The sequence below is a fragment of the Ruegeria sp. C10 genome (genome assembly GCF_056537805.1).
Window position 1 is genome coordinate 113,436 of record NZ_JBQFSC010000005.1, and the last position, 55,563, is coordinate 168,998.

A 55,563-nucleotide genomic window follows, 5' to 3' on the forward strand; every position below is an offset into this window, starting at 1 on the left:
TTTGGCGTAGTTGGCCGCACCGCCGGAACTGAGAACGATTATCTTTATGGAAGTGAACGTTTGCCCATCGGGATGTTCACCGACGACATGATCCGCGCCGGGCAAGAAGGGCTTGTGTGGACTGAAGAAAACATCGCCGCCTATTCTCGGGATCCGATCGGGTTCATCAAGGAATATCTGGATGATGACACCGCCCGCCCGAACATGAGCGTCAAGCTGAAAAAAGGCGCAGATGACATCGCTGCTTATCTCGCCACATTCAGCGCTCAATGAATGGAAGGCGAGAACGCGTGCCTCAGGCCTTGCGCATCAACGAGGCCAAGCGCGCCACCTCGCTGCCAAGTCCTGCTGAGTGCACGTGATCAGCCGCGCGATGTCGCGCCTCAGCGGGCTTATTCTGATTCAGCTTCCAAGTGCCGTCGATATCCGAGATCATGAGTCGGCAGGGAACGATCATGCGCATCATTCTATCCAGCGCGTCTGGTGTCATCTTGGACGCCAACCATGGCGGCTTTGGCAGCAGGCGATTTTCAAAGTCTGCCGCCTGCCGGTCGAGCAGATTTCGCAGGTCGTCCGTTGGCCGCATCTCAAGCACACCAGTCAGATGCACCGCTACATAGTTCCAGGTCGGCACCTGATCATCGACTTCGTACCAGTCAGGCGAGATATACCCATCCGGCCCCAACACAGCGATCTTCGCAGGTTGCGGCTGTTTCAGCGCCCTAACAATCGGATTTGACCGGACCAGATGCAGGTCAGCCGATGAAGCATCCTCGTTCAGAAGAAAGGGAACGTGGCTTAACAACGGTGCATCCGATGTCGACACCGCCAGAACACCAAAGGCGCGGTCACGCGCAAACTCGATGTGACGCTCGCGCGTTTCGGCGCGAAAGGTGGGATTGGGATGCATATTCGTCCTCCTGCCAATTTCTCTTGCAGAAGCGATATCTCCTTGGCAAGGTCCCACTCGTTCTCAGGGCGGGGCGAAATTCCCCACCGGCGGTATGCGGGCATGACCCGTAAGCCCGCGAGCGGCCCCGGTCTCCGGGGTGTCAGCAGATCTGGTGAGAAGCCAGAGCCGACGGTTACAGTCCGGATGAAAGAGAACGTGCAGCACGCCGGTAATGCGGTGTGCCTGCTCGTGATCGCCTTGGGTGACGTGTCTGTTACGAAAGGAGATCATGATGACACACACCCGCTATGCTTTTGTCAAAGCCAACTGGCATTCAGATATCGTGGATCGCGCGCTGGATGGGTTTCTCGAACTAATTCCAGCCGATCAGGTTGATGTATTCGACGTTCCGGGCGCTTTCGAGATGCCCCTGCTGGCCCGTGACCTGGCGCAAACGGGGCGCTACGCCGCCGTAGCCTGCGCTGCCTTTGTAGTGGATGGCGGCATCTACCGGCATGACTTCGTCGCACAAGCGGTTGTCGATGGCTTGATGCGGGCCGGGCTCGATTCAGGTGTTCCGGTCCTGTCGGTCTCGCTGACACCGCATCAGTATCAGGAAACGGATCACCACAACGCCATCTATCGCGCGCATTTCATCGAGAAAGGGCGCGAGGCGGCACTTGCAGCGCTTAAGATCAACGCAACCCGCGCCGCGGTGGCTCAAGCCGCCTGATTTATTCCAATCGCGCCGCCCACAGGGCGGCGCTTGCTTCTCTGCAAATGCAAATCCGCTTGAGGACCAAGGCACTCCCCGCTAATCACATCGCTCAAAGGAGCATGCCCCATGTCGATGAACAGTTTTGGCCACCTCTTCCGCGTTACCACCTGGGGTGAAAGCCACGGACCCGCTTTGGGTGCGACCATAGATGGCTGCCCTCCGGGCGTCACGATCGATGAAGGCATGATCCAGCATTGGCTGGACAAGCGCAAACCAGGTCAGAACAAATTCACCACACAGCGGCGCGAACCCGATCAGGTCAAAATCCTGTCTGGTGTTTTCGAAGGCCAGACCACAGGCACACCGGTGCAGTTGATGATCGAGAACACCGATCAGCGCTCGAAAGACTACGGCGACATCATGGACAAGTTTCGTCCGGGACACGCCGACATCACATACTGGCAGAAGTACGGGATCCGTGACTATCGCGGCGGCGGGCGCAGTTCGGCGAGGGAAACGGCATCGCGTGTGGCGGCCGGAGGACTCGCGCGTGAGGCTATCAAACAGATCGCTCCGAATGTTCAAATCACCGGTTATATGTCCCAGATCGGTCCGCACAAGATCGACCGTGCCAATTTCGACTGGTCGCAGATCGAACAGAATCCATTCTGGACGCCCGACGCCAAAGCAGCCGAAGATTGGGCCGCTTATCTGGACGACCTGCGCAAATCCGGCAACTCGGTCGGCGCAGTGGTCGAAGTGGTCGCGCGCGGCGTTCCGGCGGGGCTCGGCGCGCCGGTTTATGCCAAGTTAGACACTGATCTGGCTGCAGCCATGATGTCGATAAACGCCGTTAAAGGGGTTGAAATCGGTGAAGGCATGAGCGCCGCCGAACTGACTGGCGAGGCCAACGCCGACGAGATATTCATGGGACAGGACGGCCCTCAATACAGCTCGAACCACGCTGGCGGTATTCTGGGCGGCATTTCGACCGGCCAGGATCTTGTGGTGCGCTTTGCGGTCAAGCCGACCTCGTCCATTCTGACCACCCGCAAGTCCATCACCAAATCCGGCGAAGAGACCGAGATCATTACCAAAGGCCGCCACGACCCCTGCGTCGGCATCCGCGCCGTTCCGGTAGGTGAGGCAATGATGGCTTGCGTGATCCTCGATCACCTGCTCCTGCACCGTGGTCAAATCGGCGAGAACCGTGGACGGATTGGCTGATCTGCGCGCTTCGCTGCGCGCGGTCGTCAGGCAACGGATGCAGACGGATCCGGCGCATGATCTGGCGCACCTGGATCGGGTTTGGGTTAATGCGCAGGCGATTGCGGATGATGAAGCCAACCCGCGTGTCTTGCTGGCGGCGTGTTATCTGCATGATCTGATCAACCTGTCAAAAGATGACCCGGATCGGCATCTGGCCTCGATGCGATCCGCCGCTGAATCAGAGCCTATTCTTGAAGAATTCGGCTATTCCACCACTGAAATTGGAGCCGTGCAGCACGCGATTGCCGCCCATAGCTTTTCGGCTAACATCCCGCCCGAAACACCCGAAGCGCGAATATTACGGGATGCCGATCGTCTGGATGCGTTGGGTGCTATCGGTATCGCCCGCAACTTTTCAGTATCGGGCGCCCTGGGACGCACCCTTTATGACGCGTCAGATCCGTTTGCCGAAAACCGTTTGCCGAATGACCTGATATTTTCAATCGATCACTGGCAAATAAAACTGCTGCGCTTACCCAATGATATGCTGACCGAAAAAGGCAGGGCCATCGCGCAGGACCGAGCCGCGCGGATGATGAGGTTTCTAAAGGACCTGTCAGAGGAAATCGGAGCTCAGCTTCCGCTGGACTGGTCCAATCTCTGATACGGCAACTTTGGCCAGTTGATCTTTCCGCCTCAAAGGCGCAGGTTCGCGACCATGGCGAAATCCTTAACATCGCATCGTCCGGCATTGGCCGTGGCGCTCAAGCTCAGTGCGCTCGTGCTGTTCACGACGATGTCTGCATTGGTCAAGGCTTTGTCAGATGATTTCCCGCCGGGAGAGATGGTGTTTTTCCGCTCGCTTTTCGCGATTCCGGTTATCATCGCCTGGCTGGTCTGGCGAGGAGAGCTGGTGCATGGCTTTGTTGTCAAGAAGCCGATGGGCCATTTCTGGCGCGGGGTTCTGGGAACCTCGGCCATGGGACTGACCTTTACTGGTCTTAGCCTGTTGCCGCTGCCCGAGGTAACCGCCATCGGATATGCAACCCCGATTTTCACGCTGATTCTGGCTGCAATCATGTTGGGCGAGCGGATACGAATGATTCGTATCGGGGCCGTCGCGCTTGGCCTTGTCGGCGTTCTGATCATGATCTGGCCCCGGCTGGGTTCAGGCACTGCCGAAACCGCCGCAACAATAGGTGCGCTTTGCGTGCTGGCTGCAACCGTTGCCCGTGCCTTTGTGCAGATACATATTCGCCAACTGGTACAGGTGGATCATCCCGCCGCAATCGTGTTCTATTTCTCTCTCACAGCGACCTTGCTTTCGGGTCTCACAGTGTTTTGGGGCTGGGTTATCCCGACATGGGAGCAAGCCGCATTGCTGGTGACAATCGGCCTGATCGGCGGAGTGGCGCAGATTCTAGTGACCACGTCCTACAAGTTTGGACAAGCGTCAATGCTGGCACCATATGACTACACCACAATGCTGTTCGCCATTGTCATTGGTTATTTCTGGTTCGATGAGTTGCCAACCCTGGTGATGCTGGGCGGCGCGGCGTTGGTGATTGCAGGCAACGTCGTGGTGATCCTGCGTGAACGACAACTTGGCCTTGATCGGACCAAAGCGCGATCAGCAACGGATCCCAAAGCCTGACTTTACCTTTCGCAATCTTTCCCTAGGTTGGGTCGCGATACACCTATGAGGTTTCCCGATGAGCGACGCACAGAACCACAAAGAAAAGATGCAAGAGGTGCAAGCCAAGCACCGCAAGAAAGTCTCGGAAGCGGTCGATCCCGGCCGGGGACTGGTGCTGATCAATACAGGTAAGGGCAAGGGAAAATCCTCGGCTGCGTTTGGCGTGGTGATCCGGGCATTGGGCTGGGGCCAGAAAGTGGCTGTGGTTCAGTTCATCAAGGGCAAGTGGAAAACCGGTGAGCGCAGGTTCTTTGAGGAACGCGACCTGGTCACCTGGCACACGATGGGCGAAGGGTTTACCTGGGATACACAAGACCGCGAGCGCGACATCGCGGCTGCGACTTCGGCCTTCAACAAGGCCTGTGATCTGATGAAAAGCGGCGACTACGATCTGGTTGTTCTCGACGAGATCAATATCGCCCTGCGCTACGAATACCTTTCAGTAGACACTGTTATCGAAGGATTGAAAGATCGGTCTGACAAGACCAGCGTGTTCCTGACTGGCCGGGATGCCCCGCAAGCCCTAAGGGACTATGCGGATCTGGTGACCGAGATGAACGAAGAAAAACACCCGTTCCAAGCCGGCATCAAAGCCCAACGTGGTGTGGATTTCTAGGTCCGCGCACCACCCTCATTCAGCGCGCGCATCGAATCGCGCCTGACTGCGTACATCGTTGCGGCTGAGCGTTCTTCGAGCGCCCGGCAGCGCTCGGCGTTGCAGGTCTTGTGATCGAGATAGGCCGCGACTTCTGAGGTTAGCGCGTCGCAATCACACGATGCACAGCAGGGATCGGCCATCAGTTCTTCAAATCGATCACGCAATCGCGGGCTCCTTTGGTCGTTCCCGGGGCGATGGCGGGCTTTCACATCTGCTTTTGCTGAGCCCACAGATCGCCCCGGAACCAGTTGCTTGATGGTGTCATCTGGCGTTGCGCTATGTCTGATGGTTTTTGTCGGAAAATTCAAGCCTGAAAATCTGATGCAACAGGGGCGACCCATTGGGCAAATTTGGCCTTATTAGTGTCTAAAACAAAAAAAGGCCATCCGGATGCCCGCATGGCCCAGCTGATCGCTACGGTTCTGACTCACTTCAAGCAATAGCGCTCTGTTCGGGCGCGCTGAGCGAGATCACCACAACGACTGCGGCCCCGTTCACCCAGTAGAACAACGCATCAAGCCCAGAAAATCCAAACAGGCTGGGCGCAAACAGGAACGTGACGCCGACAAGCAGATCAACAGCCAAGTGGAACTTGTATGGCAGAACCCGCCAAATCCCAAGGTGATGGTCTGTCAGAACGGTCAGCACGAATGCTGCAATGCCGGTCACAACGGACAGCCAAAGTGCCAGCGGGTTGGACTGGCCCAACCCCAGTACAAAAGGCAAAACCATCAGCGCAATCGCAACCGGGTAGTCAAGATAGGCATGGACAGAGCGGGTGACAAAACGCAGGGACATGTGAACTTCCTTTCTTCAATCAGTGATGATCAAAGATTAGGGGCACGCGATTGAACGCAACATCTCAGTTCGTTTTGCATTTATTGCAGATCGTTCAAATGATCTGTACGATTAGTGTATCGCACGGTACGCGGCGGGCGACAGTCCGACCTGCTTCTTGAACACGCGTGAAAACGCAGCCTCGGACGCGTATCCCACTTCTGCTGCGGCATCCGCAACGTTCCAGCGATTTTCGGTCAACCCATGGCACGCGATCTGCATCCGCCAGTCCGTCAGGTACTGCATCGGGGTAGTCCCCATCTTTTGTGAGAAAAGCTGCGCAAATGCGGTGCGTGACATTGCTGCTTCTCGCGCGAGCATCGCAACGCTCCACTCCTGCGCCGGAGACTGGTGAAATGCAGTCAGCGCCCGCGAGATGCGCGGATCGGCAAATCCGGCAAGCGCGGCATCATGAGGACTTTGATGTTCAAGGTATGCCCGGATCGCTTGCGCAAACAGCACTTCGGACAGTTTCAGCGCGATCAGGTCACCGCCGATACGAGCACCGGACACTTCAGATCCGATCATACGCAATGTCGCCTCGATCCAGGCACCCGCTTCTTCACCGTAATTCTCGATCAGTATAAAAGGTGGCAACCGGTCGATCAGCATATGACCGGTTCCGTTTCGCCCGGCTGGCCCGGTGAATGAGAAATGTCCGCAAATCAGTTGCGTATCGCGCTCGTCTTCCTCACCGCCATAAACCAGGACACCATCGCCTTTGTAGCCTGACAGCTCTAACACCCGCTCAAGGGGCAAGGCATCATAGGGTTTGACTTCATTACACAGCAGCGCATGCGGCGCACCGTGGGGAATAAGAATCAGATCACCCTGCCGCAACCGCAAGGTCTCGCCGGTTGTTGGCAGGTGCACCTTCAATTCACCGCGTTGCACAAAGTGAAACCGGGCCACGTTCTCGAAGCCCGGCACCTGTATCCCAAACGGCGGAGTAAAGGATGTGCGGAAATAAAATGTGCCACGCAGAGACAGGCGTGTAAGGATATCGCTGAGAAGATCTAACATGAGCCAACGATACGGCTTGGCCCGGCGGCGTCCATACCTTCGAACGATCTGCATGCATATTTGCATGATCTGCAATCAAAACCCCGCCTGAGCGGGGGTTCAATACGGTGTTAACTTACGCGCGGACCAATTTCTCGTAATCTTCGGCGATTTCGCGGGTCAGATCGCCGACCTCGAAGGTATAATCGCCGATCTGCCCGACAGGTGTAACCTCGGCTGCAGTGCCAGTCAGCCAGCATTGCTCGAAATCGGCCATCTCCTCGGGACGGATCCGACGTTCATGAACAGTGATGCCCTTGTCTTTCAGCATCTGGATCACCGTCTGACGAGTGATGCCGTTGAGGAAGCAATCGGCCAGCGGGGTGTGCACTTCGCCATCCTTAACGAAGAAGACATTTGCCCCCGTCGCCTCGGCGACGTTGCCATTATAATCCATGAACAAAGCGTCCGAGCAGCCTTTGGCCTCAGCTTTGTGTTTGGAAATGGTGCAGATCATGTAAAGACCTGCTGCCTTGGCATGGACTGGAATGGTTTCCGGGCTGGGTCGTTTCCACTCGGCGATGTCCAACTTGGCGCCTTGCATCTTAGCGTCACCGTAATAGGCACCCCAAGGCCAAACAGCGATGGCCATCCGAACCGGGTTCTTGGCGGACGCCACACCCATATCCTCGCCCGAGCCACGCCAGACCAGCGCACGTACATACGCATCTTGAAGACCACTGGCTTTGAGCGCTTCTTCCTTGGCGGCCTCGATCTCATCGACCGAGTATGGCATCGGCATATCCAGCGCCTCTGCCGACGCGATTAGGCGTTCGGAATGTTCGCGGCTTTTGAAGATCTTGCCGTTGTAAGCGCGCTCACCCTCGAACACCGAAGACGCATAATGCATCGCGTGGGACAGGATGTGCACATTGGCCTCACGCCAGGGCACCAATTCGCCATCCATCCAGATGACACCGTCGCGATCGTCATATCCAGCCATGCGAAACCTCCTGAACCGGTCGATATTTCCGAATGTTGCGCCGTTTAGGTCCGTATCGGACACAATGTTGCGCAAAAACTGCGATTCGATACCTGTGCGCTCTTGGAATGTCAATAAGGCTGACATAAAGTCAGGTTATATTGCGAATGAGGCCCAACATGACCGACATCCGTCCCGCCCCGGTCTTTGGCGGAGAAAGCCTGTTGTTTCTGACAGATGAACAACTGAGGCAGGGCATCGAGGCCATGTTTTTTGCCTATCGCGGCTTTACCGCTGATCCGGACCGTATCCTGACTGAATTGGCCTATGGCCGTGCTCATCATCGGGCCATCCACTTCATCAACCGTGCGCCGGGTACAACCGTCAACAATTTACTGGCCATATTGGGTGTCACGAAGCAATCGCTGAATCGCGTCTTGCGCAGCCTGATTGAAGATGGGTTGGTCGAAAGCCGGGTCGGAACAGTGGACAAACGCGAACGCCACCTATTTCTGACGGATAAAGGAAAGGCACTCGAGGCCAAACTATCTGACGCCCAGCGCGCCCGGATGCGTGCGGCCTACAAAGATGCGGGCCCCGAAGCGGTGGCCGGGTTTCGCAAAGTGCTTGAAGCGATGATGGATGCTGATATGCGTCGTGCATATACGAAACTGCGGGATACGACTTCATGAGCGAAATGGACGCCCATCTTCTGATCGTCGACGATGACGAGCGCATTCGCGATTTGCTCAAGAAATTCCTGATGCGCAGCGGGTTTCTGGTGACCTCAGCGCGGGATGCAGCCCATGCGCGGCGGGTTTTGTCGGGACTGGATTTCGATCTGATCGTGCTGGATGTGATGATGCCCGGTGAGGACGGTGTGAGCCTGACCCGATCTCTGCGCGACACCCATTCCACCCCGATCCTGCTGTTGACGGCCAAGGGCGAAACCGAGCATCGGATTGCCGGGCTGGAGGCAGGCGCCGATGACTATCTGGCGAAACCATTCGAACCCAAAGAGTTGCTGCTGAGAATCAATGCCATTCTGCGTCGGATGCCAGAGACACCTGCACAGGATACGGCGGCGAAGATTCTGCATCTTGGTCCAATTCGCTATGATATCGAACGCGGTGAGATGTGGCAGGGCGAAGATCCCGTCCGCCTGACCGCGACAGAGAGCCAGCTGATGAAGATATTCTCGGCCCAGCCGGGTGAGCCGATCAGCCGCGCCAAACTTGTCGAGGATTTGGGTCGTGACAAGGGTCAGGCGCAGGAGCGCGCAGTGGATGTACAGATCACACGATTGCGCCGGAAGCTTGAGCAAGATCCGAAGCAGCCGCGCTATCTTCAGACCGTGCGCGGTGCAGGCTACATGCTGGCGCCGGATTGATTTAACCGCTGTGCGGCGTTTATTTACCTCTGGCACAGAAATTACTGGCCAGATGAAGATGGAATCCTGATGAAAACCGCTTTGTTGACCCATGCAGACTGTCTTGATCACGTAACTCCGCAGGGTCACCCGGAACGCGTAGCCCGGCTGGAGCATATCCTACATGCACTGGAAGATCTTGATCTGCAGCGCGTGACGGCTCCTTTAGCAGCTGATGACGATCTGTTGAGGGTGCACCCGCAGAGTCACATTAGCGATATTCTTGGCCATAGACCCTTGGATGGGTTCAAACAGATTGACGGAGACACGTTCATGTCGCCAGGCTCGGTCGATGCGGCCTATCGTGCGGCGGGTGCGGCGGTGCGGGCCGTTGATTTGGTTCTGGGCGGTGAAGCACCGAACGCGTTTTGCGCCATTCGTCCACCGGGACATCATGCCGAGACCGAAACGGCCATGGGATTCTGTCTGTTTGGCAATGCCGCGTTGGCTGCAAAGCACGCACTTGATCATCATGGGCTGAGCCGGGTAGCGGTTGTCGACTTCGACGTGCATCACGGCAATGGCACGCAAGACCTGCTTTGGGATGAGAAACGCGCTTTGGTGATCACCAGCCAGCAGATGCCCTTATGGCCCGGCTCGGGCCGCCCGGATGAGACCGGTGCTTATGAAACCGTTTTGAACATACCACTGGCTCCGGGCACGGGTGGGGCCGAGATGCGGGGAGCCTATGAGGCGCAAGCCTTTCCGCGTCTGCGGGCGTTTAGGCCGGAACTGATCATTATCTCCGCTGGGTTTGATGCGCATCAGGATGATCCGTTGGCCAATCTCAATTGGTCCACTGGCGATTTCGCCTGGATCACGGCGGAGCTGTGCAAGATTGCCGATGAAGTGTGTGATGGCCGTATCGTCTCGACTCTGGAAGGCGGTTATGATCTGAACGCATTGGCCGAGGCGACACGCGCCCATGTGGAAGAACTGATAAAGGCAGCACGATGACCGATACCCCAGTTGAACAGATGACGTTCGAACAAGCGATGAAAGAGCTTGAGGCCGTGGTTGGCCAGTTGGAACGTGGTGATGTGGCGCTGGATCAATCGATTGCGCTGTACGAACGTGGCGCCGCATTGAAGAAGCGCTGCGAGGATGAGTTGAAGCGTGCCGAGGAAAAAGTGGCCGCGATCACTCTGGACGCAGATGGCCAGCCAACCGGGACGACGCCTGTCGAAGGTCAGTAAATGTTTCGTGAAAAGCTGGCACAGGATGCCGCGCTGATTCAGAGCCATTTCGATCTGGTTCTGAGCGCGTTGGATGATCTGGATGTGACACGGGCCATGGCCTATGCCACCGAGGGCGGCAAGCGTCTGCGAGGGTTTCTGGTATTGGAAAGCGCGCGGTTGCTTGGCGTCGATACAGCTCGGGCAATCTGGCCAGCGACGGGTATCGAAGCGCTGCATGCATACTCTCTGGTCCATGACGACCTGCCTTGCATGGATGATGACGACCTGAGGCGTGGACGCCCGACGGTGCACGTGAAATGGAATGAGGGCACCGCCGTTCTGGCCGGGGATGCGTTGCAGACACTTGCGTTTGAGCTTTGCGCTCGACCAGAGGTTGGAAACGCTGAAATACGCGCTGAACTGGCTCTAACGCTGGCAAAAGCGAGCGGCGCACAGGGTATGGTTCTGGGTCAGGCGCTGGATATCGCCGCTGAGACGGCGGCGGAGCCGCTGACACTGGATGAGATTACACATCTGCAAGCGGGCAAGACCGGTGCGTTGATCGAATGGTCCGCCTGCGCGGGTGCGCGATTGGCGCAGGCCGATCCCACCCCCTTGCGCCAATATGCCCAGGCGCTTGGGCTTGCCTTTCAGATCGCGGATGACATTTTGGATGTCGAAGGAGATGCCGAAAAGGCCGGAAAGCGGCTGCAGAAAGACGCTGAGGCGGGCAAGGCGACCTTTGTCTCGCTACTGGGTTTGGACGCCGCCAGATCCCGTGCAATTGAGCTTGTGGAACAGGCTTGTGCTGCGCTGGACGAACATGGCTCCGCTGCAGAAACCTTGAAGCAGGCTGCCCGCTTCGTTATTGCCCGGGACAGCTAAGCCAGGAACGCCAAATGTCTGACCGCCCGAATACGCCCTTGTTGGACCTTGTGAGCCGCCCAGCGGATCTGAAGCAGTTTTCAGATGCGCAGTTGCATCAGGTCGCACATGAGTTGCGGGCCGAGACGATTTCAGCAGTGTCGGTGACCGGAGGGCATCTGGGCGCGGGTCTGGGTGTCGTCGAGCTGACCACGGCGTTGCACGCGGTATTCAACACGCCACGAGACAAGATCATCTGGGACGTAGGTCACCAGTGTTATCCGCACAAGATTCTGACAGAACGCCGGGACCGAATTCGCACCCTGCGCACAAAAGACGGCCTAAGCGGATTCACCAAGCGCAGTGAAAGCGCCTATGATCCATTCGGCGCTGCACATTCCAGTACCTCGATCAGTGCCGCGCTAGGCTTTGCTGTCGCGCGTGATCTGGGCGGCGTTACGCCTGAAGGGCTGGGCGATGCGATCGCTGTGATCGGCGATGGCTCTATGTCCGCCGGCATGGCCTTTGAGGCGATGAATAATGCAGGCCATCTGAAGAAACGCTTGATCGTAATTCTCAATGACAATGAGATGAGCATTGCACCGCCGGTGGGTGCCCTATCGAATTATCTATCGCGCATTTATGCCGAAGAACCGTTTCACGATCTGAAAGCTGCTGCCAAAGGTGCGGTGTCGTTGCTGCCGGAACCCTTCCGCGAAGGGGCAAAGCGCGCCAAGGATATGCTGAAGGGCATGGCCATGGGCGGGACGCTATTTGAAGAGCTCGGCTTTTCCTATCTCGGCCCCATCGACGGGCATGATCTGGACCAGTTGCTGCCGGTTCTGCGTGCGGTCAAGGCGAAGGCAAGCGGACCGATCCTGATCCATGTGCTGACCAAGAAAGGCAAGGGGTATGCCCCCGCCGAACAGGCCCGCGACAAGGGCCACGCGACCGCCAAGTTCGACGTGGTGACGGGCGAGCAGAAAAAGGCGCCCTCCAACGCGCCTTCCTATACCTCGGTCTTTGGCAAGACACTGGTCGATGAAGCAGCGCGGGATGACAAGATCGTCGCGGTTACAGCCGCGATGCCGGACGGGACCGGGCTGAACCTGTTTGCCGAGCGCTATCCGTCGCGCTGTTTCGACGTAGCGATTGCCGAACAGCATGGCGTGACCTTCTCGGCTGCGTTGGCCGCCGGGGGGATGAAGCCTTTCTGCGCGATGTATTCAACCTTCCTGCAGCGTGGCTATGATCAGGTTGTGCATGATGTGGCGATCCAACGCCTGCCGGTGCGATTTGCCATCGACCGTGCGGGTCTGGTTGGGGCAGACGGTGCGACCCATGCGGGGTCGTTTGATATTGCTTACATGGCCAACCTTCCGGGTATGGTTGTCATGGCGGCTGCAGATGAGGCCGAATTGATGCACATGGTCGCCACTGCGGTGGCACATGACGATGGCCCGATCGCTTTCCGGTATCCTCGCGGCGAAGGAGCGGGCGTTGATCTGCCCGAGCGCGGAGAAGTATTGGAGATCGGCAAGGGCCGGTTGATCAAGAAAGGTGCCCGGGTGGCGCTGCTGTCTTTCGGTACGCGGCTGGCCGAAGTGCAGAAAGCAGCAGAGGCGCTATCGGCGCGCGGGATCAAGCCCACCATCGCCGATGCACGCTTTGCCAAACCGCTGGATCGGGACCTGATCCTTGATCTGGCTGCCAATCACGAGGCACTGATCTCCATCGAGGAAGGGGCCATCGGCGGCTTTGGCAGCCATGTTGCGCAATTGCTTGCGGATGAGGGCGTGTTTGACGAAGGGTTGAAGTATCGCTCGATGGTGCTGCCGGATATCTTCATCGATCAGGCGAGCCCGGCGGATATGTACGCCGTCGCAGGAATGAACGCAGAACAGATCGAGGCAAAAGTGCTTTCGGTTCTTGGCGTTGCTACAATCGGTGAGAAACGCGCCTGATATTCGGGTGTTGCCGCCCCTGGATGCTGAAAAAATAAGCAGTTCAAAAATGATCTAGGTCAATTCCTTACACGCTGTGCTACGCTAACACCCGAGTCAGGCAGGCCAACCCCTGTCGATCACTCAAAGGTCGCGAGCGAATGAACAAGCTAGCCAGCCGACGCGCATTCCTGAAAGGGAAAGTGCTGCGCGAGGATACATCAGCCATCCACCCACCGGGTGCGGTGACCGAGTTTCTTGAGCTTTGCACTCAATGCGACGAATGCCGCGAGGCCTGCCCTGAAGATATCATCCGTTTCGACGCGCAAGGCTGGCCTGTTGTGCAATTGGACGCAGGCCCCTGCACTTTTTGCGGTGATTGCGCCAATGCTTGCCCGACCGGGGCGCTGAATCCTGAACACGTGGCTGATTGGCCTTGGCGCGCTGCGGTGTCGGCCTCTTGCCTGTCGATGAATGGTGTCAGCTGTCGGGTTTGTCAGGATGTGTGCGACCAAAACGCGATCCGCTTTCGGCTGCAAACCGGTGGTCGTGCTGAACCCCAACTCGACACCGATATTTGTACCGGCTGTGGCGCTTGTGCCAGCGCCTGTCCTGCCGGTTCTGTCAGCTTCGAACGCCACACCCCGCCCGCTCAGGAGGTAGCCTTATGAATATCTGTGGATGCCTCGTCCATGTAACCCCCGAAACCACGCAGAGTGCACAGGCCGCGATTGCAGGTACAAACGGGGCAGAAGTTCACGCGGCATCCGAGGATGGCCGCATTGTTGTTGTGGTCGAGGATACGCCGGAAAAAATGGCGTCCGAGACGATCATGGATCTGCACCAGATCCCGGGTGTGATCTCTCTGACCCTGACCTACCACCATTTCGAAGACCTCGCGGAGACCCGTCCGCACCTTAACGCTTCTCGCCAGATCTAAAGCCGGAGACCCATGTCATGACCATCTCTGAATCCCGCCGGACCTTCTTGAAATCAACCGCCGCCGCTGCGACAGCATCAGCCGCAGGACTTCCCCTTGCGACCGGACAAGCCAGCGCTCAGGTCGGCAACCCTGATATCCGTTGGGACAAAGCCGCCTGCCGGTTCTGCGGCACCGGATGCTCGGTTCTGGTTGGCACCAAAGACGGGCGCGTGGTCGCTACCCAAGGCGACCCGGATGCGCCGGTGAACCGCGGTCTGAACTGTATCAAGGGCTATTTCCTGTCCAAGATCATGTACGGCAAAGACCGCCTGACCACGCCGATGCTGCGCAAAACCAACGGCGAATATGACAAGAACGGTGAGTTCGAACCAGTCAGCTGGGACGAAGCCTTCGACGTCATGGCCGCCAAGTGGAAAGAGGCCCTTGCCAAGAAAGGCCCGACCAGCGTTGGCATGTTCGGTTCGGGCCAGTGGACCGTTTGGGAGGGCTACGCTGCTGCCAAGATGATGAAAGCCGGTTTCCGATCCAACAACATCGACCCCAACGCGCGCCATTGTATGGCCTCGGCGGTTGTCGGCTTCATGCGCACCTTCGGCATTGATGAACCAATGGGCTGCTATGACGATTTCGAGCACGCAGACACATTCGTGCTCTGGGGCTCGAACATGGCCGAGATGCACCCGATTCTGTGGTCACGCCTGACCGACACGCGTCTGACCAAACCGGGATCCGAAGTGCATGTACTGTCGACCTATGAACACCGCTCGTTCGAGTTGGCCGACAATGGAATGGTCTTTGCGCCGCAGACCGATCTGGCGATCCTGAACTATATCGCCAACTACATTATCCAGAACGGCGCGGTGAATGAAGAGTTCGTCAACAAACACGTCAACATCACCAAGACCGCCACCGATATTGGCTATGGACTGCGCGATAACAACCCGCTGCAGGAAGAGGCAGAGAATCCAAACTCTGGCAAGATGGAGCCGATCAGCTTCGAAGAATATGCCGAAGCGGTATCGGAATACACGCTGGAATACACATCGGAACTCTCCGGTGTTCCTGCCGCTCAGCTTGAGCGTCTGGCCCAGCAATATGCCGACCCCAACCGCAAAGTGATGAGCCTGTGGACCATGGGCTTCAACCAGCACACTCGCGGATCGTGGGTGAACTCGCTGATGTACAATGTGCACCTGCTGGTGGGTAAGATTTCCGAACCCGGAAACTCGCCCTTCTCGCTCACCGGTCAACCTTCGGCCTGTGGTACGGCACGTGAGGTCGGAACCTTCGCTCACCGTCTGCCAGCTGATATGGTTGTTGCAAACGACAAACACCGCGAGATTTGCGAGACCGCGTGGAAAATTCCTGCGGGCACCATCCCACCCAAACCCGGATTCCACGCCGTTTTGCAGCACCGCAAGCTGAAGGACGGCGATCTGAATGCCTATTGGGTGCAGTGCACCAACAACATGCAGGCCGCGCCCAATATCAACGAAGAAGGCTATCCCGGCTATCGCAACCCGGAGAACTTCATTGCCGTCTCCGATCCCTATCCTACTGTAACAGCCCTGTCGGCTGACCTGATCCTGCCTACCGCCATGTGGGTCGAGAAGGAAGGCGCCTATGGCAACGCCGAGCGTCGCACCCAATTCTGGCGGCAACAGGTCAAAGCTCCGGGCGAAGCGAAATCCGATCTGTGGCAGTTGATGGAATTCTCCAAACGCTTCACCGTTGAAGAGGTTTGGGGCGAGGAACTGCTGGCAACCATGCCAGAACATCGTGGTAAGACCATGTATGACGTGCTGTTCGCCAATGGCACGATCGACAAGTTCCCGCTGTCAGAGACCGCAGAGGGTTTCGACAACGACGAGTCCGAGCACTTTGGCTACTACGTGCAAAAGGGCCTGTTCGAGGAATATGCCGAGTTTGGGCGCGGCCACGCGCACGATCTGGCCCCATTCGAAACCTACCACCAGGCGCGTGGCCTGCGCTGGCCAGTCGTGGATGGCAAGGAAACACTGTACCGCTTCCGAGAAGGCTATGATCCGTATGTGCCTGAAGGCGAAGACGTGAAATTCTATGGCCATAAGGACGGCAAGGCCAAGATCATCTTCGCGCCATACGAACCCGCCCCCGAGGTACCGGATGAGGAATTCAACCTGTGGCTCTGCACCGGGCGTGTGCTGGAACATTGGCATTCAGGTTCGATGACCCGCCGCGTGCCCGAACTGCACCGCTCCTATCCCGCCGCCGTTGTCTACATGCACCCGGACGATGCGCGCGACCGCGGTCTGCGCCGCGGGCAGGAGATCGTTCTTTCCACCCGCCGCGGCGAAGTTAACAGCCGGGTCGAAACCCGAGGCCGGAACAAAGTGCCGCGTGGCCTGGTGTTCATGCCATGGTTCGACGAAGGCCAGTTGACAAACAAGCTGACTTTGGACGCGACCTGCCCGCTCTCGAAAGAGACCGACTTCAAGAAATGCGCCTGTAAGGTCGAGCGCGCGTAAAAGGCTGGCAAGGCAAAGGTCGTCCCCATGTTTCGTGTTGGCACACCCCTTTCGCCGCAGCGGCGCCGGTTCCTGCAGGACTCGGCGCGCGCAGCGGGTGGTTGCGTAGCAGCCGGGTCCTTGCTGGCCTGGCTGGCGCGGGACGCACGGGCGTTGCCGGCCGAGGCGTTGCGCCCCCCCGGTGCTTTGCCGGAAAAAGACTTTCTGTCAGCCTGCATCCGCTGTGGTCTGTGCGTGCGAGAGTGTCCCTATGACACGCTGAAACTGGCCGAGCTGGGTGTCGATGCGGTGGCCACCGGCACGCCGTATTTCACCGCCCGTGATATCCCTTGCGAAATGTGTGACGACATCCCCTGTGTCGCTGCCTGCCCGACCGGGGCGCTGGACCCCGGCCTGGACAATATCGACGACGCCAAGATGGGTGTCGCCGTTCTGGTCGATCAGGAAAACTGCCTGAACTTCTTCGGCCTGCGCTGCGATGTCTGTTACCGCGTCTGCCCCGTTATCGACGAGGCCATTACGCTGGAGACCGAACACAACGCCCGCTCGGGCAGTCATGCAATCTTCATTCCAACCGTTCACGCCGATCATTGCACCGGCTGCGGCGTTTGCGAGAAAAGCTGCGTTCTGCCCGAAGCGGCGATCAAGGTGCTGCCCGCCCGATTGGCTCGGGGCAGCAGCGCCGATCACTACCGCAAGGGCTGGGAAGAGAAAGAAGCCAAAGGCGCGCCCGTCGTCGAAGGTATCATCGATTTGCCTGATCGCCTGCCGGGACCGGGCACCGATAACCTTGTCGCACCGGGCGGGTTTGAGCCCAGCTTCAAATTGCCGGAGGTCACTCAATGACCGTCCGCACAAACATGCCGCTGGGGCATGAAGCTATCGCCGCCAAAGGTTGGCTGAGTGCCCATAAATACCTGCTGCTGCGCCGCGCCAGCCAAGTGTTCTTCCTGGTACTGTTCCTGTTGGGCCCGTGGTTCGGCCTCTGGATCGTGCAGGGCACTCTGGCCGGGTCGCTGACCCTAGGCGTACTGCCCCTGACCGATCCGTTTGTCTTTCTGCAAAGTCTGATCGCAGGGCACTGGCCCGAGCTGACCGCCGCCATTGGTGCCGTCATCGTTCTGGCGACCTACGCGTTGGTCGGAGGCCGCGTCTATTGCTCGTGGGTCTGCCCGATCAACCCTGTAACCGACGGCGCGCACTGGCTGCACCGCAAGCTGGGCCTGCAAAAAGGCTGGCAGCCCAAACGCGGAACGCGGCTGTGGATCATGGCCACCGTGCTGGTCGTGTCCGGCCTGACCGGCGCAATTGCATGGGAACTGGTCAACCCGATCACCATGCTGCATCGCGGACTGATCTTTGGCATGGGCTTCGTCTGGGCGATGGTCGCCGCGATCTTCCTGTTTGACTTGCTTGTCTCGCGCCATGGATGGTGCGGCCATGTCTGCCCCGTAGGCGCATTCTACGGACTGGTGGGCAGCAAGGCGATGCTGCGGGTCAGCGCCGCCAATCGCAACGCCTGTGACGATTGCATGGACTGCTACGCGGTTTGCCCGGAAAACCATGTGATCTCTCCGGCGCTGAAAGGCAAAGACAACCCGCTGATCCTGTCGCCCGACTGCACCAATTGCGGTCGCTGCATCGATGTCTGCGCTGAAGACGTTTTCAAATTCACCCATCGGTTCGACGCCCTGACCGTCGCGCCACCGGAATCAACCGCCGCGCCCCAGCCGCGCGCCTCAAGACCTTTTTGAAGGAGTGAGAAGATGAAAAAGCCGATCCTAGTGGGCCTTGCCCTGATCCCGCCGCTGCTCCTCGGTGGCCTGGCCCTCGCGCAGTCTGCCGGAGTTAACAGCCTACGCGGTGCCGAAGTCGATGAACCCGCCGTCCTGGATCAGGTGCATCGGACAGTCGAAGGCCGTATGCAGCGCAATTATCGCCAGCAGCCGCCGCTGATCCCACATTCGATCGAACAGTACCAGATCGACCTGCGTACCAATCAGTGCCTCTCCTGCCATGACTGGACCAAGGCTGGTGAACGCAACGCTCCGACGTTGTCGATGACTCACTATCTGGACCGCGAAGGGCGAGAGTTGGATCAGATCGCCGGCACACGGTATTTCTGCAATCAGTGCCACGTACCACAGGCCGATGCGCTGCCTCTGGTCGATAACACTTTTGAACCTTCCTCCGGAAATTGAACACAGGTCGAAAAGGAGAGCGCGACATGTCCGACTCCCAAGAAAAACAAGGACTCATCCGGCGCCTCTGGACCTGGTTCTGGAGCCCGATCGCCGTCCTCAGCGTCGGCTTTACACTACTGGCCGGGTTTTTGGCAGGCATCCTGTTCTGGGGTGGGTTCCACTGGGCACTGGAATTGACCAACACGGAAGAGTTCTGCGTATCCTGCCACACGATGGAAACCAATCTGGGCGAATATCGGGAAACGGTCCATTACAATAACGATTCCGGCGTGCGGGCCATCTGTTCCGATTGCCACGTCCCGGACGAGTGGAACCACAAGATCAAAGCCAAGATCATGGCCGTGAAGGACGTCTACCACGAACTGGCAGGCACCATCAGCACGAAAGAGAAGTATGAGGACCATCGTCTTTCCATGGCGTCGGCCGTATGGAAGAAGATGAAGGAATCCGACAGCCGCGAATGCCGCAACTGCCACAACTTTGACTATATGGACTTCACCCTTCAGGAAACCCGCGCAGCCAGCGAACACCAGCGCGCAATCGACACCGGCATGACCTGCATCGATTGCCACCAGGGCATCGCACACAGTCTCCCACCCAACTATTTGGAAACGTATGAGAAGATTGCGAAAGAGGTAGATGGTGAGGTTCTGCAGGAACACGCTGCAGCATCAGGGGACGACATCCGCGCGTTCCTGAACAAAAGCTCGGAACAAGGTGGGGACTGAGATGTTAGAGATACTTGGAACCATCGGCGGTAACGTACTGGGTCTGCCCGGCATTCTGGGTCTGGCACTGGGAATGATGACGCGCCAATACTGGTTGGGCGCACTGATGGGTGGATTGGTTGGCCTGATCGCGCCTCTGCTCTTTGCGGGTTGGCAGATTTCCCACGTTGGAACGATAGCGCTGCTGATCGCAATTATCGTTGGTCTCTGCGCCGGAAGTCTGGGCACCGCCATTCGCCGCAAGGGCGCAACCGTCTGAAGTGGTTGGTCGGGCCCGGCGGCAATTCCGGGGTCACCGCCCCCAGTTTTCCGCCGGATCGCTTTCCGCATAGTCCCGCAAACGCGCGATATCCGAGATTTCGGCGTGGTTGCGGTTGATCTTCACACCCACCGCCTTGAGCCGCGAAAACGCCCGGCTCAGGCTTTCCGGCTTCATCCCCAGACGGCCTGCGATGAGCATCTTGTCGTAGGGCAGCAAAACCTCGCATCCGCCTTTGTCGCTGTCGCAGAGATTCAACAAAAACTCGGCCACGCGTTGCGCTCCGGTCTGAGCCTTGAGTTGCTCTAGCTGCGCCACCAATGAGTGAAGATGGGTAAAGGTCGCGGCCAGAATAGAAATACCGATCTCAGGGTCCTCTCTCATCAATGAGATCAGGATCGGACTGGGGATATGCATGACATCACAGGCCGATACGGCCTCGGCGGATACAGGATAGGGAACGTTACGCAGAGCTACGGCCTCACCAAAGCTGTCACCACGTTTGAAGACGCTCACGACGGCTTCGGCCCCGGTGGGGGTCATGCGGAACAGCTTGACCCAACCCTCAAGCACGACGTGGATGGCCTGCGCTTTTTCCTCCTGCAGGAATATTGTCTCACCACGGTCATACTGACGCCAGATCGCGTGGCTCAGCAGTGTTTCCACATGCTGTTCCGGTAAACTGCGCAGCAGCAGCGACTGACGTGCGATCGCTTTTTGTGCTTCGTGAGACAAGAGAATACCCCTGTTATTTCCTGCCGGCGCATGGGCGCGGTCGGTCCATCCCTGTTCCACGCTATGCCAGAGCCGGCAGTTGTGCACCATAGTTTTATGTTGCCTAAACTTGACTATTGTCATGTTGCGGCTTGGTTCGCTGCCCTATTCTCGGCTCAAAGCCAGTATTCCGGGGAGCACGTAACATGGACTACGAGCGTTATTTCAGTCAAAGCCTCAGTGACCTTCGGGATGAAGGGAACTATCGTGTTTTCATAGACTTGCAACGTCGCTGTGGTTCTTTCCCGAACGCGTGTCAGACGGATGGATCTGTCCAGCGAAATGTGCGGATCTGGTGTTCGAATGACTATCTTGGCATGGGTCAGCACCCATCAGTTATCGATGCAATGCATGACGCATTGGATCGCTGTGGCGCGGGGGCCGGGGGCACGCGAAACATATCAGGCACCACTCACGACCACGTGCTGCTTGAGGCCGAACTGGCCGATCTGCATGGAAAGGAAGCCGCGCTTCTGTTTACTTCCGGGTATGTTTCGAATTGGGCAGCCCTTGGCACTCTCGCCGCGAAAATCCCCGGCCTGATCGTATTCTCTGATGCACTGAACCATGCCTCGATGATCGAAGGCATCCGCCACTCGCGGGCGCAGAAGGTGATCTGGAAACACAACGATTTGGATGACCTTGAAGCCAAACTGGCCGCAGCTGATCCCGATGCGCCGAAGATGATCGCGTTCGAGTCGGTCTATTCGATGGATGGTGACATCGCCCCCATCAAAGAGATTTGCGATCTCGCCGACAAATACGGCGCGATGACCTATCTGGATGAGGTTCATGCCGTTGGCCTCTATGGGCCACGCGGCGGTGGTATCGCTGAACGAGAAGGCCTTATGGATCGCCTGACGGTGATCGAAGGCACGCTTGGGAAAGCGTTCGGTGTGGTGGGCGGGTATATTGCTGCCTCGGCTGCGCTGTGCGATTTCGTGCGCAGCTTCGCCAGCGGGTTTATTTTTACCACCGCCCTGCCACCATCGATCGCGGCCGGGGCCGCGGCCTCGATCCGGCATTTGAAACAATCGAATGCTGAACGCGACCTGCAGAAAGCCCGTGTAGCTCAGGTTCGGGCCCGTTTGGATGCGGAAGGTATTCCTCATATTCCTAACCCCAGCCACATCATCCCGGTGATGGTTGGCGATCCGGTGAAGTGCAAGTTCATCTCGGACACGCTGCTGGAAGAGTTCGGCATCTACATTCAGCCGATCAATTATCCCACCGTACCAAAAGGGACCGAGCGTCTGCGGATCACGCCGTCTCCGGTACATACGGATGAGGATATCGAGCATCTGGTTGGCGCGCTGTCCACACTCTGGCAACGCTGTCAGATTGCGCGCATGCCGATGGCAGCCCAGTAACCAAGAAGCGCCCCCTAGCGTAATACTTCGCCGTCTCCCCGGAGGCGGCGTTTTATGAGTCAGATCAGGTAGAGGGCGAAGACAATGATGGCAAAGCCCGTCAGCACCATGGTGAAACCTCGCAGCCAGGTCGGGCTGTTTACGAGATCAAGATAACAAGCCAGGATAACGCGACATTTCGCCAGTGCGAGGACCAGAATACACCCCGCCAGAACGGCTGGCGGGATGGGCAGCACAGTCAGCACTGCTGATGCGACGCTGAGCACCAAAAGGGTCAGCCATGCACGTGTGAGCGAACTATGGAGCGCCCTTTGCCAGTATTTGGGAAAAGATGGTGCTGCAGGCATCGGAATTATCCCAGCAGGTAGATCACGGGGAAAAGCATGATCCAGACCAGATCGACCATGTGCCAGAACTGCGCACCTGCCTCAATGTTGCGTGGATCGTCACGCCAGGCGACCAACAGCAGGATACCGACCCCTGCCAACACATGTGCAGCGTGAAACCCGGTCAGCAGATAATAGAACAGGAAAAATGGGTGGGTCTCATAGGTGATCCCCTGTGCAGCTTTGCCCGCGTATTCCGCACCTTTGATGATCAGGAACATGACACCCAGCACGGCGGCAGTGATCAAGGCCATTCGAGCCACGCCCCGGCGCGCGATTTTTCGCCACTGCAGCGCCTGCGCCGCCAGATAGCCCGAGGTGACCAGCACCACCGTGTTGAGCGCCGCCCCTGTCCGGTAAAGGTGCGATTGAGCCTCGGCAAATCCTGTCGGGTCGGTCAGCCGAACGCCCATGAAGGCAATCAGGCCCGCGCCGAAAACCAGCAATTCCGAGATGATCAGAACCCACATCAGCAGCTCGCCCGGAAGCTCATCGATCAAAGAGGCGTCGCTCATGCTCCAACCAGTTGGCGGTAGATCTGAGGCAGGGCCATGATCAGCCGGTGCGGGTCGGGGATGACGGCGAAGCCGCCTTGACCGAACATGCGCGGGAACCAGCTTTTGCCGGTTTTGTCGATGGTAACGCCAAAGACCGATTGCCCTGCCCGACGCGCCTCGCGCACGGCCATGCAGGTGTCTTCGATACCGTGGCGACCCTCGTAATGGTCCAGGTCGTTGGGTTTGCCGTCAGTGATGATCAATAGCAACCGGCGTTTGCGCGATTGGCTGGCCAGATCGGCGGAACAATGGCGGATTGCGGCGCCGAGGCGGGTATAGTGGCCGGGACGCAGCGAGGCTATGCGCTGTTCAACCAAACTACCCATAGGCTCATCGAAGCGTTTACAGCGCTGCACGTAAACCCGCTGGCGTTTCAGCGAGCTGAAGGCGTGGATGGCGAAATCGTCGCCGCAGGCGTTCAGACCCCAGGCGAGTGCCGCAAGAGCCTCGCGTTCAATGTCGATTACGGCGCGGCCTGTGACGGCGCTTTCGGTCGAGCGGCTGACATCCAGCAGGATAGATACCGCCAGATCGCGCGCCTCGGGGCGCGATTGCATCCAAATGCGTTCGGTGCCTTCGCCATTTGCACAACGGTCTACCTGCGCCCGAACGGCTGCCTCGATATCCAATTGGTCACCATCCAGATGACCGCGCGTCATCACGCGGCCCGGGCGCAGCGCCTCGAACTGGCGTTTCACGGCGCGGATGCGGCGGGCAGTGGCGGGGTCTTTGCCGAACTCGGCGGCATCTTCGCGAATCTCGGCATCCGAGGTCAGAACGTTGACATGATCGGGCAAGTATTGGCCGATGCGCACGTCCCATTCGGGATACAAAACCCGTCCCGACAGGCGTTCGCGGTTCACGTCCTCCGGAGCGAGGTCCAGATGAAGTTTCAGTTTGGTCGGCGGCGCCTTCGAGATCTGACCCAAGCCAATCTCTTCCTGATCATCGGCGGCTTTCTTGGCGTTATCAGGATCGTCATCGTCGATGCGCCGGTTGATGTTCAGGAACTCAGCCCAACTGAGGATCGCTTCGAACTTGTGCAGGATGAAACTGTCGCTGCGGTTGGCCTGATCCGATTTGCGGCGGCGGGCACGGTGGGTTTTTTCGCCGGATTCCTCAGGTGGTCCTTCGGTTTCGGGGTTCTCCACTTCGTTATGTTCGGAGAACCCGACCGGGCGCAACTCGGGCCACAGCGGGACAGGCCGGAAATGCTGATAGCCGCGCGGGGCGGTGAGGTCGTCATCCAACGCTAGAAGATGTTCAGCCTTTGGCGACAAAGGCGCGGGGTCGCCCAGCATGTGGCGGACCAGTTCTTCAACCGCTGCCTCGACGGGTGGCAGCCCGGGAATGTCGCGTTGATACAGCACGCCCTTACACAGTTCCGCATATAGCGGGCGCAGGCCGGGGGCGTTGTGCAACGCCGCCTCGACCATCTGTCGGGCGGCAACAAGCGCATGCAGGTCGGCGCGCAACGGGTCGTCTTCGTCGATACGAGTTCCGGCATGTGCAGCGGCGGCGGCCAGCCAGACATAAAGCGCACCGTTGGCTTCACGCGCGGGAAACACCGCCAGCCGATCCGGCAAACGCAGAACTTCGCCATCGAACGACGCACGCGGCATCATCTCGGCCTCGGTTGCCAGACGACGACGCCACCCCAGACGGTGGCGCGAAATCTCGGGCGAGACCGGGCGCAATTCTACGCCCGGACTACCCCCAAGTCCTCGAAAGAGGACTGCCAGCCGCCCTGCGACCTCTGAGAGGTCGACCGCGGCTCCATCATGCACTTCAGGTGCATCAAGGCGACTGGCAAGGGTGTGCCACAGTTTCCCGATCGTTTCTTCGGGTTCCCATGGCTCAAAATCGATCCTGACCATCGGCCGGCCTCACCCAAAGACAGCCGTGACAAGATCGAGGAGCCCGCGTTTGATATCCTCATCATCAGTCAGAGGTTCGATCATTGCGGCGAGGATGGCGCGGTCGGTGGACATGCCCTGTGCGATCAGCGTCGCGGCATAAACGACCAGCCGGGTGGACACGCCTTCCTCAAGGTCCTGACCCTTAAGCCCGCGCAACTTACCTGCAAGGCGTACCAGCGGTTTACAGCGTTCAAGCGGCAGACCGCTTTCTTGCGCGACGACTTCGGCCTCCATCTCGGGCGAAGGAAAGTCGAACTCCAGCGAGATGAACCGCTGCCTGGTCGAGGGTTTCAGGGTTTTCAGGATATTCTGGTATCCGGGGTTGTACGAGGCCACCAGCATGAAGCCGGGCGCGGCCTCAAGCTCTTCGCCGGTGCGGTCGATCGGCAGGATGCGCCGGTCATCGGTCAGCGGGTGCAGCACAACGGTGACGTCCTTGCGGGCTTCGACCACCTCATCAAGGTAGCAGATCGCGCCTTCGCGCACCGCACGAGTCAGAGGGCCATCAACCCAGACGGTTTCGCCGCCCTTCAACAGGTAGCGACCGATCAGGTCGGCGGCGGCGAGGTCATCGTGGCAGGCCACGGTGTAAAGCGGGCGGCCAAGCTTGGCGGCCATATGGGCCACAAAGCGGGTCTTACCGCAACCTGTTGGACCTTTCAGCAAAACCGGCAGGTCGTTGTTGTAGGCGGCGGTGAACACATCGCATTCATCGCTTTGGGCGAGGTAGAAGGGGGCGTTCGCCGCCCCCTCATTCAGTTTCATGGAGCCATCCATATCCATTACTCCGCCGGGGTTTCAGAGGCACCGGGTTCAATCACCTCTTTCCGGGGCACCCAGATTGAGTAGATGAACAGCAGCGCACCAAGGACCACGACCACACCAGAGCCAAGACGCATCCAGTAGAAGATCGCAATCTGGTCCTGCACGTCCATGAAGTAGTCACCGACCACACGTTGCATGTGAGTCTGCACGGTACCACCGAAGGTCAGGACGAAGGTCATGAAGACCATGCCGCTGGTCATAAGCCAGAACGAGCCCATGTTCAGAACCTGATTGTAGGGATCACGGTTCTTCAGGATCGGCATCGCATAGCTGAAGATCGCCAGGTTGAGGCAGACATAAGCACCGTAGAAAGCCAGGTGACCGTGGGCTGCGGTGATCTGCGTGCCATGGGTATAGTAGTTCACCCCGTGCAGCGTGTGCAGGAAGCCCCAGACACCGGCACCGAAGAAGGCAAGCGTTGCACAGCCCAGCGACCACAGCAGAGCAGCCTTGTTAGGGTGGTCACGACGGCCCTTCCAGACCATGACGAAGGCAAAGGCCATCATCGCGAAGAACGGGATCACCTCGAGGCTTGAGAAGATCGAACCGATCCACTGCCAATAGCCGGGTGTACCGATCCAATAGTAGTGGTGACCTGTCCCAAGGATGCCCGAGAACAGCGCGGCGGCGACGATGACATAGAGCCATTTCTCGACCACCTCACGGTCAACGCCCGTTAGCTTCAGCATCAGGTAGGCCAGGATCGAGGCCATGATCAGCTCCCATACGCCTTCGACCCATAGGTGGACGACATACCACCAGTATTGCTTGTCGAGCGACAGGTTGCCCGGGTTGTAGAAAGCAAACAGGAACAGCAGCGCCAGACCCCAGAGGCCCAGAACAAGGATGCTCGAAATTGCCGTCTTCTTGCCCTTCAGAACGGTCAGTGACACGTTGTAAAGGAACATCAGCGCGGCCACGACGATGCCCGCCTTGACCCATTTGGGTTGTTCAAGGAACTCGCGCCCCTCTTTGCCCAGCAGCCAGTTGCCTTCGAACAGGTTGAAGACATAGGTCACGACCACGCCCAGCGTGCCAACCACAAGAATGATCAACTGCAGATAGGCCAGTTTGGTCGAATGGATCTCGCGCTCGGTCTCTTCGGGGATCAGGAAGTAGGCCGCACCGAAGAAGCCCAGCAGCAGCCAGACGATCAGAGAGTTGGTGTGCAGCATCCGTACGATATTGAACGGCAGAAGCTCACTCAGGAAGTTCGGGAATACATAGATGAAACCGGCTAGCAGGCCGCCGATTACCTGTACCGCGAACAGGGCCATCGCTACTGCGAAGTAGGCGTAGGCGATTTTTTGGGATTCGTATTTCATTGCTCCGTTCCCTTTCTCAGCCTGCCTCGTTGGGCGGCCAGCCCTGCGCATCGATGTTGTCCGTCCAGATCAAGAAGTTGGTCAGATCGCGGATCTCTTCGTCGCTGAGGTTGAAATTGGGCATCTGCCGACGACCGGGAATGCCGGTCGGCTGCGCCTCCATCCAGCCCTTGAGCGCTTCAAAGGCCGATTCCGGGTCGTCCAGCACACCCCAGCGGGTCATCACATTCCCGACTTCCGGCGCGTAGTAGGCGCCCTCGCCCAGGATCGTGTGACAGTTGATGCAGGCATGTTTTTCCCAGACATGTTTGCCCCGAACCACACTGTCATCAAGCTTCGCCGAATTCTCGGAGTTGACGATGTACCAGTGCGAGTGGGCCGACAGGGCCAGGAAGATGAGGATGAAGAACAGTGACCCGCCATAGAATATGTTGCGAGCCATGCTCTTTGTCATGACTTCTCGCATTGCGCTCTCCTTTGCGCAGATTAGCTAGTCTGATGACAATGGCGGGTGGGTCGCAGGGCTGCCTTAACGAAAGTCAAGCATGCCAAAGTAAGCTCGGAATTGGACACCTGTGGTCATAATTGCGCCAGTATCACTAAAATGCCCTCAGATTGCCTTGAAAAACAGTACTTAGAACAGCATGTTTCCGGACGTTCGAACAGTTGAAGCGAGCGTTCTCGATTTATTGGTAAATAGAGGTGCTTAGATGGCACCTGAAGCGTGGTGGTTAAAGAATGGCGAACTACTCATACATCGGATACGCACCCGGCGTCATTACGGTGAATACAATTGGGCCTGATACGATCACCCTGGACGCAAGCTATGACCCCGCGACGGACCGAAGGGTATTCAATGTTGAGGACGAGGCCGGTGGTTTCATTCGAAATGGGTTTGGCCCGCCAGTTCCCGATACCGGGGATGTTTTCAACGGCGACAGATTCAACAACGAAAATGGCGACGACGATACACAGACCGGAACAGTAACAAACCTTGATGGTTCGACAACGTTTCTGAGCGGCGACATCTATCTGGAAGAATCCTACATTCTGACGAATCCCGGCGGTGGGACAATCACTGTGTACCTTGTCGAGGTTGAAGGAACCAACGCTGGCTACATAACCTCTGAGCCCCTAGATCCCGGGGTGACGTATTCGATGAGCGTCGTCAACGTTACACCGAGCAACGCACCGGACACGACTGACCCCGGTTCCATCGTTGATGTTCCTTGTTTCTCAGCCGGAACGCTTATCGCGACACCTGATGGTGATGTCGCGATAGAAACGCTTTCCGCTGGTGACAAGGTTGTCACCTTGGATCATGGACCACAACCAATTCGCTGGATCGGCGCGCGCGCTCTGGATAGGTCTGAATTTGCGCTCAATCCCAAGCTGCGCCCGATCCGAATCGCAGCGGGCAGCCTGGGAAGCAACCTGCCGCGACGCGATCTGTTGGTCTCACCGCAGCATCGCATGTTGATCCGTTCGAGTATCGCCGTTCGTATGTTCGACAGCGAGGAGGTTCTGGTCCCAGCCCATAAGCTGGTCGGCATACCCGGCATAACCGTCGACGAGACAGCTCAGGGCGTGGTGTATTTCCATATTCTGTTCGACCGGCATGAGATCGTGCTGGCGGAAGGCGCGCCGTCAGAAAGCCTATTCACAGGCAAGCAAGCCTTGAAAGGAATACAGCCCGAGGCGCTGGCCGAAATTGTTGCGCTCTTCCCAGAGTTAGCTTTGCCAGACCATCAACCAATCGCAGCCCGCCAGATTCCAAAACGCGGAAGACAAATCCATACTTTGCTGCAACGACATATTAAGAATGACAGGGCGTTGCTCCGACCTTCTTGATCTAAAAACCGTTGCTCAGGCCGCTAGACGTGGCCCGGTCAACGCGGGCCACATCGCAACCAGATACAAGACGATGGCGCAGATCCACAGCCCATCTGAGGCCAGCATCGCAACCAGATATCCCTGGTCAAACGCCGACCCGACCCAGCGCAAAACTGCGGCTGCCGCCATCAAACCGTAAGCGATCGCCATGGGCGGCGGGGCCACGAGGGCGCGGCCACTATGGCCAAGGGCGGCCCGACTCATCACGGCAAGGGTCATGCCGCCGACGCAGCCAATGCCCAGAACATGCAGCGCCCCGATCTCGCTGCCGAACCCCTGCACTGCCAGCCCCCACAGGATCAGGCCCAGCGCCAGCATGCCCAGCCCCAGATGCAACGCTATCAGGATCGGCTGCCGCAGTGCCCAGCGTGCGCGCCAACGTGCCATGCGCAGGATCTGAGCAACGCCAAGCATTAGCGCGATAGCGCCTGATACAGGTGCGATTCCAAAGACGAGCACGCTCAGCGGCAGTGACAGTGCAAGCCCCATGGCGGCTTTATCAAACGCTCCTACCGAAATAGGCCAGTTGGATTCGGGCTCTCCCGCGCGTTTCATCGCATTTCGGGTGAAAGCTGGCGTAATGCGCCCGCCAAGTATCGCGATTAGGCTACAAAGCGTCAGCAACCCCGCTCGCAATCCGATGTCCAGCGATTCGCTGGTCACACCGATCCACTCTAAATGGGTTAACAAGTTGGCAATCCAGATCGCACTGAGCAGCAAAAGGAATACCATGTTCTGCGGTTTGGGGCGTCGGATCAGCTGAGTAGCAATCTTTGCCGCCAGAATTGGAACAAAGACCAGATCGAACACAGCGACCAGAACAGGCGGCAGCGCACCGGAGAACCACATCGCTACCCGCCCGGCCAACCAGAGACCTGCAGCCAGCATGATGAACCGGGCGCGCGCCTCTGGGGTCCCGGTCCAGTTGGGAACAGCCGTCAGAAAGAACCCGCCCAGAGCTGCTGTGGCATAGCCAAAGATCATCTCATGCGCGTGCCACATTGGGGGACTCATGGAATAGGTTGGGTCTTCGTATCCGACCAACCCGGTCTGCGTCATCAACCAAAAACCCCACGCGCCTCCCGCGAACAGACCAAAAAGTCCGGCGGACAGGAAAAAGATGCGAAACCCCTCGCCCAATACGCGCGCGATCACTGCCGACATGCCTGTTCTCCTCGGCCACAATGGCTGTTGGAACAGGTTTAGCAAGGCCGACCAGTGATGAACTTAACCGAAATCAAGCATCCGAAAAACATGTCCCTGAAACTCAGGTTTTCCCTTTGTTTTATGGCTCATTATAGCCCGTCAATTTCCAATTTGCGCGCGCTCCGTTGACTTTCGTCAAGGATGACAAAGCCGTGATGTTTCACCCTAGGACCTGCCTCACCAGCAAATGGAGAGTGATCATGTCACTTGGAATCAGCTACAACAGAACTGGCCGCGCCTTAGGGGTCGGTTTGGCAATGTTGCTGGGCAGCGTCGCTGCGCCAGTCTTTGCCGAAGAGCCAACCCTGAGCAAGGAAGCCTTTGAATCATCAAAACAACTTTACTTTGAGCGCTGCGCCGGTTGTCACGGTGTGTTGCGCAAAGGGGCAACCGGCAAAAGCCTTGAGCCTCTGGTTGAAACGAAGAATGACGATGGTACCGTAACCGAGTCGGGCACCCTGAAACTGGGGCAGGAGCGGCTGGAAAAAATCATCGCATGGGGCACCGAAGGCGGGATGAACAACTTCTCGGACGTGATGTCCGAAGAAGAAATCCGCGATATGGCGACTTACATCCAGATGGAGCCACCCCAACCGCCAGAAATGTCGCTTGAGCAGATGATGGCGACCCGCAAGGTCTATGTCGAACCCGAAGACTACCCGACCGAGCCGCTGCATGGCCGCAACTGGGAAAACTTCTTCGTGGTCATCGAGCGTGACGTGGGCAAGGTGGCCGTGATCGACGGTGACACCAAGGAAGTGCTGGCGCATATCCCGACCGGTTATGCGGTGCACGTCCTGAAAGCGTCCGAGCACCATAAACTGGAAGAACCCGAAAATCCGGGCCGCTTCTGGTACACCATGGGCCGTGACGGCAAGATGACCAAGATCGACCTGTGGCAGAAGCCTGAAAACATGCTGGTTGCCGAGGTTACCATTGGTTACGACGCCCGCGACGTGGCCGTATCGGGCGATGGTAAATACGTCATCGGTGGCGCCTATTGGCCCCCTCATTTCGCCATCGTCGACGCCGAAACCATGGAGCCGAAAAAGGTTGTCTCGACCCGCGGCTACAACGTGGACGGGGATTATGTGGAAGAGGCCCGCGTGGCCGCCATCTACACCACCCCGAACGAGCCCACGTGGATCGTGGCCGTCAAGGAACTCGGTCAGCTGTGGCAGGTGGACTACTCCGATCTGGACAACCTGCGGATCGACAAGATCGACAGCGCAAAGTTCCTGCATGACGGGTTCTTTGATCCGACCGGCCGCTATTTCCAGATCGCCGCAAATGCGTCGAACAAGATGGTCGTGGTCGATACCGAGACTCACAAGCTGGAAGCTATGATCGATACCGCGCCGCTGCCGCACCCCGGCCCGGGCGCCAACTGGGATGACCCGAATTGCGGTCCTGTTGCCGGTACGACCCACCTGGGCGAGGGCACGGTTACCGTTTGGGGCAACGACCCCGAAGGCCGCCCGGACGATGCCTGGAAAGTCTGCTACGAGGTGGAAACCGACGGACCCGGTCTGTTCATCCGGACCCATCCGAACTCGGACTACATCTGGGCCGACCAGACCAAGCACCCCGAGCCTGAGATCCAGCAATCGGTGCAGGTCATCGACAAGGCAACCGGTGAGATCGTGAAAACGATCCAGATCACAGAAGAGGAAGGCAACGTCGCCGTCCACTTCGAGTTCAACCAAGACGGATCCGAGGTCTGGGTGTCCAAGTGGAACCGCTCGACCTCGAAAGAGCCAAATGGTGAGATCGTGATCTTCGACGCCAAGACGCTGGAAGAGATCGGCCGCGTGAAGGGACTGTTTGCACCCACCGGCAAGTTCAACGTCTACAACCGTTCGAACCACGTCACCTGACGGGTTTTGTACTCAGCATCGGAAAGGGCGGGCCCCTCGCCCGCCCTTTCCTCGTTTGACTCATCAGCCAAATCCACAGGCCTGACATCCAGGGCCAGAATAAGAAGCCAAAACGGAGACCGGATATGACCTCCGAACCGGAAAAGAAAAAACCAATCTGGCGCCGGTATTTCCTGTGGGGAATGCCCGTGGCCGGGATCGCTGCGGCCTTTGCCGCCGGCATCATCTTCTGGGGCGGGTTCAACACCGCTATGGAAGCTACCAACACCAAGGAATTCTGCGTCTCGTGCCACGAGATGCGAGATTTCGTTTACGAAGAATACACCGGCACAATCCACGACGTGAACCGTTCGGGCGTAGGCGCGGTCTGTTCCGACTGTCACGTGCCCAAGGATTGGACTCACAAGATCATCCGCAAGATCAAGGCGTCCAAAGAGCTGTATGGCAAGGTGGTCGGCACCATAAACACGCGCGAAAAGTTTGAAGCCAAGCGCGTACATCTGGCTATGAATGAATGGGAGCGGATGAAATCCACGGACTCGCGCGAGTGCCGCAACTGCCATGACTTCGAGTCGATGATGCCCGAGTTCCAGAAACCCCGCGCCCGTCAGCAGCACCTAAACGCGATGACCGTCGGTCAGACCTGTATTGACTGCCACAAGGGGATTGCGCACTCGGACGCCCGCGACCGGGCCGACGAAGAGTATCTGGAAAAGCTTGAAGCGCCGAACCCAGATTTCATTCGCGAAATCCCGGCCGAATACCTGGCAAGTCTCGAACGCATCGAAGCCAAGGAAGCTGCCGATGCCGAGGCTGAGAAAGCCGCGCGTGTAGCCCAGCAAGAGGCCGTACAGGCCCAGATCGCAGCAGCGGTTGACGCAGCCGTCGCGGAAGAGCGTGCCAAAGCTTCTGGCGAAGATGCCGCAGCCCCGGCAGGTGGCGGCAGCGATGTTGGCACAAATATCGATTGGGCCGCTGTCCCCGGTGCAGATATGAAACTGTTCTATCCTGGTCAGGCCTCGTTTGAATGGGTTCAGAACGGCAGATCCCACGGCGGAGCACGTCCTTTGACCAAGGGCGGAGACAAGTGCACCACCTGTCACGCTGCCGAACTGGACGCGATCGGCAACAAGATCGTGGCCGGTGGGGATCTGGAACCAACCCCGATCCCGGGCAAACGCGGCGTGATAGACGCCACCGTTCAAGCCGCGCATGATGATGAGACCCTCTATATCCGTCTGCAATGGCCGGATGCGGGCCACAACCCCGCCCCCTTTGTCGATGGCGGCAAGATGGACCCGGACAACCAGATCAAGGTGGCCATGATGATCACCGGCACTGGGATTGAGCTGGGCGATCAGGTCGGCTGCTGGGCCTCGTGCCATGCAGACAACAGCTACATGCCCTTTGACCCGGGTGCCGAGGCGATTGCCGCAAATGGCGATGTCTCGGGTCGGCTGAGCACGCAGGACACTGTGACCAAATACATCAGCGAAAGCCGCACCGAGGTCGAGATCAAAGGCCGCCGCGGTAAGGCGCTGGGTGGCTGGGACAAGCTGCAGGCCGCCGATCAGATCGAGCAGTATCTGGCCGATGGCACCTATCTGGATCTGATGCGCGTCTACGCGGACGGCAGCGCCACCAACGGCTATCTGCTGGAACAGCGCGTGGTCAATGACGGTGAGATCGCCGCCTCGGCCAGCCTTGATGCAGGTATGTGGACCGTGGTCTTCACGCGCCCATTGAACTCGGGCGCAGCTGGTGACGTGCCGCTGGAGGCCGGTCAGACCTATACGGTGGGCTTTGCCATCCACGATGACTTTGCCGCCGCACGGTTCCACCACGTGACGCTGGATACCAGCCTGGCATTGGACGACGACAACGCCTTCATCAACGTCGTCAAACAATAAGGAAGAGGGGCCGGGCGATCCGGCCCCTTCCGCTTAAAAGAGGAGACTTGGACAATGAAACCCCAACACCTTCTCCCTGCGCTGCTGCTTCTGGCCGCGCCCGCATGGGCAGAGGACACCGCCGCGCTGTGTGCCGAAGCCGAAGAGCGCTATGTCGAGCTGTTCGGTCAGCCCTCCTCCGCCGTTGAGGATGCCGATGTGGTGCTGATGTACAAATACACGTTCTGCCCAGCCGAGCTAACCGTGAAACCGGGCACAACCGTGCGCTGGGTGAATGTCGATAAGCGCACCAGTCACTCGGTCCTGCTGAAAGACGGCAGCGAGCCCGAAAGCGATCGTCTGTTTCCTGAGGAGACGGTTGACCTGACCTTCCTCTCCCCGGGTCCGCAGGACTATCTGTGTGGCCCGCATTGGGAGACACAGAACATGATCGGCATGATCACCGTCGAACCCTGAGCCGAGGCAATCATACAGGCAAGCCGAAAGGAGCGCGGGGCAATTCCCGCGCTCCTTAACTTTAGTCAAGGAAGTTCCTTTCCGATTACGCCAGTCTGGCCGCATGACACGCCCGGCTCACCCAGCAACGTCCCCTGATCGCGCAGGAATTCCGGGCTCCGAAGACATTCAGACCAAGCGAGTTTGCACATGAGCGGTAAGGTTTTTCTGATTGGCGCAGGCCCCGGTGACCCCGAACTGATGACCCTGCGTGCGCTGCGGATGCTGCAAGAGGCGGACGTGGTGGTCTATGACCGTCTGGTCTCGGCCGATATCCTCAATCTGCACGCTGATGGCGCACGGCTGATCCCGGTTGGGAAGGCCCCCAAGTGTCATACCGAGCCGCAGGATCGCATCAACGAAATCCTCGTCGAGGAAGCCAGCGCCGGTCACACCGTTGCTCGCCTCAAGGGGGGTGACCCGATGATCTTCGGACGCGGCTCGGAAGAGGCCGCGTACCTGATGGCAAACGGCATCCCAGTCGAATACGCGCCAGGCATTACCGCAGCGCAGGGGGCATCCTGTTCGACAGGCGTGCCGCTGACCCATCGCGGGTTGGCGACATCGGTGCAATATGTCACCGGGCACCGACAGGCCGACAAGGTGCTGGATCTGGATTGGAAACGTCTGGCCGACCCGGACTCGACCTTAGTCGTCTATATGGGCGTCGCCAATATCGGCCAGATCGCCATGGGACTGATGACCGAGAACCTGCCCGGCTCAACTCCGGTTTTGGCGGTTGGCAAAGCGACCACACCTGATGAGCGCCGGATGGTATCCCGGCTGGATCGGCTGGCCGCTGATGTGCGCAAGGCCGGGCTAAAGGCGCCCACGCTGTTCATCATCGGCAAGGTAGTTTCACTTTACGCAGAACGGCCTGTGGCCGACCTTTTGGAGCAGGCGCATGGCTAAGTTCGGTTCCAGAAGGCCGGCACAGCAACCGGCTGTGAGAGGACGCAAAGGATGGGCGGCACGTGCTGTTCTCACTTCCGCAGTGCTTGTTGCCACCACGGCCTTCGCCGCCGACACTCTTGACCCCAACGCACTGAAACGCCTTGTCCATCAGGATTGCGGCTCATGCCATGGGTTATCGCTGAAAGGCGGCCTCGGCCCCGATCTGCGGTCCAAAACACTGGAACACTACGATGCCGAGGTACTGACCGGCGTGATCCTCGACGGCATCCCCGACACCGCGATGCCCCCATGGCGGCCCTTGATCAGCGAAGAAGAGGCCGAATGGATCGCCCGTTACCTGCTGGCACAGGAGGCACAATGAAACAGCTCATCCTTACCCTCGCCGCCACCCTTATGATGACCACCGCCCAGGCTGAACCCACGGCGACCGGCGACCTAGGACTTGTGATCGAACGCGCCAAGGGCTCGGTTCTTCTGGTGGACCAATCCGACCGCGCAGCGCTGGCGCGGATCGAAGGTCTGGGCGATCTGTCCCATGCCTCGCTGGTCTATTCACCCGATGAACGCTTTGCCTATGTATTTGGACGAGACGGCGGCCTGACTAAGGTGGATATCGTCACCCGCCAGATCGTGAACCGGGTCGTGCAGGCGGGCAACGCCATTGGCGGTGCCATTTCGGATGACGGCGAGCTGGTCGCTGTATCGAATTATGAACCTGGCGGTGTGCGCGTCTTCGATGCGGACACGCTGGAGATGGTCGCGGACATTCCTACCGACAGCAAAACCATCGGATTGGTCGATGCACCCGGCCGCCGGTTTGTTTTTACCATGTGGGACACGGGCGAGACCTGGATTGCTGATTTCTCCAACGGCGCACCCGCGATCACCAAGATCCCCGAAATGGGCAAGAACCCATATGACGCGCTGATCACCGCCAATGGCCGCACCTATATCACCGGCTTGTTTGGCGAAGATGGCCTGACCGCGCTGGACCTTTGGGCCGAGACGCCCGAACCCATCCGTGTGCTGCCCAACTATGGGCGCGGGCAAGAGGAGATGCCGGTCTACAAGATGCCTCACCTCGAAGGCTGGGCGCTGACCGGGCGCGAGTTCGTACTGCCTGCCGTCGGCCATCACGAGGTGCTGTGGATCGATGCTGAATCACTGACCGAGACCGGGCGCACCAAAACCTATGGTCAGCCAGTCTTTGCCATGGCGCGTCCTGACGGGCGGCAGGTTTGGGTGAACTTTGCCCACCCTCTGAACGACACCATTCAGGTTATTGATTCTGTGACCAAGGAGATCATTCACGAATTCAAACCCGGCCCTGCCGTACTGCATATGGAGTTCACTCCGCGAGGGCATGAGGTCTGGATCAGCGTGCGCGACGCCAACAAGGTTATGGTCTACGACACGCAAACGTTTGAAAAACTGCGCGAGATCGACGCCGACAGCCCATCCGGCATCTTCTTCACCGCTCGGGCGCACAGAATGGGGCTTTGACATGCAACACATCACCGATCCCATCGACCGCCGTTTGCTGGACGAGTTTCAGCGCGACTTTCCGATAACAGAGCGTCCGTTTCAGGTGTTGGCGTCTTTGCTAGGGCTGGACGAAGCCGAGGTGATTGATCGCCTAACTCGCATGCAGGCCACCGGGCGGATTACACGCGTGGGTGCCACCATCGCTCCGGGCGCGGTTTCGGCCAGCACCTTGGCCGCTGTTGCGGCCCCCGAACATCGGTTGGAAGAGATTGCAGCCCTGATCGACGCCGAACCGGGCGTGAACCACAACTACCAGCGGGAGGATGACTGGAACCTCTGGTTCGTCGCAACCGGCCCGGATCGCACCCATGTCGATGACACCCTTGCACGGATATCGCAGCGTTCCGGACTGCGGGTTCTGGACCTGCGCCTCGTACGTCCATTCAACGTCGATTTGGGCTTTCGTATGTCGGGAAAAACACGCAATGTTCCTGGCCTTCGTAAGGTGGATCGCTCAGCCATGCAGCCCGGAGATCGCGAGTTGCTGCAGGCGCTCAGCACGGGCCTGACCCTGACAGAGATTCCTTATGCCGCATTGGCACAAACGCTGGGCAGAGATGATTCCGACGTAATGGGGCGTATCGAAGCGCTGCAAACAGCAGGCATAATCTCTCGTCTCGGGGTTATCGTGCGCCACCGGGCGCTCGGCTGGTCAGCCAATGCGATGGTTGTTTGGGACATGCCGCCCGAACAGGTGGACACGGCTGGACCGGCGCTGGCGGCCTATCCCGGCGTGACGCTTTGCTATGAGCGCAACCCGGTCAAGGATGTCTGGCCCTATCGCCTCTATTCCATGATCCATGCACGCTCGCGCCCCGAAGCGATGGAGGTTCTGGCCGCAGCCGCCGCTCTGCCCGAACTGGCAGGCGCACGGAACAAAGTGCTGTTTTCGACCCGTTGTTTCAAACAGACCGGCGCGTTGATCCAACCGAAAGAGGCAGCCGCATGACTATGGACGCGACCGACCGCGTAATCCTGAACCGGATGCAGGATGACCTGCCGCTGACCGCGCATCCCTTTGCCAGTGTAGCCCAGGAACTTGGGATTCCCGAAGACGAACTCCTAACCCGTCTCGCACGAATGAAAGAGCAGCGGATCATCACACGTTTCGGCCCGTTTTTCGACGCCGCTGCAATGGGTGGAGCGTTCTGCCTGTGCGCCATGGCCGTGCCAGAGGAAGAATTCGAAACCGTCCTGACCAAAGTCAATGCGCATGCCGAGGTTGCCCATAACTATGAGCGTACGCACCGGCTGAACATGTGGTTCGTGCTGGCTACCGAAACGCCTGAAGGGATCGAGGCCGCCGCTGATGCGATCGAACGGGAAACGGGGATCGAAGTTCTCCGTTTCCCCAAACTACAGGAATTTTTCATCGGCTTCCGGGTGGCAGCATGATCGACGTTCAGGACAGAGAAATAATCGAAGCACTGCAAAGCGGCCTGCCGCTTGTGCCAGCGCCTTATGCAGCCGTTGCCGAAACGCTTGGGTTGGACGAGGATGCCCTTTTGTATCGTCTGGCGGAGCTGAAATCGCATGGTGTTATCCGCCGTATCGCCGCCGCTCCGAACCACTACAAGCTGGGGATGACGGCAAACGGGATGACTGTTTGGGATGTAGACGACAGCCAGGTCGCGGAATTGGGCGCACGGATCGGGGCGCTGCCCTTTGTCACCCACTGCTACGAACGTCCCCGCGCCCTGCCCGATTGGCCCTATAACCTGTTCGCCATGGTCCACGGTTCTGACCGGGACGAGGTCGAGGAAAAACGCGCCGAGATCTCCGCCATTCTGGGCGAGGCCTGCCGGGCCAAGGACATCCTCTATTCCACGCGCATCCTGAAGAAGACAGGGCTGCGGTTGAAAAAGAAAGGCTGAGACATGTTCCGCCTGACCGAATACATGCTGCAGCTCGTCAAACCGACACCGGTGCGCAGACGCCGTCCCGGCCCGATGAAGCCGGTAGTGATCTGGAACCTGACGCGGCGCTGCAATCTGAAATGCCGCCACTGTTACACCGTTTCAGCAGATGTCGCGTTCCCCGGTGAGCTCAGTCACGAGCAAGCCATGGTAACCCTTGAGGATCTGGGCCAATTCCGCGTCCCGGCCCTGATCCTCTCGGGTGGGGAACCGCTGGACCGGTTCGATTTCTTCGACATCGCCAAACGCGCCCGCGATCTGGTGCCGATGCTGGCACTGTCGACCAACGGTACGCGGATTTACGACGAAACCGCCGACATGATCGCCGACGTGGGCTTCAACTATGTCGGCATTTCGCTGGACGGGATCGGGGCCACGAATGACTGGTTCCGGGGCGTCGAAGGCGCCTTTGCCGATGCTCTGCGCGGCGTACGCGAATGTAAGAAACGCGGCATCAAAGTGGGCCTGCGGTTCTGCCTGACCGAAGGTACGCAACATCACCTGCCTGACCTGCTGCAACTGTGCGACGATGAGGGTGTCGACAAGTTCTACCTGTCTCACCTCGTCTATGCCGGGCGCGGTGACAAGAACCGAGGCGAGGATGCCGAGCATTTGCGCACCCGTAAGGGTTTGGATTTGTTGTTGGAACGCGCGTGGGAAGCCGTCTCGGGCGGTCGTCCGCTGGATATCGTGACTGGCAATAACGATGCCGATGCCGGGTATTTCCTGAACTGGGTTCGGTCGCATTTCGACCATGACAAAGCTGCCAATGTGCGGGAACATCTTGCGGCGTGGGGTGGCAACTCTAGCGGTTTGGGCGTGGCCAATATCGACAACCTCGGCCGCGTGCATCCCGATACCTATTGGTCCGATTACACTGTTGGCAATGTGAAGACCAAATCGTTTTCGGAACTCTGGACCAGCGATGACCCGATGCTCGCCATGCTGCGCACCCGTCCGCGTCCTTTGAAGGGGCGTTGCGGGGCCTGTCAGTTAAAGGATGTCTGCGGCGGCAACACCCGCATCCGTGCCCTGCAACTGACCGGCGACCCGTGGGCCGAGGACCCGGCCTGCTATCTATCAAACGAAGAAATCGGCGTGCAGGGCGCAGGCGAGCGTCTGCAGGTCACGCCGTTCCGAGGGAAAAGCCATGATCCGGCGCATCAATTCTTTTGACACCTTGAAAATCGGCACATTCTGCTCGCTGCTGCTGACCGGCGCAGCTTGGGCTGATGCACCTTCGGATTATGCTGAATTCTGTGCTTCATGCCATGGTGAAAACCGTCTGGGTGGGGTCGGTCCGGCGCTGATCCCCGAGACGTTGAAACGGATGCGTGGGCCACGCGTGGCGGCAGTGATTGCCGAAGGGCGTACGGCCACCCAGATGCCTGCGTTTTCGCACGAGTTGGACGCGTTGCAGATCGAGGAACTGGCGGGATGGTTGAAATCTCCGCTGGAGACCGATCCCGAATGGGGTGAGGCCGATATCATGGCCAGTCGGACTCTGGATGATGAGTACGTATCGGTTGACGCGCCTGTCTGGGACAGCGACCCGATGAACATAACGCTGGTGGTGGAAACAGGCGATCATCATGTCAGTGTGCTGGACGGCGATACGTTCGAGGTTCTGGATCGGTTCGAAACCCCGTTCGCCGTGCATGGTGGGCCGAAGTTCAGCCCCGATGGGCGCTATGTCTTCATCATGTCGCGCGATGGCTGGGTACAGAAATATGATATCTGGGCGCTGAAACAGGTGGGCCGCGTGCGTGCGGGGTTGAACAGCCGCAACATCGCCATGTCGGGTGACGGCAAATGGGTGGCAGTAGCGAACTATTTACCTAACTCACTAACCCTGCTGTCGACAGAGGACTTGTCGGTCGCGAAAGTCATTGAAGTCAAAAGCAAAAAGGGCGTTCCCAGCCGTGTTTCCGCCGTTTATCAGGCACCACCGCGCGAAAGCTTTGTTCTGGCGCTGAAGGATGTCCCCGAGATTTGGGAGGTGTTCTACGGGGCCAACCCGCCGCAATCCGGTATTGGCCACGATTTCCGCATTGAGGGGCAGTTCAAGAATCCTGACCCGTTCCCCGTGCGCAAGATCACCACGCCTGATTATCTGGACGATTTCTTTTTCGATCAGAGTTATGAATACGTTATGGGCGCCTCGCGTGATGGCAAGGGCGGGCAGGTGATTGATCTGGTGATCGGTCATAAGATCGCAGATCTGGACCTGCCGGGGATGCCTCACTTAGGTTCGGGGATCACCTGGCAGCAGGGCGACACCACCGTGATGGCTACGCCGCATCTGACCGATGGCACGGTCTCGGTGATTGACATGGGAACATGGGAAACCGTCAAGCGGATCAAAACCGAAGGGCCAGGATTTTTCATGCGCAGCCATGAGAACTCGCCTTACGTCTGGGCCGATGTGTTCTTTGGCCCGAACAAGGATGCCATACACGTGATCGACAAGCAAAGCCTTGAAATCGTGAAAACTTTGCGCCCCGCCCCAGGCAAGACCGTGGCGCATGTAGAATTCACCAAGGATGGTAGTCACGCGCTGGTTTCGATCTGGGAAGATGACGGCGCGGTGATCGTCTATGACGCGCAAACGCTGGAAGAGGTCCGCCGCCTGCCGATGCGCAAACCGTCTGGGAAGTACAATGTCTGGAACAAAATCACCTTCTCGGAAGGCACCAGCCACTGAAGGCAAATGGCCGGTCTGGAAGCTGGCCATCCTGCTTTATCCGGCCACGGCTCTGACCGTGGCCATCAACCTGTTTCTGGCTGGGCTGATCCTGCACAGCGCGGGGTTTGGTGCGATTGAACCAGTACCTGCGATCTTATGGTCCATCCCCTTGGGCGTGCCCGCCTCATGGCTGGCAGGGCGCTGGGTGCGTGGCCTGATGGATGAGGCAGACGATTGATTTGAAAAGAAAATCAGAAATTTGCTTCACCTAACCTAAGTCAAGTCGCGACTCGGTAGAATCCAATACCCCAAAGGCATAGCTTTCCGAGTCGGAGACTCCATGCCTGCCCTGATCCCTCTGCACAATCTCCCTGTACGCGCAACTCGCGCGGCATGTGGGTTGGCAGGCATATTCCTTCTGTTGTTGCAGGCCTTTGGACCGGTGCTGGCGAGTCCCGGTGAAAGTGTCTGGATGGAGATCTGCTCGGAAGGCGGCGCGGTCTGGGTTGAAGTTGATCTTGAGGAGGACACCGAAGACCCGACCGCGTACTGCCCAAAATGCGCCGATTGCGCGCTGTGCGCTGTCACCAGTGCAGCGCCCGCACCCGAGCTGGTGCAGATACCGCAAATCGGAAACTTCCGTGTTGTACAGCTTCAGAACAGCAAATCTTCCATGTTGTACAAGTCGCATAAGCTGTGGCCCGAAACCCGGGGACCTCCGCGCCCGACCCAAGAAACTGCTGAACGCGCCCTGCGCGCGTCCATGGCGTCCACCCTAAGTATCGGAGGTGCGCCGTGGTCGTAAGTCGCGCAATCCATATAATGCTGGCCCTTGCCCTGTCCTGCCTGATGGCGATTAGTGCCCATGCCGACAGCCTCGCCAGCTTCCTGCCCGAGATTGAACCCGCCGATCTGGCCCCCGGTGCTGATGCCATTGGGCCGGTCCGCGATGACGTTCCGGTTGCACCCGTTCTGAAGGCCGGCGAGACCGTTGCTTGGGCCTTCCTAACCTCTGACTTCGTTGGCACCACCGGCTATTCCGGCAAACCGATCCATGTGGTCGCCGCCATCGATGATCAAGCGGTGCTGACCGGTGTGCAATTGGTCAAACACTCGGAGCCCATCGTTCTGATTGGCATCCCCAACGCGCGCATGGTTGAGCTGACCGAAGGCTATGCCGGTCTGGACTTGAAGGTTGAGGCTGAAACCGGCGGTGAGGGGCATGACCTCGATATCATCTCGGGGGCCACCGTCACGATCATGGTGATTGATGACAGTCTTGTGCGCGGCGGCATCAAGGTGGCGCGGGCGCTGGGGTTGGGCGGTTTGTCTCCGCTGCAGGCCGATGGGCCGAAACGCGAAGTCGATCTGGCGCAGGATGCGGTATACGACTGGACCACCCTGTCCGGCAACGGCTCGGTCCGGCGACTAACGTTGGATATCGGGCAGGTCAACGCTGCGTTCGAAGCCACCGGAGATCAGCGCGCCATCAAACGCCCTGAACCCGGCGAACCAGATGACACCTATATTGATATGCATTTGGCGTTGGTATCCGTGCCGTCGATCGGCAAGTCGCTGCTGGGTGAGGCCGAATATCAAAACATGGTCGACTGGCTGGACGAAGGCGAGCAGGCCATTCTGGTGCTGGGGCGTGGGGCCTACAGCTTCAAGGGATCGGGCTATGTCCGGGGCGGAATTTTCGACCGGATTCAGTTGATCCAAGGCGACAATTCGGTGCGATTCTTCGACAAGCAGCAGCGCCGGTTGGGCAAGGTTGCGGCACCCGATGCCCCAAGCTTCACGGAATTGGACATCTTCAAGATCCCCGCTGAGGCCGAGTTTGATCCGGCCGAGCCCTTCCGCCTGCAACTGTTGGCGCAGCGGGCTGTAGGCGCGGTTGAGAAGACCTTTCTGACCTTCGATCTGGGCTACAAACTGCCCGAGCAGTATCTGCTGCCCGTTGCAGCGCCAGTAGTTGTCGATGACGCCACCGGCGAGGCGGCAGCCAAGGCCGCGCTTTGGAAACGCATCTGGAAGGACCGCACGGTTGAGATCGGGGTGCTGGGCGTCATGCTTTTGGTGCTGACGGCGACATTCTTCTTCCAGTTCCACGCCACCATGAACGCCCGCGTCTTCTATTGGTTCCGCATCGGATACCTGACCATGACGCTGTTCTTCATCGGCTGGTACGCCAATGCGCAGCTGAGCGTGGTGAACCTGATGGCGCTGGCAGGCAGCTTGCGCACCGGCTTCTCCTGGGATGCCTTCTTGCTGGACCCGTTGGTCTTCATCCAATGGTTCGCTGTCGCTGCCGCGCTGCTGTTCTGGGGTCGGGGTGCTTATTGCGGCTGGCTGTGCCCGTTTGGCGCGCTGCAGGAACTGACCAACAAGATCGCGCGGGCCTTCAAGGTGCCGCAATGGACTCTGCCCTGGGGCCTGAATGAGCGGCTCTGGCCCGCGAAATACATGATCTTCCTCGTGCTGTTCGGGATCAGTTTTGTCTCGATCCCGCTGGCTGAAACCTATGCCGAGGTCGAGCCGTTCAAGACCGCGATCATTCTGAAGTTCATGCGCGACTGGCCCTTCGTGGTCTTTGCGCTGACCCTGCTGGGGATCGGGCTGTTCATCGAACGGTTCTATTGCCGCTATCTCTGCCCCTTGGGTGGTGCGCTGGCGATCCCTGCCCGTATCCGCATGTTCGACTGGCTGCGCCGCTACAAGGATTGCGGCACCCCCTGTCAGACCTGCGCCAACGAATGCCCCGTTCAGGCGATCCACCCCACCGGTGAGATCAATCCGAACGAGTGCGTCACCTGCCTGCATTGTCAGGTGCTCTACCAGTCCGAGGACAAATGTCCCGTCGTTATCCGCCAGTTGAAACGGCGGGCCAAGACAGGGTCGGTTCAACCGAAAACCCCCCTCGGACAACCACCGGCGAACCATCCGAACGCCAAACCGCAAACCGTTTCCTAAAAAGGAGGAACGATCATGTCGGAACACGATAAGAAACTGAACGTCACACGCCGCGGACTGCTGGGTGCATCTGCAACCGGCGCCGTGTTGGCCGGAACCGGTCTGGGCAGCACCCTGATGACCGCGAAAGAGGCCAGCGCCGCCGCCAATGCCGCGCTGGAGCCCGGCGAGTTGGACGAATATTACGGCTTCTGGTCCTCGGGTCAGACCGGCGAGGTGCGTATCCTCGGCGTGCCGTCGATGCGCGAGTTGATGCGCATTCCGGTATTCAACCGCTGCTCGGCCACCGGCTGGGGCCAGACCAACGAGTCGCTGAAGATCCTGACCGAAGGGCTGCTGCCAGAGACCAAGCAGTACCTGGCCGCCAATGGCAAAGTCACCTACGACAATGGCGACCTGCACCACCCGCACATGTCCTTCACCGATGGCACCTATGATGGCCGCTATTTGTTCATGAATGACAAGGCCAACACACGCGTCGCGCGCATCCGCTGCGACGTGATGAAATGCGACAAGATCATCGAAATCCCGAACGCGCATGACATCCACGGTCTGCGTCCGCAGAAATACCCGCGTACCGGCTATATCTTCGCCAATGGCGAACACGAGGCACCGCTGGTCAATGATGGCGAGATCCTCGATGATCCGTCGCAATATGTGAACATCTTCACTGCCATCGACGGTGACACGATGGAGATCGCATGGCAGGTGATGGTGTCGGGCAACCTCGACAACACTGACTGCGACTATCAGGGCAAATACGCATTCTCGACCTCGTATAACTCGGAAATGGGTATGAACCTGGCCGAGATGACCGAGAATGAGCTGGACCACGTGGTCGTGTTCAACCTGAAAGGCATCGAAGACGCGATTGCTGCTGGCAACTATCAGGAGCTGAACGGCGTCAAGGTCGTGGACGGGCGCAAAGAGGCGGGCGGTAACCTGACCCGTTACATCCCGATCCCGAACTCGCCGCACGGAGTGAACGCAGCACCCGACAAGAAACACATCATGATCAACGGCAAGCTGTCCCCGACCGTATCCGTGATCGATGTGGAAAAGGTCGATGCGCTGTTTGCCGACAATGCCGATCCACGCTCGGCCATCGTGGCGGAACCGCAGCTGGGTCTTGGCCCGCTTCACACCGCGTTTGATGGCAAAGGCAACGCCTACACCACCCTGTTCCTGGACAGCCAGGTGGTGAAGTGGGACATCGCCAAGGCCATCGAAGCCTACGGTGGTGCGGATGTTGATCCAATCCTCGACAAAGTGGATGTGCATTATCAGCCGGGCCACAATTCGACCTCGATGGGCGAAACGGCTGAGGCTGATGGCAAGTGGCTGATTTCGATGAACAAGTTCTCGAAAGACCGCTTCCTGAACGTCGGGCCACTGAAGCCGGAAAACGAGCAGTTGATCGACATCTCGGGTGATAAGATGAAGGTGGTCCATGACGGGCCGACCTTTGCGGAACCGCATGACTCGATCCTCGTGCACCGGTCCAAGGTGAACCCGGTCAATGTCTGGGATCGCAACGACCCGATGTGGGAAGATGCCCGCAAACAGGCCGAGGCTGATGGTGTCGATCTGGAAGAGGGTGCCGAGGAGCCGATCCGCGATGGCAACAAGGTGCGGGTCTACATGACCTCGACCGCGCCGGTGTTCAGCCTTGAGAAGTTCACCGTCAAACAGGGTGACGAGGTAACGTTGTATGTCACCAACCTGGATGACGTGGATGACGTGACCCACGGGTTGTGTCTGTCGAACTTCGGCATCGCGATGGAGGTTGCGCCGCAAGCCACCGCGTCGGTCACCTTCATTGCCGACCGTCCGGGCGTGCATTGGTTCTATTGCCAGTGGTTCTGCCACGCGCTGCACATGGAGATGCGCGGCCGGATGTTCGTTGAGCCGCGGAGCGCATAACCATGCGTTGGTCCCTGCTCATACCGCTCCTGCTCGGCTCGCCCCTTTGGGCGGCGGATTGGGATGTGCCCAACCGGGCAGGGGCCATCAACGAGATACTGGCGCAGGCGGCGGATGGGGACACCCTCCGCCTGAGCCCCGGCGTTTACACAGAAACGCTGGTTCTGGACCGGCCCGTCACGATTGACGGGCTGGGACAGGCCACCATCGACGGACAAGGCGAAGGCAGCGTCATCACCGTGACCGGGCCGGGTGTAACCGTGCGCGGTCTGACGGTGATCGGATCGGGCTCGGACCATGACGGGATCGACAGCGGCATCCAGTTGACCAAGACGGCCCATGCGCCGGTGGTCGAAGACAATGTGCTGCTGGGCAATCTCTATGGCATCGACATCCACGGGGCGAAGGACAGCATCGTCCGGGGCAACCGGATCGAAGGACGGCAAGACCAGCGCATGAACGAGCGTGGCAATGGCGTCTATGTCTGGAACGCGCCGGGTGCGGTGGTTGAGGACAACGATATTCGCTATGGCCGCGACGGAATCTTTGTAAACTCGTCGAAGAAGAACACCTTCACCGGCAACCTGTTTCGCGATCTGCGTTTTGCCGTGCATTACATGTATGCCGACAATTCGGTGGTCAGCGACAACGTCTCGATCGGCAATGATCTGGGCTACGCGGTGATGTTCACGACCAATGTGACCGTGGCCAATAACGTCTCGATCGGCGACCGCGAACATGGCGTCATGCTGAACTACGCCAACAAAAGCACCATCACCGGAAACGTTGTGAAAGGTGCGAAAGAGAAATGCACCTTCCTCTATAACTCGAACAAGAACGAGTTCACTGATAACTGGTTTGAGGGGTGCGGCATCGGCATCCACTTTACCGCTGGCAGCGAGCGCAACCGCATCGTTGGCAATTCATTCATCGGGAACCGGACGCAGGTGAAATACGTCTCGACCAAATGGGTCGAGTGGTCCGAAGACGGGCGCGGCAACTACTGGTCCGATTTCGCCGCTTATGATGTGGATGGCAACGGCATTGCCGATGCCCCCTATCGCCCCAATGACAGTATGGACCATGTGCTGTGGACCCAACCCTCAGCAAAATTGTTGCTCGGCTCCCCTGCCGTGCAGCTGGTGCGCTGGTCTCAATCGGCCTTCCCGGCGCTGTTGCCGGGGGGTGTGATGGACAGCAACCCATTGATGCAAGCCCCTGAACCCCCAGCTATGAAAAAGGTGCCTCATGACGGATAAGGCCCTGGCAATCGACCATGTTCTCAAGGACCGTGGAAAAACCCGCGTTCTTGACGATATCAACCTGTCTCTTGCCCCCGGTCAGCGCGTTGCGCTGCTGGGCCATAACGGTGCGGGCAAGTCGACGCTGATCAAATCCATCCTCGGCCTAACGCCGATCCATGGTGGCGCCATTCGGATCGGGGACGCCACCCCCGGTAGTGCGCAGGCCCGGCGCGAGACGGCTTATCTGCCCGAAGCGGTGTCGTTTCATCCCGCGCTAACCGGGCGTGAGCAGTTGACCCTGTTTGCGCAGCTTTCGGGCGCAAAAGCTGATGTGCCAGGCCTGTTGGAGCGTGTTGGACTGAGCGACGCTTTGGACCGTCGGATCGGAACCTATTCCAAAGGCATGCGGCAACGTCTGGGTCTGGCGCAGGTGCTGCTGGGTCAACCGAAAGTGGCGTTGCTAGATGAGCCGACAAGCGGGCTGGACCCGATCTCGCGGCAGGACCTGTACGCTATCATCGACGAGCTGGCCGCCCAAGGCACCGCCGTTCTGATTGCCTCACACGCGCTGACCGAGGTGGAGGCCCGCACCGACCGGATCGCCATCATGCGCAAGGGTCGGATGGTCGCCGACGACACGCTGAACAACCTGTCGGCTCTGGCTGGTCTGCCGATCCGCTTGAAAGTACGCGCCAGCGCCAATCCTGATGTGCTGGCCGCAGAACTGGGCGGCAACCGGATCAACGGTGCGTCGGTGGAACTGCTCTGCACCCCCGCTGACAAGATGGAAGCGCTGCGCCGGATCGCCGGGCTGGGCGATGCGGTGGCGGATGTGGAGATGACACCACCCAAGCTGGAAGACCTGTATCGCCATTACGCACAGGAGGATTTGCAATGACCCGCTTCCTCGCCATCACCCGCACTGAAATGCTGATCCTGCGCCGCAACCGCTGGCTGCTGGTCGCCACATTGATCATGGTGCTGTTCGCTTTGGCGCTGACCTTTGCGGGCAGCGCACCAACCGGCACGTTGGGAGTCGACATGCTGACCGTCTCGGTGGCCTCAATGACCACGCTATCGGTCTATCTTGCGCCGCTGCTGGCGCTGATGATCGCCTTTGACGCCATCGCGGGCGACGTGGATCGCGGCAGCCTGTCACTGCTGCTGTCTTACCCGGCCGGGCGCGGAGAAATCCTGTTGGGCAAGTTCACCGCCCATCTGGCCGCGCTGGCCTTTGCCATGACCATCGGTTTCGGCACCGCTGGCGCAGTGGCCGCCTTCTTTGGCGGCGCGGGTCCGGAAAGCCTGATGGCTCTGGTCCGCCTGATCCTCACATCTATCCTGCTGGGCGCTGTCTTTCTGGCGCTTGGATACTTGCTGTCCGCCCTGGCAAAGGGGGCCACGGCGGCGGCAGGTTTGTCGGCCGGGCTCTGGCTGGTTTTTGTCGTCCTCTATGATCTGGGCCTGTTGGGGGCCGTCGTCATGGACAAGGGCGGCGCTTTCACCCAATCCGTCTTTCCATGGGTGATGGTGGCCAACCCGGCCGACGCATTCCGTTTGTGGAACATCGCCGCAACCGAGGGCGTTGCCATGGCCTCCGGCATGACCGGGGCGGCGCAAGCTCTGCCCGTTTGGGCCGCGCCTGCCTCGCTGCTGATCTGGCCGGTGCTGGGCTTTGCCCTTGCGCGTCTCGCATTTCGGAGAGTTGAGCCATGAGATACCTTGCCCTGATCGCTCTGGTCGCGTTGACGGCCTGCAAAGAAGAGGTGGCCGAGGCCCCCGACCCGGTTGATCTCACCCCGGATGCGCTGAGTTATTTCTGCCAGATGAACATCGCGGAACATGGCGGGCCCAAAGGGCAGATCCATCTGGAAGGCTATCCCGCGCCTTTGTTCTTTGCGCAGGTGCGCGACATGCTGGCCTATCTGAAAAGCCCCGAACGTGACGCCAAGATCACCGCTGTCTATGTCAGTGACATGAGCGTCGCGCCCAGCTGGCGGCAACCGGGGATTTCCAACTGGATCGCCGCCGATGGTGCGACCTTTGTCGTCGGCGCCGATGTGGCCGGTGGCATGGGTGCGCGAGAAGTCGTGCCCTTTGGCGACCCCGCCGCGGCAGAGGCGTTCATTGCCGAATATGGCGGCGCCGCCCTGCCACTGTCTGATATTCCCGATGCCGAAGTGCTGGGCCCCGTCGATCTGGACCTCGCGCTGGAGACCCCCGCATGACCATTCTGACCCGCCGCCGTTTCCTGGCCATCTCAGCCGCCTGCGCCGCCGTACCCGCCGCTGCTGGCAACGTCGCCCAATGGCGCGGTATCGCGCTGGGCGCACCCGCCAGCCTGAGGCTGGAAGGCTCGACGGACGCACAGGCCGCGCCGATCTTTGCTGCGGTCGAAGCAGAGCTGAATCGGCTGGAGGATATATTCAGCCTCTACCAGACGCACTCGCAGATCAGTCAGCTTAACCGGATCGGCCACCTGGTCACCCCGGCGCCTGAGCTGCTGGAGGTGCTGAGCCTGTGTTCCACGCTTCACGACGCTTCGGGCGGGGTGTTTGATCCGACGATCCAGCCGCTGTGGCTAGCACTCGCCAGTGGCGCGGCGGGGCCGCAGGTGGAACGTGCACGCCAGACGATTGGTTGGGACAAGGTTCACGTAAGCGCCGGTGAGATCCGCCTGCCGCATCCCGGACGCTCGGCGATTACCCTGAACGGGATTGCTCAAGGTGCGATCACTGACCGGATTGCCGCTTTGATGCGATCCTTCGATCTGCGCGATGTGCTGGTGGATATGGGCGAGGTCGCCGCCCTTGGCCAGCGGAGTAATGGCGAGCCGTGGCGCGTCGGGCTGGCCAAGCCCGACGGTGCTGTCGCCAAACGGATCACACTGCAGGACCGCGCCGTCGCAACCTCGGCCCCCGAAGGCACCATGCTGCAGGGCGATCAGGGGCATATCCTGAACCCAAAGGGGTTGGGTGCGCCCTATCAGGCTGTATCAATCTCAGCCTCACAGGCAGCATTGGCAGACGGGCTCTCAACCGCCCTATGCCTGACCCCACGTGCCAAAGCAAACGCGCTGATATCGCGTTTTCCGGGCGCGCGTATCGAGATGAGTATCTGAACTCGGGTAAAGCTTGTCGTAAGGGGATGGTGCCTCAAGAGGGACTCGAACCCCCGACCTTGTCCTTACGAAGGACCTGCTCTACCAACTGAGCTATTGAGGCGATGCGGAAGCTCGTTTAACGGCAGCGCGCGGGTCATGCAAGCGTGGATTGCCGGGCCGGTGCGCGGTTGACCACTACGCATTCATCCCGCATCCTGACGCCGACATGATCCGCCCGGCGGGTTACGATGGTTTATCAGATATTTGGCAAGGTCATTTGGATGTCCGGGAATTCGCAGAAGTCTTATGTGCTAGACACCCACCGGCTGCGCGACCCGGAAGAGACCCTGGCCATCGTCAAACCATTCCTCAAGCAGATGGGCATAACCCGGATCGCCAACCTGACGGGACTGGACCGGGTTGGATTGCCGACAGTGATGGTGACGCGGCCAAACTCGCGCTCGGTCGCGGTGTCGCTGGGCAAGGGGCTGTCGCTGAGCGCAGCCCGGGCTTCGGGCGTGATGGAAGCGATTGAATCCTGGCACGCAGAGCGGATCGAACTGCCGCTACGGCTGTCCAGCTTTGCTGATCTGGCGGTGGAGTATGTGATCGATGCCGACCGTCTGCCCAGCGTCACCGGCGGGCAGTTCGACCCTCATCAGGCGATACTGTGGGTGCTGGGGCGCGATCTGCCCTCGGGCCAGCCCTGCTGGGTGCCGTATGAGATGGTGGACTCCGATTATACCACCTCGCCCGTGGCTGGGCAGCGGGCGTTTCCGCGAACGACAAACGGGCTGGCGTCCGGCAACAACCTGACCGAAGCCAGTTGCCACGCGATCTGCGAGTTGATCGAGCGTGACGCCACAACGCTGTGGCACCACCGGGGCACAACCCCGCGTATTGATCCCCGTACAGTGGACGACCCGCGTTGCCTTCAGGCGATGGAACAGATTTCTGCGGCGGGGCTGGATTTGGGAATCTGGGACACGACCTCGGACATAGGCATCGCCAGCTTTCGCTGCGCGATATGTGAGGGCGGAGGCACGACGGGCCATATCGGCATCGGCGACGGCTGCCACCCGGATCGCGCCATTGCCCTACTGCGGGCGCTGACCGAAGCGGCGCAAACACGGCTGACCTATATCTCAGGGGCGCGGGATGATCTTGACCCGGAAGAGTTCTCGGACACTGCCCGGAACTGGCGCAGCGGATACATCCGCGAACTGATCGATGGCTCGGCGCCCATCGGTGATTTCACCGAATGCCCAACTTACGTTACCGGATCGTTCACGGATGACCTGTCTTTGTTGCTGGCGCGCCTGTCCGAGGCAGGCATAGATCAGGTGGTCACTGTTGATCTGTCGCGACCCGAAATTGACATCGCAGTGGTGCGCGCGGTGATACCGGGCTTGGAAGCGCCCCATGACGATCCCGACTTTGTCGCAGGCCCCCGTGCGCGAGCGGTGATGTCATGAGTGTGGTTGTTTTTGTCGGGCCGACGCTACGGGCCGAAGCCGTGCGCGAACATCTGAACGCCACTATTCTACCCCCGGTTCAGCAGGGCGATGTGTATCGGGCAGTGCGGGAAAAGCCGCGTGCGATCGGGATTATAGACGGGTATTTCGACGGGGTGCCCTCGGTCTGGCACAAGGAAATCCTGTGGGCCTTGGAGCAAGGTATACCGGTCTTTGGTAGTGCCAGCATGGGTGCGCTGCGCGCGGCAGAGCTGGCGGATTTCGGGATGATCGGGATCGGCCAGATTTTTGAGGGTTACCTGAATGGTGCCATCGAAGATGATGACGAGGTAGCGGTGCTGCACGGCCCTGCCGAGCTTGGCTTTCCACCGCTGAGCGAGCCTATGGTCTCGATCCGCGCCACCATTGCGCAAGCCAAGACAGCGGGTGTGTTGTCGTCTGAGACGGGCGACGCGTTGCAGCAAAAGGCGAAAGACCTGCACTACCGTGACCGGGTTTGGGATCGCATCCTTGAGGGCGCTTCGGACCCGCAACCCTTTCTACGATGGTTGCCCGAGGGGCAGGTGGATGCGAAAGGGGATGACGCCCGCGCGATGCTGGCTGAGATGGCCCACTTTCTGAATGCTGGAACGAATGTGTCAGACGCACATCGCACCGAACGGACGCTGGTCTGGCGTGACCTCTGCGCCCGTGTGGATGGGGAAGCCGCACAACAGGATAGCGAGGCGCGGGCGCTAGTGGATGAGCTGCGGCTTGATCCGGTTCTCTACGCGCATCTACGTGATCGCGCAGCGTTAGGCTTGCTGTCCAAGGACGAGACCCGCCGACAGGGTTTGGAGCCGGATAAAAACGCCGTGGTCAAGCAAATGACCGAACATCGGCTGGAGGCCAGACTGCCCCGCCACGCGGATTTGCTTGAATGGCTGGAAGAAAATGACCTGACCCTTGTGCAGTACGAGGCGATGCTGGCCGACGAATCCCGTGTCGATATCGCAATCCAAACGCTGGCCGAGACAATGGATGCCGCTTTGCTAGCCGAGCTTCGACGCTCGGGCGACTACAGCGCGTTGCGCGACCGGGCCCAGCGCAAAGCGGCGCTGCCGCTGGACCCGAGCAACGCCGCAATTCGAACGCGTGCCTTGGTCTGGTATTTTGAAACACGTCTTGACCAGAGGGTGCCGGATGATCTTGACTCCTACGCGATCGGGCTTGGCCTTGAGGGGCGCGATGCCTTGGTTGATTTGATTTCTGCCGAGTTCATGTTTTGCCAAGCTGGTGGCGATCCGGTTGACCAAGAGCCCGGATTGGCAGCCGGTCTGCACGCCGGCGGATAACGGGAGGGAAAATTGGCAATCTGGCCCGACTATTCAGAGAATGACCCCCCCGGCACGCGGTTCTTACTATATCCGCAATCGCCCTTTTTAGAGCCGAATTCCAAGCCCGAACTGGTCGAAATATCGGCCCCGCAAGGGACCATAGGCCCAGGCCCATCGGGCCCCCGCATGTATGCGATGTACCCGGTCGACAAAACGACCCCCTATGGCGCGATGATCGAGGGTGAAGACGGCCCCGAGATGTATCTGCCCGCCTGGGACGGCTATATCCTGCCGCCGCCCGAGCCCGATGAGTTTGGCAATTTCATCCATATCGATCCCGAGGACCCGGCCTTTGAAGCCGCCCATCTGTTCGGAGCGGCCCATTTCACCATGGATGTGTGGGAGGGCTATTTTAATCGCCCGATCCCCTGGCATTTCGCGCGTGATTTCGAGCGGCTTGAGCTATCGTTGCTGCCAAGTCTAGATAACGCGCATATCGGCTGGGGATTTCTGGAAACAGGTGGCACCCGCGATATCGGTGACGAATACCGCCCCTACAGCCTGAACTTCGATGTGGTCGCGCATGAGATCGGCCATGCCATCATCTACAGCGTGGTCGGCATGCCGTCCGAAGAGGATGCGACCGGCGAGTATTACGGGTTCCATGAATCGGCGGCCGATATGGTGGCGTTGTTGGCGTCGCTGCATTTCGGCTCAGTCGTGGATGAATTGCTGAAAAACACGCGCGGCAACCTTTATACCTATAACCGGCTGAGCCGCTTTGCCGAGCTGTCGCAGAACTCGCAAATTCGGATCGCCGCCAATGACCGGACGCTTTCTGAATTCTCGCATGGATGGTCCAGCGAACACGCCCTTTCGGAACCACTGACCGGGGCGATGTTCGATATTCTGGTCGATATCTACCACGAACGACTGGTAGCACATGACGTGATCGACCCGGAGATGGAGGAGCTCTCGGACGAGTTGGAAGGAACCGACGAATACAATGCGATCATGCAGGACCTGTTCGACGAACATTACGCAGCCGACCCCGAAGGCTTTCGGGTCGCCCTGATCGAAGCGCGTGATTTGCTGGGGTCCTATCTTGCAGATGCGTGGGAGAAACTGGACCCCGATATGCTGAGCTACTTCGGCGTTGAACGCGCCTTGGTCATGGTCGATCACGAGGTCACCGGCGGCGCATTCCGGCAGATTATCGAAGGCAATTTCCGCATGCGCCACATCGGATTGACAGCGCCCGGCCCCCGTTTGACCAAGCCCGACGGCACGAGCCATGCCGCGTCGGTTCGTACGCTGTCACCCGAGGTGAATGAACCTTAAAGTCTTTGTTTTTCCCCCGCTATTGTGGCAGGTTACGCGCACGGGGTGATAATAGTGACATTCAACGCGCACTGAATGCGCAAACCGGGACAGGCGAGGCAATCGGCAGCGTCGACCCCCGATAGGGAGAAAGTGATATGTCTGAGTCCTTACTCAGTTTTTCCGAGGTATTACTGTTTGGGCGAGAGTTAAGTGATTTAAAACTGAAACAACGCTCGGTCCGGTTGGCCGAAGAGGTTGAGGAAGACTACGACTTCAGTAAGAAATTCACCAAAATCGACGGCGTACATGTCCGGGAAGACGATCGTGTTCTGGTCCAGGTCGGGGATGCGGCAAACGAAAAGTCCGGCATCTACAAGGTCATCAAGGACGGCGACAAGTTCAAGTTCGACAAGCGGAAGAAGGTTCCGCACGACTCGTTTGTCTACATCCGTCGTGGACGTCAGTTCAAACATACCCACTGGCAGCAGATCGCCAACCGTCACTCGGAGCAGCTGTTCATCGAACAGGATGGCCGCCGGAGGGGTCGTGGCGTCAATA

The 55,563-nt window shown here is 59.0% G+C and carries 59 protein-coding genes, 1 tRNA gene and 1 riboswitch (2 of these 61 running past the window's edge); of the genes, 46 read left to right on the forward strand and 14 right to left on the reverse strand.

Going from position 1 to position 55,563, the window contains the following annotated elements:
• On the forward strand, positions 1–273 hold the 3' portion of the coding sequence (locus ACR0DE_RS18895; protein WP_170425585.1) for a c-type cytochrome. Its footprint begins 174 nt before the window's first position; 273 of the gene's 447 nt are visible here — the last part of the coding sequence; its start codon lies off the left edge, out of view; it ends in the stop codon at positions 271–273.
• Between the two features lie 22 nt (positions 274–295).
• Here the strand turns inward: ACR0DE_RS18895 and ACR0DE_RS18900 are convergent, their stop codons facing one another.
• Entirely contained in the window at positions 296–910 is a 615-nt protein-coding gene (locus ACR0DE_RS18900) for an FMN-binding negative transcriptional regulator (protein ID WP_480754773.1), read from the reverse strand.
• A 55-nt stretch (positions 911–965) separates the two neighbouring features.
• Positions 966–1,112: riboswitch (FMN riboswitch) on the forward strand.
• A 72-nt stretch (positions 1,113–1,184) separates the two neighbouring features.
• Between ACR0DE_RS18900 and ACR0DE_RS18905 the strand changes: the two genes are divergently transcribed.
• The 5 genes from ACR0DE_RS18905 to cobO all read left to right on the forward strand — a co-directional run bounded on the left by ACR0DE_RS18905 (position 1,185) and on the right by cobO (position 5,131).
• The gene (locus tag ACR0DE_RS18905) at positions 1,185–1,625 is read left to right on the forward strand and encodes a 6,7-dimethyl-8-ribityllumazine synthase (protein ID WP_170613155.1); all 441 of its coding nucleotides are present in this window, start codon (positions 1,185–1,187) and stop codon (positions 1,623–1,625) included.
• A gap of 111 nt (positions 1,626–1,736) precedes the next feature.
• On the forward strand, positions 1,737–2,837 hold the full coding sequence (aroC, locus tag ACR0DE_RS18910; RefSeq protein ID WP_480754774.1) for a chorismate synthase: 1,101 nt from the start codon (positions 1,737–1,739) through the stop codon (positions 2,835–2,837).
• Entirely contained in the window at positions 2,821–3,483 is a 663-nt protein-coding gene (locus tag ACR0DE_RS18915; RefSeq protein WP_480754775.1) for an HD domain-containing protein, read from the forward strand. Before aroC ends, ACR0DE_RS18915 begins: the two co-directional genes overlap by 17 nt.
• 54 nt (positions 3,484–3,537) lie before the next feature.
• The gene (locus tag ACR0DE_RS18920) at positions 3,538–4,473 is read left to right on the forward strand and encodes a DMT family transporter (RefSeq protein ID WP_480754777.1); all 936 of its coding nucleotides are present in this window, start codon (positions 3,538–3,540) and stop codon (positions 4,471–4,473) included.
• A gap of 58 nt (positions 4,474–4,531) precedes the next feature.
• Entirely contained in the window at positions 4,532–5,131 is a 600-nt protein-coding gene (gene cobO / locus ACR0DE_RS18925) for a cob(I)yrinic acid a,c-diamide adenosyltransferase (protein ID WP_480754778.1), read from the forward strand.
• Here cobO and ACR0DE_RS18930 read toward each other — a convergent pair.
• The 4 genes from ACR0DE_RS18930 to ACR0DE_RS18945 all read right to left on the reverse strand — a co-directional run bounded on the left by ACR0DE_RS18930 (position 5,128) and on the right by ACR0DE_RS18945 (position 8,015).
• On the reverse strand, positions 5,128–5,337 hold the full coding sequence (locus ACR0DE_RS18930) for a hypothetical protein (RefSeq protein ID WP_480754781.1): 210 nt from the start codon (positions 5,335–5,337) through the stop codon (positions 5,128–5,130). The two genes, cobO and ACR0DE_RS18930, sit on opposite strands and share 4 nt — an antisense overlap.
• A 268-nt stretch (positions 5,338–5,605) precedes the next feature.
• The gene (locus ACR0DE_RS18935) at positions 5,606–5,971 is read right to left on the reverse strand and encodes an SPW repeat domain-containing protein (RefSeq protein ID WP_170664135.1); all 366 of its coding nucleotides are present in this window, start codon (positions 5,969–5,971) and stop codon (positions 5,606–5,608) included.
• A 111-nt stretch (positions 5,972–6,082) separates the two neighbouring features.
• Entirely contained in the window at positions 6,083–7,033 is a 951-nt protein-coding gene (locus ACR0DE_RS18940; RefSeq protein WP_480754784.1) for an AraC family transcriptional regulator, read from the reverse strand.
• Between the two features lie 115 nt (positions 7,034–7,148).
• Complete coding sequence (locus tag ACR0DE_RS18945) at positions 7,149–8,015, reverse strand: branched-chain amino acid aminotransferase (RefSeq protein WP_170398212.1); 867 nt, start codon at positions 8,013–8,015, stop codon at positions 7,149–7,151.
• Positions 8,016–8,173: 158 nt separating this feature from the next.
• On the opposite strand from ACR0DE_RS18945, the gene ACR0DE_RS18950 reads away from it, so the two are divergent.
• From ACR0DE_RS18950 to ACR0DE_RS19015, 14 genes are all read left to right on the forward strand, one after another.
• Positions 8,174–8,686 carry a MarR family winged helix-turn-helix transcriptional regulator gene (locus ACR0DE_RS18950; RefSeq protein WP_170398209.1) on the forward strand — a complete coding sequence of 171 codons (513 nt, stop codon included), beginning with the start codon at positions 8,174–8,176 and terminating at the stop codon, positions 8,684–8,686.
• Complete coding sequence (locus tag ACR0DE_RS18955) at positions 8,683–9,384, forward strand: response regulator (RefSeq protein WP_170398206.1); 702 nt, start codon at positions 8,683–8,685, stop codon at positions 9,382–9,384. The genes ACR0DE_RS18950 and ACR0DE_RS18955 overlap by 4 nt, the downstream gene beginning before the upstream one ends.
• Before the next feature lie 69 nt (positions 9,385–9,453).
• Positions 9,454–10,380 carry a histone deacetylase family protein gene (locus ACR0DE_RS18960; RefSeq protein ID WP_480754786.1) on the forward strand — a complete coding sequence of 309 codons (927 nt, stop codon included), beginning with the start codon at positions 9,454–9,456 and terminating at the stop codon, positions 10,378–10,380.
• A complete protein-coding gene (locus tag ACR0DE_RS18965) occupies positions 10,377–10,619 on the forward strand; it encodes an exodeoxyribonuclease VII small subunit (protein ID WP_010443127.1) in 243 nt (80 codons plus the stop codon). The genes ACR0DE_RS18960 and ACR0DE_RS18965 overlap by 4 nt, the downstream gene beginning before the upstream one ends.
• Positions 10,620–11,486: a polyprenyl synthetase family protein gene (locus ACR0DE_RS18970; RefSeq protein WP_480754788.1), complete on the forward strand. Its 867-nt coding sequence runs from the start codon at positions 10,620–10,622 to the stop codon at positions 11,484–11,486.
• Positions 11,487–11,500: 14 nt separating this feature from the next.
• Positions 11,501–13,429: a 1-deoxy-D-xylulose-5-phosphate synthase gene (gene dxs, locus ACR0DE_RS18975; RefSeq protein ID WP_480754790.1), complete on the forward strand. Its 1,929-nt coding sequence runs from the start codon at positions 11,501–11,503 to the stop codon at positions 13,427–13,429.
• 140 nt (positions 13,430–13,569) lie between these two features.
• The gene (gene napF / locus ACR0DE_RS18980) at positions 13,570–14,079 is read left to right on the forward strand and encodes a ferredoxin-type protein NapF (RefSeq protein ID WP_170566668.1); all 510 of its coding nucleotides are present in this window, start codon (positions 13,570–13,572) and stop codon (positions 14,077–14,079) included.
• On the forward strand, positions 14,076–14,348 hold the full coding sequence (locus tag ACR0DE_RS18985) for a chaperone NapD (RefSeq protein WP_170425561.1): 273 nt from the start codon (positions 14,076–14,078) through the stop codon (positions 14,346–14,348). The genes napF and ACR0DE_RS18985 overlap by 4 nt, the downstream gene beginning before the upstream one ends.
• Before the next feature lie 17 nt (positions 14,349–14,365).
• Positions 14,366–16,858, forward strand: a complete 2,493-nt coding sequence (gene napA / locus ACR0DE_RS18990) for a nitrate reductase catalytic subunit NapA (RefSeq protein WP_170398190.1) — start codon at positions 14,366–14,368, stop codon at positions 16,856–16,858.
• 27 nt (positions 16,859–16,885) lie between these two features.
• A complete protein-coding gene (gene napG, locus ACR0DE_RS18995; protein ID WP_480754793.1) occupies positions 16,886–17,704 on the forward strand; it encodes a ferredoxin-type protein NapG in 819 nt (272 codons plus the stop codon).
• The gene (napH, locus tag ACR0DE_RS19000) at positions 17,701–18,612 is read left to right on the forward strand and encodes a quinol dehydrogenase ferredoxin subunit NapH (RefSeq protein WP_480754795.1); all 912 of its coding nucleotides are present in this window, start codon (positions 17,701–17,703) and stop codon (positions 18,610–18,612) included. The genes napG and napH overlap by 4 nt, the downstream gene beginning before the upstream one ends.
• 12 nt (positions 18,613–18,624) lie before the next feature.
• Complete coding sequence (locus tag ACR0DE_RS19005) at positions 18,625–19,059, forward strand: nitrate reductase cytochrome c-type subunit (RefSeq protein ID WP_170398181.1); 435 nt, start codon at positions 18,625–18,627, stop codon at positions 19,057–19,059.
• A gap of 26 nt (positions 19,060–19,085) precedes the next feature.
• The gene (locus ACR0DE_RS19010) at positions 19,086–19,790 is read left to right on the forward strand and encodes a NapC/NirT family cytochrome c (RefSeq protein ID WP_170398176.1); all 705 of its coding nucleotides are present in this window, start codon (positions 19,086–19,088) and stop codon (positions 19,788–19,790) included.
• A gap of 1 nt (position 19,791) precedes the next feature.
• Positions 19,792–20,049, forward strand: a complete 258-nt coding sequence (locus tag ACR0DE_RS19015; RefSeq protein WP_170408114.1) for a hypothetical protein — start codon at positions 19,792–19,794, stop codon at positions 20,047–20,049.
• Between the two features lie 33 nt (positions 20,050–20,082).
• Here the strand turns inward: ACR0DE_RS19015 and ACR0DE_RS19020 are convergent, their stop codons facing one another.
• Positions 20,083–20,784, reverse strand: a complete 702-nt coding sequence (locus tag ACR0DE_RS19020) for a Crp/Fnr family transcriptional regulator (RefSeq protein ID WP_170648312.1) — start codon at positions 20,782–20,784, stop codon at positions 20,083–20,085.
• 185 nt (positions 20,785–20,969) lie between these two features.
• Between ACR0DE_RS19020 and hemA the strand changes: the two genes are divergently transcribed.
• Entirely contained in the window at positions 20,970–22,193 is a 1,224-nt protein-coding gene (hemA, locus tag ACR0DE_RS19025) for a 5-aminolevulinate synthase (protein WP_480754797.1), read from the forward strand.
• Positions 22,194–22,252: 59 nt separating this feature from the next.
• On the opposite strand, the gene ACR0DE_RS19030 is transcribed toward hemA, so the two are convergent.
• From ACR0DE_RS19030 to ACR0DE_RS19055, 6 genes are read right to left on the reverse strand one after another with little or no spacing between them, the layout of a single operon-like run.
• On the reverse strand, positions 22,253–22,540 hold the full coding sequence (locus tag ACR0DE_RS19030; RefSeq protein ID WP_480754799.1) for a cytochrome C oxidase subunit IV family protein: 288 nt from the start codon (positions 22,538–22,540) through the stop codon (positions 22,253–22,255).
• 5 nt (positions 22,541–22,545) lie between these two features.
• Positions 22,546–23,094, reverse strand: a complete 549-nt coding sequence (locus ACR0DE_RS19035; RefSeq protein ID WP_480754801.1) for a cytochrome c oxidase subunit 3 — start codon at positions 23,092–23,094, stop codon at positions 22,546–22,548.
• Positions 23,091–25,013, reverse strand: a complete 1,923-nt coding sequence (locus tag ACR0DE_RS19040; protein ID WP_480754804.1) for a nitric oxide reductase activation protein NorD — start codon at positions 25,011–25,013, stop codon at positions 23,091–23,093. Before ACR0DE_RS19040 ends, ACR0DE_RS19035 begins: the two co-directional genes overlap by 4 nt.
• 9 nt (positions 25,014–25,022) lie before the next feature.
• Positions 25,023–25,832: a CbbQ/NirQ/NorQ/GpvN family protein gene (locus ACR0DE_RS19045; protein WP_170398158.1), complete on the reverse strand. Its 810-nt coding sequence runs from the start codon at positions 25,830–25,832 to the stop codon at positions 25,023–25,025.
• Positions 25,833–25,837: 5 nt separating this feature from the next.
• Positions 25,838–27,205, reverse strand: coding sequence for a cbb3-type cytochrome c oxidase subunit I (locus tag ACR0DE_RS19050; RefSeq protein WP_170398155.1), 1,368 nt, complete (start codon positions 27,203–27,205; stop codon positions 25,838–25,840).
• A gap of 16 nt (positions 27,206–27,221) precedes the next feature.
• Entirely contained in the window at positions 27,222–27,671 is a 450-nt protein-coding gene (locus ACR0DE_RS19055; RefSeq protein WP_170398152.1) for a c-type cytochrome, read from the reverse strand.
• A gap of 272 nt (positions 27,672–27,943) precedes the next feature.
• Here ACR0DE_RS19055 and ACR0DE_RS19060 point away from each other — a divergent pair, with 272 nt between their 5' ends.
• Positions 27,944–29,056 carry a Hint domain-containing protein gene (locus tag ACR0DE_RS19060; RefSeq protein ID WP_480754806.1) on the forward strand — a complete coding sequence of 371 codons (1,113 nt, stop codon included), beginning with the start codon at positions 27,944–27,946 and terminating at the stop codon, positions 29,054–29,056.
• A 15-nt stretch (positions 29,057–29,071) separates the two neighbouring features.
• Here the strand turns inward: ACR0DE_RS19060 and ACR0DE_RS19065 are convergent, their stop codons facing one another.
• Complete coding sequence (locus tag ACR0DE_RS19065; protein ID WP_480754808.1) at positions 29,072–30,262, reverse strand: NnrS family protein; 1,191 nt, start codon at positions 30,260–30,262, stop codon at positions 29,072–29,074.
• A 242-nt stretch (positions 30,263–30,504) separates the two neighbouring features.
• Here ACR0DE_RS19065 and ACR0DE_RS19070 point away from each other — a divergent pair, with 242 nt between their 5' ends.
• The 20 genes from ACR0DE_RS19070 (at position 30,505) to ACR0DE_RS19165 (ending at position 50,909) form a co-directional block, all read left to right on the forward strand.
• Positions 30,505–32,181 (forward strand): cytochrome D1 domain-containing protein, encoded by a 1,677-nt coding sequence (locus ACR0DE_RS19070; RefSeq protein ID WP_480571905.1) that lies wholly within the window; start codon positions 30,505–30,507, stop codon positions 32,179–32,181.
• Positions 32,182–32,306: 125 nt separating this feature from the next.
• Positions 32,307–34,091 carry a NapC/NirT family cytochrome c gene (locus ACR0DE_RS19075; RefSeq protein WP_170398143.1) on the forward strand — a complete coding sequence of 595 codons (1,785 nt, stop codon included), beginning with the start codon at positions 32,307–32,309 and terminating at the stop codon, positions 34,089–34,091.
• A 54-nt stretch (positions 34,092–34,145) separates the two neighbouring features.
• Complete coding sequence (locus ACR0DE_RS19080; protein WP_170648302.1) at positions 34,146–34,547, forward strand: plastocyanin/azurin family copper-binding protein; 402 nt, start codon at positions 34,146–34,148, stop codon at positions 34,545–34,547.
• A 189-nt stretch (positions 34,548–34,736) separates the two neighbouring features.
• Positions 34,737–35,498 carry a uroporphyrinogen-III C-methyltransferase gene (cobA, locus tag ACR0DE_RS19085; RefSeq protein ID WP_480754813.1) on the forward strand — a complete coding sequence of 254 codons (762 nt, stop codon included), beginning with the start codon at positions 34,737–34,739 and terminating at the stop codon, positions 35,496–35,498.
• Entirely contained in the window at positions 35,491–35,862 is a 372-nt protein-coding gene (locus tag ACR0DE_RS19090; RefSeq protein ID WP_170566648.1) for a c-type cytochrome, read from the forward strand. Before cobA ends, ACR0DE_RS19090 begins: the two co-directional genes overlap by 8 nt.
• Positions 35,859–37,004 carry a cytochrome D1 domain-containing protein gene (locus tag ACR0DE_RS19095; protein ID WP_480754814.1) on the forward strand — a complete coding sequence of 382 codons (1,146 nt, stop codon included), beginning with the start codon at positions 35,859–35,861 and terminating at the stop codon, positions 37,002–37,004. Before ACR0DE_RS19090 ends, ACR0DE_RS19095 begins: the two co-directional genes overlap by 4 nt.
• A 1-nt stretch (position 37,005) precedes the next feature.
• The gene (ahbB, locus tag ACR0DE_RS19100; protein WP_480754815.1) at positions 37,006–37,995 is read left to right on the forward strand and encodes a siroheme decarboxylase subunit beta; all 990 of its coding nucleotides are present in this window, start codon (positions 37,006–37,008) and stop codon (positions 37,993–37,995) included.
• Positions 37,992–38,441, forward strand: a complete 450-nt coding sequence (locus ACR0DE_RS19105) for an Lrp/AsnC family transcriptional regulator (RefSeq protein WP_480754817.1) — start codon at positions 37,992–37,994, stop codon at positions 38,439–38,441. Before ahbB (ACR0DE_RS19100) ends, ACR0DE_RS19105 begins: the two co-directional genes overlap by 4 nt.
• Positions 38,438–38,920, forward strand: coding sequence for a siroheme decarboxylase subunit beta (gene ahbB, locus ACR0DE_RS19110; protein WP_480754820.1), 483 nt, complete (start codon positions 38,438–38,440; stop codon positions 38,918–38,920). Before ACR0DE_RS19105 ends, ahbB (ACR0DE_RS19110) begins: the two co-directional genes overlap by 4 nt.
• Positions 38,921–38,923: 3 nt before the next feature.
• Entirely contained in the window at positions 38,924–40,138 is a 1,215-nt protein-coding gene (nirJ, locus tag ACR0DE_RS19115; protein WP_480754822.1) for a heme d1 biosynthesis radical SAM protein NirJ, read from the forward strand.
• On the forward strand, positions 40,113–41,666 hold the full coding sequence (locus ACR0DE_RS19120) for a nitrite reductase (RefSeq protein WP_170398118.1): 1,554 nt from the start codon (positions 40,113–40,115) through the stop codon (positions 41,664–41,666). Before nirJ ends, ACR0DE_RS19120 begins: the two co-directional genes overlap by 26 nt.
• Complete coding sequence (locus ACR0DE_RS19125; protein WP_170398115.1) at positions 41,623–41,886, forward strand: hypothetical protein; 264 nt, start codon at positions 41,623–41,625, stop codon at positions 41,884–41,886. The genes ACR0DE_RS19120 and ACR0DE_RS19125 overlap by 44 nt, the downstream gene beginning before the upstream one ends.
• Positions 41,887–41,988: 102 nt before the next feature.
• Entirely contained in the window at positions 41,989–42,453 is a 465-nt protein-coding gene (locus ACR0DE_RS19130; RefSeq protein WP_170737087.1) for a DUF2946 family protein, read from the forward strand.
• Between the two features lie 17 nt (positions 42,454–42,470).
• Positions 42,471–44,621: a 4Fe-4S binding protein gene (locus tag ACR0DE_RS19135; protein WP_480754884.1), complete on the forward strand. Its 2,151-nt coding sequence runs from the start codon at positions 42,471–42,473 to the stop codon at positions 44,619–44,621.
• 15 nt (positions 44,622–44,636) lie between these two features.
• Positions 44,637–46,544: a TAT-dependent nitrous-oxide reductase gene (gene nosZ / locus ACR0DE_RS19140; RefSeq protein ID WP_170398107.1), complete on the forward strand. Its 1,908-nt coding sequence runs from the start codon at positions 44,637–44,639 to the stop codon at positions 46,542–46,544.
• Positions 46,545–46,546: 2 nt separating this feature from the next.
• Positions 46,547–47,803: a nitrous oxide reductase family maturation protein NosD gene (locus ACR0DE_RS19145; RefSeq protein WP_480562903.1), complete on the forward strand. Its 1,257-nt coding sequence runs from the start codon at positions 46,547–46,549 to the stop codon at positions 47,801–47,803.
• Positions 47,793–48,686: an ABC transporter ATP-binding protein gene (locus ACR0DE_RS19150; protein WP_480754825.1), complete on the forward strand. Its 894-nt coding sequence runs from the start codon at positions 47,793–47,795 to the stop codon at positions 48,684–48,686. Before ACR0DE_RS19145 ends, ACR0DE_RS19150 begins: the two co-directional genes overlap by 11 nt.
• On the forward strand, positions 48,683–49,504 hold the full coding sequence (locus tag ACR0DE_RS19155; protein WP_480754827.1) for an ABC transporter permease: 822 nt from the start codon (positions 48,683–48,685) through the stop codon (positions 49,502–49,504). Before ACR0DE_RS19150 ends, ACR0DE_RS19155 begins: the two co-directional genes overlap by 4 nt.
• The gene (locus tag ACR0DE_RS19160; RefSeq protein ID WP_170425503.1) at positions 49,501–50,016 is read left to right on the forward strand and encodes a nitrous oxide reductase accessory protein NosL; all 516 of its coding nucleotides are present in this window, start codon (positions 49,501–49,503) and stop codon (positions 50,014–50,016) included. Before ACR0DE_RS19155 ends, ACR0DE_RS19160 begins: the two co-directional genes overlap by 4 nt.
• Positions 50,013–50,909, forward strand: a complete 897-nt coding sequence (locus tag ACR0DE_RS19165; protein WP_480754829.1) for an FAD:protein FMN transferase — start codon at positions 50,013–50,015, stop codon at positions 50,907–50,909. The genes ACR0DE_RS19160 and ACR0DE_RS19165 overlap by 4 nt, the downstream gene beginning before the upstream one ends.
• 27 nt (positions 50,910–50,936) lie before the next feature.
• Here the strand turns inward: ACR0DE_RS19165 and ACR0DE_RS19170 are convergent.
• Positions 50,937–51,012: transfer RNA gene (locus tag ACR0DE_RS19170), tRNA-Thr, on the reverse strand.
• Between the two features lie 127 nt (positions 51,013–51,139).
• Here ACR0DE_RS19170 and ACR0DE_RS19175 point away from each other — a divergent pair.
• The 4 genes from ACR0DE_RS19175 to ACR0DE_RS19190 all read left to right on the forward strand — a co-directional run.
• Positions 51,140–52,366 (forward strand): YcaO-like family protein, encoded by a 1,227-nt coding sequence (locus ACR0DE_RS19175; protein ID WP_480754831.1) that lies wholly within the window; start codon positions 51,140–51,142, stop codon positions 52,364–52,366.
• Positions 52,363–53,700, forward strand: coding sequence for a TfuA-like protein (locus tag ACR0DE_RS19180; RefSeq protein ID WP_480754833.1), 1,338 nt, complete (start codon positions 52,363–52,365; stop codon positions 53,698–53,700). Before ACR0DE_RS19175 ends, ACR0DE_RS19180 begins: the two co-directional genes overlap by 4 nt.
• 12 nt (positions 53,701–53,712) lie before the next feature.
• Complete coding sequence (locus tag ACR0DE_RS19185) at positions 53,713–55,023, forward strand: gluzincin family metallopeptidase (protein ID WP_170397993.1); 1,311 nt, start codon at positions 53,713–53,715, stop codon at positions 55,021–55,023.
• Between the two features lie 137 nt (positions 55,024–55,160).
• A protein-coding gene (locus ACR0DE_RS19190) for a pentapeptide repeat-containing protein (protein ID WP_170397991.1) crosses the window boundary here: on the forward strand, positions 55,161–55,563 show its beginning. Its footprint extends 518 nt past the window's final position; 403 of the gene's 921 nt are visible here — the first part of the coding sequence; its start codon is at positions 55,161–55,163; the stop codon falls past the right edge of the window.

Excerpts from the sequence above, each read along its gene's own strand:
- ACR0DE_RS18900 (WP_480754773.1), bottom strand. The coding sequence starts at position 910 with ATGCATCCCAATCCCACCTTTCGCGCCGAAACGCGCGAGCGTCACATC.
- ACR0DE_RS18905 (WP_170613155.1), top strand. The coding sequence starts at position 1,185 with ATGACACACACCCGCTATGCTTTTGTCAAAGCCAACTGGCATTCAGAT.
- aroC (WP_480754774.1), top strand. The coding sequence starts at position 1,737 with ATGTCGATGAACAGTTTTGGCCACCTCTTCCGCGTTACCACCTGGGGT.
- ACR0DE_RS18920 (WP_480754777.1), top strand. The coding sequence starts at position 3,538 with ATGGCGAAATCCTTAACATCGCATCGTCCGGCATTGGCCGTGGCGCTC.
- cobO (WP_480754778.1), top strand. The coding sequence starts at position 4,532 with ATGAGCGACGCACAGAACCACAAAGAAAAGATGCAAGAGGTGCAAGCC.
- ACR0DE_RS18935 (WP_170664135.1), bottom strand. The coding sequence starts at position 5,971 with ATGTCCCTGCGTTTTGTCACCCGCTCTGTCCATGCCTATCTTGACTAC.
- ACR0DE_RS18940 (WP_480754784.1), bottom strand. The coding sequence starts at position 7,033 with ATGTTAGATCTTCTCAGCGATATCCTTACACGCCTGTCTCTGCGTGGC.
- ACR0DE_RS18945 (WP_170398212.1), bottom strand. The coding sequence starts at position 8,015 with ATGGCTGGATATGACGATCGCGACGGTGTCATCTGGATGGATGGCGAA.
- ACR0DE_RS18950 (WP_170398209.1), top strand. The coding sequence starts at position 8,174 with ATGACCGACATCCGTCCCGCCCCGGTCTTTGGCGGAGAAAGCCTGTTG.
- ACR0DE_RS18955 (WP_170398206.1), top strand. The coding sequence starts at position 8,683 with ATGAGCGAAATGGACGCCCATCTTCTGATCGTCGACGATGACGAGCGC.
- ACR0DE_RS18960 (WP_480754786.1), top strand. The coding sequence starts at position 9,454 with ATGAAAACCGCTTTGTTGACCCATGCAGACTGTCTTGATCACGTAACT.
- ACR0DE_RS18965 (WP_010443127.1), top strand. The coding sequence starts at position 10,377 with ATGACCGATACCCCAGTTGAACAGATGACGTTCGAACAAGCGATGAAA.
- ACR0DE_RS18970 (WP_480754788.1), top strand. The coding sequence starts at position 10,620 with ATGTTTCGTGAAAAGCTGGCACAGGATGCCGCGCTGATTCAGAGCCAT.
- dxs (WP_480754790.1), top strand. The coding sequence starts at position 11,501 with ATGTCTGACCGCCCGAATACGCCCTTGTTGGACCTTGTGAGCCGCCCA.
- napF (WP_170566668.1), top strand. The coding sequence starts at position 13,570 with ATGAACAAGCTAGCCAGCCGACGCGCATTCCTGAAAGGGAAAGTGCTG.
- ACR0DE_RS18985 (WP_170425561.1), top strand. The coding sequence starts at position 14,076 with ATGAATATCTGTGGATGCCTCGTCCATGTAACCCCCGAAACCACGCAG.
- napA (WP_170398190.1), top strand. The coding sequence starts at position 14,366 with ATGACCATCTCTGAATCCCGCCGGACCTTCTTGAAATCAACCGCCGCC.
- napG (WP_480754793.1), top strand. The coding sequence starts at position 16,886 with ATGTTTCGTGTTGGCACACCCCTTTCGCCGCAGCGGCGCCGGTTCCTG.
- napH (WP_480754795.1), top strand. The coding sequence starts at position 17,701 with ATGACCGTCCGCACAAACATGCCGCTGGGGCATGAAGCTATCGCCGCC.
- ACR0DE_RS19005 (WP_170398181.1), top strand. The coding sequence starts at position 18,625 with ATGAAAAAGCCGATCCTAGTGGGCCTTGCCCTGATCCCGCCGCTGCTC.
- ACR0DE_RS19010 (WP_170398176.1), top strand. The coding sequence starts at position 19,086 with ATGTCCGACTCCCAAGAAAAACAAGGACTCATCCGGCGCCTCTGGACC.
- ACR0DE_RS19015 (WP_170408114.1), top strand. The coding sequence starts at position 19,792 with ATGTTAGAGATACTTGGAACCATCGGCGGTAACGTACTGGGTCTGCCC.
- hemA (WP_480754797.1), top strand. The coding sequence starts at position 20,970 with ATGGACTACGAGCGTTATTTCAGTCAAAGCCTCAGTGACCTTCGGGAT.
- ACR0DE_RS19030 (WP_480754799.1), bottom strand. The coding sequence starts at position 22,540 with ATGCCTGCAGCACCATCTTTTCCCAAATACTGGCAAAGGGCGCTCCAT.
- ACR0DE_RS19035 (WP_480754801.1), bottom strand. The coding sequence starts at position 23,094 with ATGAGCGACGCCTCTTTGATCGATGAGCTTCCGGGCGAGCTGCTGATG.
- ACR0DE_RS19040 (WP_480754804.1), bottom strand. The coding sequence starts at position 25,013 with ATGGTCAGGATCGATTTTGAGCCATGGGAACCCGAAGAAACGATCGGG.
- ACR0DE_RS19045 (WP_170398158.1), bottom strand. The coding sequence starts at position 25,832 with ATGGATGGCTCCATGAAACTGAATGAGGGGGCGGCGAACGCCCCCTTC.
- ACR0DE_RS19050 (WP_170398155.1), bottom strand. The coding sequence starts at position 27,205 with ATGAAATACGAATCCCAAAAAATCGCCTACGCCTACTTCGCAGTAGCG.
- ACR0DE_RS19055 (WP_170398152.1), bottom strand. The coding sequence starts at position 27,671 with ATGCGAGAAGTCATGACAAAGAGCATGGCTCGCAACATATTCTATGGC.
- ACR0DE_RS19060 (WP_480754806.1), top strand. The coding sequence starts at position 27,944 with ATGGCGAACTACTCATACATCGGATACGCACCCGGCGTCATTACGGTG.
- ACR0DE_RS19065 (WP_480754808.1), bottom strand. The coding sequence starts at position 30,262 with ATGTCGGCAGTGATCGCGCGCGTATTGGGCGAGGGGTTTCGCATCTTT.
- ACR0DE_RS19070 (WP_480571905.1), top strand. The coding sequence starts at position 30,505 with ATGTCACTTGGAATCAGCTACAACAGAACTGGCCGCGCCTTAGGGGTC.
- ACR0DE_RS19075 (WP_170398143.1), top strand. The coding sequence starts at position 32,307 with ATGACCTCCGAACCGGAAAAGAAAAAACCAATCTGGCGCCGGTATTTC.
- ACR0DE_RS19080 (WP_170648302.1), top strand. The coding sequence starts at position 34,146 with ATGAAACCCCAACACCTTCTCCCTGCGCTGCTGCTTCTGGCCGCGCCC.
- cobA (WP_480754813.1), top strand. The coding sequence starts at position 34,737 with ATGAGCGGTAAGGTTTTTCTGATTGGCGCAGGCCCCGGTGACCCCGAA.
- ACR0DE_RS19090 (WP_170566648.1), top strand. The coding sequence starts at position 35,491 with ATGGCTAAGTTCGGTTCCAGAAGGCCGGCACAGCAACCGGCTGTGAGA.
- ACR0DE_RS19095 (WP_480754814.1), top strand. The coding sequence starts at position 35,859 with ATGAAACAGCTCATCCTTACCCTCGCCGCCACCCTTATGATGACCACC.
- ahbB (WP_480754815.1), top strand. The coding sequence starts at position 37,006 with ATGCAACACATCACCGATCCCATCGACCGCCGTTTGCTGGACGAGTTT.
- ACR0DE_RS19105 (WP_480754817.1), top strand. The coding sequence starts at position 37,992 with ATGACTATGGACGCGACCGACCGCGTAATCCTGAACCGGATGCAGGAT.
- ahbB (WP_480754820.1), top strand. The coding sequence starts at position 38,438 with ATGATCGACGTTCAGGACAGAGAAATAATCGAAGCACTGCAAAGCGGC.
- nirJ (WP_480754822.1), top strand. The coding sequence starts at position 38,924 with ATGTTCCGCCTGACCGAATACATGCTGCAGCTCGTCAAACCGACACCG.
- ACR0DE_RS19120 (WP_170398118.1), top strand. The coding sequence starts at position 40,113 with ATGATCCGGCGCATCAATTCTTTTGACACCTTGAAAATCGGCACATTC.
- ACR0DE_RS19125 (WP_170398115.1), top strand. The coding sequence starts at position 41,623 with ATGTCTGGAACAAAATCACCTTCTCGGAAGGCACCAGCCACTGAAGGC.
- ACR0DE_RS19130 (WP_170737087.1), top strand. The coding sequence starts at position 41,989 with ATGCCTGCCCTGATCCCTCTGCACAATCTCCCTGTACGCGCAACTCGC.
- ACR0DE_RS19135 (WP_480754884.1), top strand. The coding sequence starts at position 42,471 with ATGCTGGCCCTTGCCCTGTCCTGCCTGATGGCGATTAGTGCCCATGCC.
- nosZ (WP_170398107.1), top strand. The coding sequence starts at position 44,637 with ATGTCGGAACACGATAAGAAACTGAACGTCACACGCCGCGGACTGCTG.
- ACR0DE_RS19145 (WP_480562903.1), top strand. The coding sequence starts at position 46,547 with ATGCGTTGGTCCCTGCTCATACCGCTCCTGCTCGGCTCGCCCCTTTGG.
- ACR0DE_RS19150 (WP_480754825.1), top strand. The coding sequence starts at position 47,793 with ATGACGGATAAGGCCCTGGCAATCGACCATGTTCTCAAGGACCGTGGA.
- ACR0DE_RS19155 (WP_480754827.1), top strand. The coding sequence starts at position 48,683 with ATGACCCGCTTCCTCGCCATCACCCGCACTGAAATGCTGATCCTGCGC.
- ACR0DE_RS19160 (WP_170425503.1), top strand. The coding sequence starts at position 49,501 with ATGAGATACCTTGCCCTGATCGCTCTGGTCGCGTTGACGGCCTGCAAA.
- ACR0DE_RS19165 (WP_480754829.1), top strand. The coding sequence starts at position 50,013 with ATGACCATTCTGACCCGCCGCCGTTTCCTGGCCATCTCAGCCGCCTGC.
- ACR0DE_RS19175 (WP_480754831.1), top strand. The coding sequence starts at position 51,140 with ATGGTTTATCAGATATTTGGCAAGGTCATTTGGATGTCCGGGAATTCG.
- ACR0DE_RS19180 (WP_480754833.1), top strand. The coding sequence starts at position 52,363 with ATGAGTGTGGTTGTTTTTGTCGGGCCGACGCTACGGGCCGAAGCCGTG.